Annotated in this window: 38 protein-coding genes and 3 pseudogenes; 33 read left to right on the forward strand and 8 right to left on the reverse strand. The window is 38.0% G+C overall.

Annotated elements, in window-relative coordinates; all coding sequences use genetic code 11:
* Positions 1-119 precede the first annotated feature (119 nt).
* From D8Q48_RS13510 to D8Q48_RS13565, 12 genes and pseudogenes are all read left to right on the forward strand, one after another.
* Positions 120-596, forward strand: a pseudogene (locus D8Q48_RS13510) (conjugal transfer protein TraE); the annotation flags it as partial.
* Positions 597-613: 17 nt separating this feature from the next.
* Positions 614-1,384: a class B sortase gene (gene srtB, locus D8Q48_RS13515; protein WP_118062433.1), complete on the forward strand. Its 771-nt coding sequence runs from the start codon at positions 614-616 to the stop codon at positions 1,382-1,384.
* A gap of 4 nt (positions 1,385-1,388) precedes the next feature.
* Entirely contained in the window at positions 1,389-1,850 is a 462-nt protein-coding gene (locus D8Q48_RS13520) for a hypothetical protein (protein ID WP_118062432.1), read from the forward strand.
* A 1,868-nt stretch (positions 1,851-3,718) separates the two neighbouring features.
* A pseudogene (locus D8Q48_RS17920) lies at positions 3,719-4,285 on the forward strand (C40 family peptidase); the annotation flags it as partial.
* Between the two features lie 22 nt (positions 4,286-4,307).
* Positions 4,308-4,640, forward strand: coding sequence for a DUF4315 family protein (locus D8Q48_RS13530; RefSeq protein ID WP_243003843.1), 333 nt, complete (start codon positions 4,308-4,310; stop codon positions 4,638-4,640).
* On the forward strand, positions 4,630-5,292 hold the full coding sequence (locus D8Q48_RS13535; RefSeq protein WP_118626868.1) for a CD1107 family mobile element protein: 663 nt from the start codon (positions 4,630-4,632) through the stop codon (positions 5,290-5,292). Before D8Q48_RS13530 ends, D8Q48_RS13535 begins: the two co-directional genes overlap by 11 nt.
* 65 nt (positions 5,293-5,357) lie before the next feature.
* On the forward strand, positions 5,358-7,466 hold the full coding sequence (locus tag D8Q48_RS13540; RefSeq protein ID WP_121056821.1) for a type IA DNA topoisomerase: 2,109 nt from the start codon (positions 5,358-5,360) through the stop codon (positions 7,464-7,466).
* Positions 7,467-8,372: 906 nt separating this feature from the next.
* The gene (locus tag D8Q48_RS13545) at positions 8,373-8,714 is read left to right on the forward strand and encodes a TnpV protein (RefSeq protein ID WP_199691106.1); all 342 of its coding nucleotides are present in this window, start codon (positions 8,373-8,375) and stop codon (positions 8,712-8,714) included.
* Positions 8,642-15,928 carry an SNF2-related protein gene (locus D8Q48_RS13550; RefSeq protein ID WP_347562304.1) on the forward strand — a complete coding sequence of 2,429 codons (7,287 nt, stop codon included), beginning with the start codon at positions 8,642-8,644 and terminating at the stop codon, positions 15,926-15,928. Before D8Q48_RS13545 ends, D8Q48_RS13550 begins: the two co-directional genes overlap by 73 nt.
* A gap of 58 nt (positions 15,929-15,986) precedes the next feature.
* Positions 15,987-20,459: a DUF3849 domain-containing protein gene (locus tag D8Q48_RS13555; RefSeq protein WP_121056823.1), complete on the forward strand. Its 4,473-nt coding sequence runs from the start codon at positions 15,987-15,989 to the stop codon at positions 20,457-20,459.
* A complete protein-coding gene (locus tag D8Q48_RS13560) occupies positions 20,456-20,689 on the forward strand; it encodes a transposon-transfer assisting family protein (RefSeq protein WP_118062425.1) in 234 nt (77 codons plus the stop codon). Before D8Q48_RS13555 ends, D8Q48_RS13560 begins: the two co-directional genes overlap by 4 nt.
* Positions 20,686-21,534, forward strand: coding sequence for a YodL domain-containing protein (locus D8Q48_RS13565; RefSeq protein WP_121056825.1), 849 nt, complete (start codon positions 20,686-20,688; stop codon positions 21,532-21,534). The genes D8Q48_RS13560 and D8Q48_RS13565 overlap by 4 nt, the downstream gene beginning before the upstream one ends.
* Before the next feature lie 86 nt (positions 21,535-21,620).
* Here the strand turns inward: D8Q48_RS13565 and D8Q48_RS13570 are convergent, their stop codons facing one another.
* Complete coding sequence (locus tag D8Q48_RS13570; protein WP_121056827.1) at positions 21,621-21,821, reverse strand: helix-turn-helix transcriptional regulator; 201 nt, start codon at positions 21,819-21,821, stop codon at positions 21,621-21,623.
* A 103-nt stretch (positions 21,822-21,924) separates the two neighbouring features.
* Between D8Q48_RS13570 and D8Q48_RS13575 the strand changes: the two genes are divergently transcribed.
* The gene (locus D8Q48_RS13575) at positions 21,925-22,362 is read left to right on the forward strand and encodes a hypothetical protein (protein ID WP_118626864.1); all 438 of its coding nucleotides are present in this window, start codon (positions 21,925-21,927) and stop codon (positions 22,360-22,362) included.
* 48 nt (positions 22,363-22,410) lie between these two features.
* Here D8Q48_RS13575 and D8Q48_RS13580 read toward each other — a convergent pair whose 3' ends face one another.
* Together D8Q48_RS13580 and mobC are read right to left on the reverse strand one after the other, a co-directional pair.
* Positions 22,411-24,048, reverse strand: a complete 1,638-nt coding sequence (locus tag D8Q48_RS13580) for a relaxase/mobilization nuclease domain-containing protein (RefSeq protein WP_121056829.1) — start codon at positions 24,046-24,048, stop codon at positions 22,411-22,413.
* Positions 24,020-24,412 (reverse strand): plasmid mobilization relaxosome protein MobC, encoded by a 393-nt coding sequence (gene mobC, locus D8Q48_RS13585; protein ID WP_118062420.1) that lies wholly within the window; start codon positions 24,410-24,412, stop codon positions 24,020-24,022. Before mobC ends, D8Q48_RS13580 begins: the two co-directional genes overlap by 29 nt.
* Positions 24,413-24,791: 379 nt before the next feature.
* Here mobC and D8Q48_RS13595 point away from each other — a divergent pair, with 379 nt between their 5' ends.
* From D8Q48_RS13595 to D8Q48_RS13625, 7 genes are all read left to right on the forward strand, one after another.
* Positions 24,792-25,052 (forward strand): DUF6870 family protein, encoded by a 261-nt coding sequence (locus D8Q48_RS13595; RefSeq protein WP_243116305.1) that lies wholly within the window; start codon positions 24,792-24,794, stop codon positions 25,050-25,052.
* Between the two features lie 174 nt (positions 25,053-25,226).
* Positions 25,227-26,882 (forward strand): recombinase family protein, encoded by a 1,656-nt coding sequence (locus tag D8Q48_RS13600; RefSeq protein WP_121056831.1) that lies wholly within the window; start codon positions 25,227-25,229, stop codon positions 26,880-26,882.
* On the forward strand, positions 26,870-28,369 hold the full coding sequence (locus tag D8Q48_RS13605) for a recombinase family protein (protein WP_118420037.1): 1,500 nt from the start codon (positions 26,870-26,872) through the stop codon (positions 28,367-28,369). Before D8Q48_RS13600 ends, D8Q48_RS13605 begins: the two co-directional genes overlap by 13 nt.
* 3 nt (positions 28,370-28,372) lie before the next feature.
* A complete protein-coding gene (locus D8Q48_RS13610) occupies positions 28,373-30,085 on the forward strand; it encodes a recombinase family protein (RefSeq protein WP_118420036.1) in 1,713 nt (570 codons plus the stop codon).
* Positions 30,060-31,670 (forward strand): recombinase family protein, encoded by a 1,611-nt coding sequence (locus D8Q48_RS13615; protein WP_172697016.1) that lies wholly within the window; start codon positions 30,060-30,062, stop codon positions 31,668-31,670. The genes D8Q48_RS13610 and D8Q48_RS13615 overlap by 26 nt, the downstream gene beginning before the upstream one ends.
* Positions 31,667-32,005: a DUF6050 family protein gene (locus D8Q48_RS13620; RefSeq protein WP_118383824.1), complete on the forward strand. Its 339-nt coding sequence runs from the start codon at positions 31,667-31,669 to the stop codon at positions 32,003-32,005. The genes D8Q48_RS13615 and D8Q48_RS13620 overlap by 4 nt, the downstream gene beginning before the upstream one ends.
* 121 nt (positions 32,006-32,126) lie before the next feature.
* Positions 32,127-33,446: a hypothetical protein gene (locus tag D8Q48_RS13625; protein WP_121056835.1), complete on the forward strand. Its 1,320-nt coding sequence runs from the start codon at positions 32,127-32,129 to the stop codon at positions 33,444-33,446.
* Between the two features lie 71 nt (positions 33,447-33,517).
* On the opposite strand, the gene D8Q48_RS13630 is transcribed toward D8Q48_RS13625, so the two are convergent.
* A complete protein-coding gene (locus D8Q48_RS13630) occupies positions 33,518-34,144 on the reverse strand; it encodes a helix-turn-helix transcriptional regulator (protein ID WP_121056837.1) in 627 nt (208 codons plus the stop codon).
* A 251-nt stretch (positions 34,145-34,395) separates the two neighbouring features.
* Here D8Q48_RS13630 and D8Q48_RS13635 point away from each other — a divergent pair, with 251 nt between their 5' ends.
* The 3 genes from D8Q48_RS13635 (at position 34,396) to D8Q48_RS13645 (ending at position 36,371) form a co-directional block, all read left to right on the forward strand.
* Complete coding sequence (locus D8Q48_RS13635; RefSeq protein WP_121056839.1) at positions 34,396-35,331, forward strand: ParM/StbA family protein; 936 nt, start codon at positions 34,396-34,398, stop codon at positions 35,329-35,331.
* Positions 35,332-35,343: 12 nt separating this feature from the next.
* A complete protein-coding gene (locus tag D8Q48_RS13640) occupies positions 35,344-35,703 on the forward strand; it encodes a hypothetical protein (RefSeq protein ID WP_121056841.1) in 360 nt (119 codons plus the stop codon).
* Between the two features lie 122 nt (positions 35,704-35,825).
* Positions 35,826-36,371 carry a hypothetical protein gene (locus D8Q48_RS13645; protein ID WP_118062412.1) on the forward strand — a complete coding sequence of 182 codons (546 nt, stop codon included), beginning with the start codon at positions 35,826-35,828 and terminating at the stop codon, positions 36,369-36,371.
* Between the two features lie 56 nt (positions 36,372-36,427).
* Here D8Q48_RS13645 and D8Q48_RS13650 read toward each other — a convergent pair whose 3' ends face one another.
* A complete protein-coding gene (locus D8Q48_RS13650; RefSeq protein WP_121056842.1) occupies positions 36,428-37,789 on the reverse strand; it encodes a caspase family protein in 1,362 nt (453 codons plus the stop codon).
* Between the two features lie 96 nt (positions 37,790-37,885).
* Positions 37,886-38,239: a helix-turn-helix transcriptional regulator gene (locus tag D8Q48_RS13655; RefSeq protein WP_117636447.1), complete on the reverse strand. Its 354-nt coding sequence runs from the start codon at positions 38,237-38,239 to the stop codon at positions 37,886-37,888.
* Positions 38,240-38,415: 176 nt separating this feature from the next.
* Between D8Q48_RS13655 and D8Q48_RS13660 the strand changes: the two genes are divergently transcribed.
* The 7 genes and pseudogenes from D8Q48_RS13660 (at position 38,416) to D8Q48_RS13695 (ending at position 43,991) form a co-directional block, all read left to right on the forward strand.
* The gene (locus D8Q48_RS13660) at positions 38,416-39,387 is read left to right on the forward strand and encodes an AAA family ATPase (RefSeq protein ID WP_121056843.1); all 972 of its coding nucleotides are present in this window, start codon (positions 38,416-38,418) and stop codon (positions 39,385-39,387) included.
* On the forward strand, positions 39,384-41,237 hold the full coding sequence (locus tag D8Q48_RS13665; protein WP_158576603.1) for a recombinase family protein: 1,854 nt from the start codon (positions 39,384-39,386) through the stop codon (positions 41,235-41,237). The genes D8Q48_RS13660 and D8Q48_RS13665 overlap by 4 nt, the downstream gene beginning before the upstream one ends.
* Positions 41,230-41,949: an integrase gene (locus D8Q48_RS13670; protein ID WP_121056844.1), complete on the forward strand. Its 720-nt coding sequence runs from the start codon at positions 41,230-41,232 to the stop codon at positions 41,947-41,949. Before D8Q48_RS13665 ends, D8Q48_RS13670 begins: the two co-directional genes overlap by 8 nt.
* Positions 41,950-41,992: 43 nt before the next feature.
* Complete coding sequence (locus tag D8Q48_RS13675) at positions 41,993-42,364, forward strand: hypothetical protein (RefSeq protein ID WP_117636451.1); 372 nt, start codon at positions 41,993-41,995, stop codon at positions 42,362-42,364.
* Positions 42,365-42,496: 132 nt separating this feature from the next.
* Positions 42,497-42,568: pseudogene (locus D8Q48_RS13680) on the forward strand (sugar transferase); the annotation flags it as partial.
* Between the two features lie 258 nt (positions 42,569-42,826).
* Complete coding sequence (locus tag D8Q48_RS13685) at positions 42,827-43,300, forward strand: hypothetical protein (protein ID WP_191855127.1); 474 nt, start codon at positions 42,827-42,829, stop codon at positions 43,298-43,300.
* Between the two features lie 82 nt (positions 43,301-43,382).
* Complete coding sequence (locus D8Q48_RS13695) at positions 43,383-43,991, forward strand: hypothetical protein (RefSeq protein WP_130647845.1); 609 nt, start codon at positions 43,383-43,385, stop codon at positions 43,989-43,991.
* A 217-nt stretch (positions 43,992-44,208) separates the two neighbouring features.
* Here D8Q48_RS13695 and D8Q48_RS13700 read toward each other — a convergent pair whose 3' ends face one another.
* The gene (locus D8Q48_RS13700; RefSeq protein ID WP_121056846.1) at positions 44,209-45,315 is read right to left on the reverse strand and encodes an NAD-dependent epimerase/dehydratase family protein; all 1,107 of its coding nucleotides are present in this window, start codon (positions 45,313-45,315) and stop codon (positions 44,209-44,211) included.
* A 54-nt stretch (positions 45,316-45,369) separates the two neighbouring features.
* Positions 45,370-46,845, reverse strand: coding sequence for a nucleotide sugar dehydrogenase (locus D8Q48_RS13705; RefSeq protein WP_121056848.1), 1,476 nt, complete (start codon positions 46,843-46,845; stop codon positions 45,370-45,372).
* 386 nt (positions 46,846-47,231) lie between these two features.
* Between D8Q48_RS13705 and D8Q48_RS13710 the strand changes: the two genes are divergently transcribed.
* From D8Q48_RS13710 to D8Q48_RS13720, 3 genes are all read left to right on the forward strand, one after another.
* Positions 47,232-48,788, forward strand: coding sequence for an ATP-binding protein (locus D8Q48_RS13710; protein WP_121056850.1), 1,557 nt, complete (start codon positions 47,232-47,234; stop codon positions 48,786-48,788).
* Between the two features lie 499 nt (positions 48,789-49,287).
* Positions 49,288-50,964: a retron Ec67 family RNA-directed DNA polymerase/endonuclease gene (locus D8Q48_RS13715; RefSeq protein ID WP_121056852.1), complete on the forward strand. Its 1,677-nt coding sequence runs from the start codon at positions 49,288-49,290 to the stop codon at positions 50,962-50,964.
* An 828-nt stretch (positions 50,965-51,792) separates the two neighbouring features.
* Positions 51,793-52,038, forward strand: a complete 246-nt coding sequence (locus D8Q48_RS13720) for a hypothetical protein (RefSeq protein WP_147422757.1) — start codon at positions 51,793-51,795, stop codon at positions 52,036-52,038.
* Positions 52,039-52,458: the final 420 nt, after the last annotated feature.

Here is a 52,458-nt window from a genome sequence, read left to right on the forward strand (position 1 = left end):
AATCCGTATTGATGGAGCGCCGTGTGCGACGAAAGCCGCACGCACGGTGCGACGTGGGGGAAAATCCGTCCTGACTACCATATCGGGAGATATGGCAAAAGCGGCGGATTACCTATCACAATCAGGTGTGGAACAGGGTTACGATTAACCGTTCCGTCCATAAATCAACTAGGTACTATATTGATGAGTTCCATTTGCTTTTGAAGGAGGAACAGACAGCAGCATACAGCGTAGAAATCTGGAAGCGATTCCGTAAATGGGGCGGTATTCCGACTGGTATCACACAGAACGTAAAGGATCTGCTTGCTTCAAGAGAAATCGAGAACATTTTTGAAAATTCGGATTTTATTCTGATGTTGAATCAGGCTTCTGGAGACAGGCAGATCTTGGCAAAACAGCTTAATATTTCGCCACATCAGTTGTCTTATGTGACCAATAGCGGGGCAGGAGAAGGTCTTATTTTTTACGGAAATACGATTATTCCGTTTAAAGACAGATTTGATAATTCTCTTATGCTTTATGCATTAATGTCATCGAAACCGGAAGATGTGGAGAAACGTGAAAAACTTGGTATTAAGGGCAGAGATGACGTTTAAAGAGGAGGCAGGACAAAATGAGAAAATGGCTTGCGGGACTGCTTTTTATCGTATCAGTGGTACTGCTCACTATCAGCATTTATTTCCTGATGGGTATGTTTTTGCAGGAGAGACAGGATAATCAGTTACAGCATCAATTGCAGGAAGTGTTGCAGGAAAAATCAGATGAGACAGGAGAAGATTCTTCTGGTGATTCACTGACACAAATAGATGCAGGAATCCTGGCTTTACATGAAGAAAATCCAGACTGTATCGGCTGGATTACAATTGAAGGAACCAGAATAGATTATCCGGTTATGCACCGTCCGGGAGATAAAAATTATTATCTGCACCGGGATTTTAACGGGGAATATTCTGCCAATGGTTGTCTGTATCTTGCGGAAGAATGTGTGCCGGGAGATTCAGACAATCTGATTATCTATGGTCATCATATGAACAGTGGAAAGATGTTTGCTAATCTTGAAAAATATAAAGATGAGGATTTTTATAAGGAACATCCGTTGATTCAGTTCCGTACCATCTGGGGAAATGAAGAATATGAGGTACTGGCAGCATTTACAACACCTGTTTATACAGGAAATGATTTCAATTATTACAATTTTATAAAAGCACAGAAAGGCGAAGATTATGAGTACTTTATTAGAGAAATTAAGCGAAAAGGAATCTATGAAACCCAAATTACAGCCTGCTATGGAGAAAAACTGCTCACATTGTCCACATGTGAGTACTCACAGAAAAATGGGCGTATGGTTGTGGTTGCAAAAAAAGTGGAAAGAACTGGGGGATAATGACATGACAGATAAAGAAATTGAGAAGGAATTTGGCTATGAAGATATGGAAGAAGACTGGGATGACGATTTAAGTGAAGTGATCGACATCGAGGAAGAAAATGACTACTATGAGGACGATGACCTTGACTATGGCGAATGTGACTATGAAGATGAGTTGAATGTTCAGGAGACAGAGCTTCCAAAGGGAAAAAAGAAATATGACAGCATCCTGGACTGGGACAGAGAAGATTATTGGGCATATGGCTGTTCGGCTAAAAAATTACTGGAAATGCAGTTTGCTGATATGATGAGCATTGCCGGATTACTGGAAGTCGTCGATTCACTGATTCTGATCGGAGAGACACAGCAGCACGAATTACAGGGCAATGTTTCAGACATCTCTACGAAACTGAAAAACAGAGCAATTTCCATTGTAGACAGATGGGAGAATTTCTTAGACAAAGACTATGAGATTAGGAGATGAGAACCATGCAGGAGCATGAATACAAAGCAAGGGATAAAACCGTTCAGAAGATGAGCCGTGATGGACTGCGGGAAGAAAACCTTCGGAGTAAGACGGAAAAAAGAATCACCGGACGTGAGGCAGATGAAAGAAAGGTAGCTGGTCACAGAGAACAGGAACTTGATTTCGGAAAAGCAAGAAAAGCTCACATTTCCGATGATAGAATTGAGGAAATCACGGAAGGAAAACAACGATTGCGATCCAGACGTGATTTTCTGGAACAGGAAGACATTTCTGAATCTGAAGAAATGGAAACATCAGAAATAAGTGATTTAAGAGCAGGCGAGGAGAAATCTTCGCCTGTTTCACGTTCCAGACTTCGTAAGGACAGTATTCGTGGGCATCCAGGACGTGAAGCAGAGCCTGAGTCTGAGATACCAGAACTGAACAGGCAAAGCCGGAAGAAAAAAATGGTTACAGCGTATGCGTCAAAAGAGCAGAAACGCTACCATGAAAAATCAGAAATTGAAGAAAAATCAATGGAAGACTTTCGGGAGGAAATTAAGAATAAGACCAAGAGAGAACAGATTTTAAAAGAGCAGAAGCAGTCAAAATCCCGTCTTATTTTTGAGGATGAAGGAAAAGGCAGGATTCCCGGAAGTGGTATGGCGAAACGAAGCGTTGTAGCTGTTGAAAATGTGGTATCCGCTTATGGGCAGAGAAGGGTCAGAGAGGATACGGATGATAATGCTGCTCTGGATGCGGCTGACCAGGCTGAGCTTATGGGGGAATCACTTGCGAGAAAATCTGTTTATGTCCGACAGCGTTTAAAGGAAAGCCGACAGAGAAATAACCGATTAAGGGAAAGTGTTCTGGAGGAAACAGAAAAATCCCGTCTGCAATTTGGCAGTGATTCGTCCAATGAAGCGAAAAAGGCAATCCCAAAAGAAGCAGAACAGAAAAAACAGTCTGCATTAAAGAAACTTTTACAGAAAAAACGTTATCAGAAGCAGTATCAGGCAGCAAAACAGGGAAAAGCAGTGAAAGATGCGGCAGTTATAAATGCACAGAGATTTACAGAAAAAGCGAAGGCGGCAGTCAAAGAACTGGTGGCACAGAATCGAAATATTCTGTTATCTATTGGCATTATGGTTTTGCTGTTTGCATTAATGGCAACGAGTCTGTCAAGCTGTGCGGCATTATTTCAGGGAAGCACAAATGCCATAGTTTCCACCAGTTATTCCAGTGAAGATGAGGATATTTATGCGGCTGAAAATGCGTATGTAGCATTGGAAAATGCACTGAATGAGCAGATTAATCAGATGAAGGAAACACATTCTGATTATGATGAATTTCAGTTCCAGATTGATGAAATCGGACACAATCCATATCAGCTTATTTCTTATCTGACTGTTAAATATGGTGGTTTTACATATGCAGAGGTGGCAGATGAAATCAAAGAGATTTTTAAAGAACAGTATGGCTTATATACAGATTCAACAAGAGAGACTGTGACAGAAAAGAAGAAGGTAAAGGTTGGAGAATCACTGGGACAGGTTGTGACCAGTGGGTATTGCAACTGCCCGATCTGTTGTGGTCAGTGGAGTGGCGGACCTACTGTCAGTGGAGCGTATCCACAGGCAAATCATACGATTGCGGTAGACGCATCGAATCCTTTTGTACCGATGGGAACGCATGTCATTATGAATGGGGTGGAATATGTAGTAGAAGATACAGGAGCATTTGCAAGATATGGTGTACAGTTTGATGTTTACTATGGCGATCACGCTTCTGCATCTGCACATGGACACCAGACCTGGGAAGCCTACATAGCGGATAGTAATGGAAGTCAGGAAGTAGAAGTGACTACGACGAGGGAAGTCAACCGACTGGATGTGACACTTACCAATCATAATCTGGATACAGTCCTGAGAAATCGTATGACGGATAAGGAGCAGGAAAGGTATGACGCTTATAACAAGTATTATGGAAATCGTGATTACTTATTTGACTTGAACAGTATTCCGACAGGTGGTGCAGGATTCGGTTATGATATTCCGGCAGAAGCTCTTTCTGATCCACAGTTTGCAAAAATGATCAGAGAGGCAGAAAAATATCTGGGCTATCCTTATGTATGGGGTGGTGCATCTCCATCTACCAGTTTTGACTGCTCAGGTTTTGTGTGCTGGGTAATCAATAACTGTGGTAATGGCTGGAATGTAGGAAGAACTACCGCAGACGGATTACGCTCTTATTGTTCCTATGTATCTCCATCAGATGCGAAACCGGGAGATCTGATCTTTTTCCAGGGAACGTATGACACGCCTGGGGCAAGCCATGTAGGAATTTATGTGGGTAATAACATGATGATTCATTGTGGTAATCCGATTCAGTATACAAGTATTGCAAGCTCTTATTGGCAGCAACATTTTATGGCATTTGGCAGGATTCACTAGAAGGGAGTGATCGAATGTGAATATGCGATTGAAAAAAGTTCTGGATGATATTCAGAAAACGGAAGATAAGATTTTGGAATTACAGGAATATGTAAAAAAATTAAAGATTCAAAAAAAGCAAATGGAAGATGCAGAAATTATTAAAGCAATCCGTTCTATGAAAATGGGCAGCCGGGAAATGTTGACGTTTCTGGATGGGATTCAGAAAGGAACGGTTACGATGCAGTTTGATGAGGAGGGCAATCTTTCCATGGATAATCAGGAAACAGGAACAGTAAAAGAAAAAAGTTCAGAGGACGAAAAGATGTTCTCCGAATCGGAAGCAGAAAGAGAGGTTTTAGAAGATGAAGAATAAAGCATTGAAGAAAATTTTAATGGCGATGTTGACGGCAACTATGCTGATTGGTTCGGTAAGTGCAACAGCTTTTGCACAGGCAAATGAAAATGCAGAACAGCCGGAAACAACTCAGGTGGTGGAAGAACAGCCGGCAGAACAGCCTGCCACAGAAGAAACCCCATTTTCGACACCTGGAAATGGGCAGCTTGTAGATGATAAGGGAAATGACAGCTCAAAGCAGTTCCTGACAGTACAGACGAAAAACGGGAATACCTTTTACATGGTCATTGATCGTGCAGGCAGCTCAGAAAATGTATACATGATGTCACTGGTGGATGAAAATGATCTTGCAGAATTTTTGGATGAAACGAAAGAAACAGAAAAGAAAGAAGAACCTGCGGTTGTGCTTCCAGAGACGACTACTACACCGGAGCCAGAAACAACAACTCAGCCGGAGACTGAAAAAAAGCAGGAATCTATTGGTAATAAAGGATGGCTGTGTGCAGCACTTGGCGGCGGAGCAGTACTGGTTTTGGGTGGTATTGTTGTGGGTGTCATCAGCAAATTAAAAAAGAAAAAGGAAGAGGGCATCGTAGAAGAAGGTCTGGAGTTTGCAGACGATACACCATACATCAATGAAGATGAAGAAAAAGCAGCAGAACAGAAATAAAAGGAATGGGAAAAGGACAGTCATAGGTTGGCTGTCCTTTTGAAAAGGAAGAACAGGAGGAAATTATGGCGAAATTTTTAGTGATTGCAGAGAAACCAAGTGTTGCACATAGCCTTGCAAAGAATTTATCGGCGTACCAGAGAGAGGACGGGTATCTGGAAGGTAACAGTTGCATTGTCAGTTGGTGTCTCGGACACCTGGCAGAATATGCTCCACCGGAAAAATATGATGAAAAATATACAAAATGGCAATTTGATGATCTGCCGATTATTCCAGATATATGGCAGGTGCAGGTGTCTGAAGACAAGAAAAAACAGTTTGAAATATTATGCAGATTAATGAACCGGGAAGATGTGGCGTATTTGGTAAATGGGTGTGACGCAGGACGTGAAGGTGAGTTGATCTTTAAGCGAGTGTATGACCTTGCCAGATGCCAGAAGCCTGTGAAGCGACTCTGGATCAGCTCAATGGAGGATGAAGCAATTCAAAATGGATTCCGTTGTCTGAAAGATGGAAGTGACTATACAGGACTTTGCAATGCTGCGGTATGCAGAGCACAGGCAGACTGGTTAATTGGCATGAATGCAACCAGAGCATATACAACCAGATATTTTAAACGTCTGGTTGTAGGCCGGGTGCAGACACCGACACTTGCCATGCTGACAGAAAGAAAGGAAAAAGTAGAGAATTTCCAGAAAGAAGCCTATTATAAAGTTTCTTTATCAGATGGGAAAATGACAGTTACTTCGGAGAATATCCTTTCAGAAAAGGAAGCAGAAGATTTGCAGAAACTTTGTAATGGAGCGGATGCGATTGTAACGAAAGTAAAAAAAGAGCAGAAGAAAATCTCTCCGCCTAAGTTATATGATCTGACTAGCTTACAAAGAGAAGCGAACCGTTTTTTCGGATACACAGCGAAGAAAACACTGGATATGTTGCAGGAATTGTATGAAGAAAAAATGGTAACGTATCCGAGAACAGACAGTCAGTATGTTACCGAGGATATGAAAGAAACGGTAGAAATGCTTATGAATGGGATGATAGAGTTTCTTCCATTTTTAAAATCAGGACACATTGGTGGCAATCCGGAGCGAGTGATTAACAATGCAAAGGTATCAGATCATCATGCGATTCTGCCAACAAAAGAGGCATTGGAAAATGGCATGGAGGGACTGTCAGATGGAAAGAAAAATTTGATGTTGTTAATTGGACAGCAGCTTGTACAGGCAACGGGAGAAGATTATCGTTGTGAACAGACGGAAATTGCTGTTCAGTGTAACGAACATGAATTTACTGCAAAGGGAAAACGACCTGTGCAGATGGGATTTAAGGAAGCAGAGGAAGCATTTCGAAAGTCCTGTGTAAAAGCTAAAAAAGAAGATGAGTCAGAGAGTAGGAATGCTATTCCAGAAGGATATAAAGAGAAGATGGTTCTTTCAGGGGTTAAGGCTGAGAAAAGTACACATTATACTTCTCCACCTAAAATGTTTACGGAAGATACACTTCTTGCAGCAATGGAAACAGCCGGGAATAAGGAATTTGATTCCGAGACAGAGAAAAAGGGACTTGGCACACCCGCAACCAGAGCGAGCATTATTGAGAAACTGGTGTCTTCCGGATATGCAAAGCGGAAAGGAAAACAGATTCTTCCAACGGCAGAGGGGTGTGAGCTGATTCATGTCATGCCGGAAAATCTGAAATCAGCAAGCCTGACTGCAGAATGGGAGAACCAACTTCTTATGATGGAAAAGGGAAGAATTTCTGATACAGAATTTATGGATGGGATTGTGGCTTTGCTTGCAGATATTCTTGCATTGTGCAGAGCTATTCCGGAAGATGAAAGAAATCGTTTCCAGACAGCAAAGGAAGTAATTGGAAAATGCCCGGTCTGTGGGTCCGATATTTATGAAGGAAAAACAAATTACTATTGTTCAGACAGAAGCTGTTCATTTGCACTGTGGAAGTCTAACCGCTTTCTGGAAAGTATGGAAAAGTCAATGGATAAGAAAATGGCAGTTGAACTTTTGAAGAAAGGACGTACCCATGTAAAGGGACTTTATTCCAGAAAAAAAGACGTTAAATTTGATGCAGATCTTGTACTTGGTGTAGAGGATGGGAAAGCCAGATTCAGTCTGGAATTTCCGAAAAAGAAACCTGACAAGAAGAAAAAATAGAAAAATGGAAGGAGGAACGCTTTATGGCGAGAGTAGATGACATACGTGGACTTGCAGAATTTCATGCAGAGAGTATCAGCAGTTCACCAATAGACTGGATGAATTATCTTGATACTGCAGCCAGACTGTATCGTTATCCATTTATGGATCAGCTTTTGATTCATGCACAGCGTCCGCAGGCAACCGCCTGTGCGTCGCTGGAATTATGGAATGAGAAAATGTTTCGATGGGTAAACAGAGGTGCTAAGGGAATTGCCCTTCTGGATGAGACAACACAGAAAACACGACTCCGTTATGTTTTTGATATTCAGGATACACATATGGTAAGAGGTGGCAGATCACCTTATCTGTGGCAGATGCAAGAAGGACAGCAGGCAGCAGTATTAAACCATTTAGAAGAAGTTTACGGTCTGGAGGCGAAAGATACAGAAACACTTTCGGATGCATTGATGGCAACTGCAAAATATATGGTAGAAGAAAATCTGGAGGAGTACCTGGATGGACTGCTATATGTGACAGAAGATACCTATCTGGAAGAACTGGAGGAAGATACGATCCGCAGTGAATTCCGTAGTCTTTTGACAGACAGTATCTATTATACATTGGCAGTCAGATGTGGTATTGACCCAATGGAGCGTCTGGAAGAAACAGACTTTAGGCATATTACAGATTATAATCATCTTTCCGTACTGACTTTTATTGGAAATGCCACGAGCAGGGCAAGTGAGTCTGTACTTGTGGATATTGGACGATATGTTCATCGCATTTCTTTGGAAGAAATGAAGAAAAGTATTGAAAATCCAGAAGAAAGGAATTATAATAACTTTAACACGTTAATTCGTGAAAACGAAGGAAACACAGAAGCATATAAAAACAATGAGCAGGAATATGAAGGAGGAAATGAGCATGGAACTGACATATCATCGCAAAGGGGATTACCTGTTTCCGAATCTGACAATCGAGGAGACAGAAGTGAACATCGGGAAGTACGGGATGTTACGGAGAACATTTCTGAAAGAGCACAAGAACAGCCTGTACCAGAGCCTGTTGCTGACAGGGAAACTGAACCGACATCTGGAGGAAATCGAGAAAGCAGCACTGGAGAGATTGGAAATTCAGATGAAGAAGTTATTGGAGCAGAATCCGGCACCATCGAAGGAAGTGAACCCGATGGAGTGGACAGCACATATGAACAGTCTGACGGCAATCGTGGAAGAGAGCATCTTGACGGAATTGGTGTACAGCTAGTAGAAGACACAAATGAAGATCAGTTAAGTAAAGCAGAGGAAGAAATTGCCTCTGCTTTATCTTTGCCTGAACTTCCATCTGTGAATGAGCAGAGGCGTGAGATTGAAAGCCGGGTTGCAGCACTTTATGCAGGAGAAATTGCCATTTCAAGTGATGTTGTGGACGAGATTTTAAGAACAGGGGGAAATCGAAGTGGAAACCAGTTGCGTATTATTTACAATTTTATGAGCGAGCAGTCACCAGAAGATTATACGGAGTTTGTTAAGCGGGAATATGGAACTGGTGGAAAAGGAATCGTAATTAACGGAATGGAGTATGCGGTCTGGTTTGATGAAACTGGAATGCAGATTGCAGTCGGACATACCGTAACAGATCAGATTTTAGATAAGGCTTTTTTATCCTGGGAAGACGTAAGTGGACGTATTCATCAGCTTCTGAAGCAGGGAGAATATGCACCACAGTCTGTGTTGGATGTGGCAAGAAGTAATGCTGTAAAGGAACATGCACAGACATTAGCATACATGAAAGGTGACATGGCGGAAGGTGTGGCAGAGCTTGTTTTTGATGAAGAAGATTTACCACATCTTACCAGCATTTATCCGGAGATTACGGATTATCTGGAAGAAAAAATTGCAGATCCAGAGTGGCTTGCAGATTTGAATGAACGACTGGAAGGACTGGCAATTGCTTATGAGGAAGATAAAAGCATTATGCGTTTTCGGACGTATAATCCGATCAGAGTATCCGGAGAATTTCAAAAATTTGCTGCAGAGGTTGTGCCTTATACTGCCAGAGATGATTTTGCATGGCAGGAACATCCGATATTTATTACACAAGATGAAATAGATGCGTTTCTGGCTGGTGGCGGCCCGTATTCAGATGGAAGACTGTCAACTTATTCTTTTTATCTTCTGAATGAGGATGATAAGGCGAGAACAGACTTTATTAAAGAAAAATATGGTGTGGGCGGTCAGAGTCATGCTTTGAGTGGTGCAGATAATTCCCATGCAAACTATGATGGGAAAGGACTGAAACTTGAGAGAGGGAATATTGGAAATCCAGATACGGAAATCTTACTGCCATGGTCAAAAGTGGCAAAGAGGGTTGCTTATCTGATTGATAATCAGCAATTCTTACGTTCAGCAGATTATTCTCGTATGCCGGATTATGAGAGAGAACGGATAGCGTCTAAAGTAATCAGTTTTTATGCAAGACTTCCAGAAGAAAATGAGCGTCCATATAAAGAAGATTTTTTCAATGAGGAAGCAAGAAAAACAATTCCGGATATGCTTAAGGATACGGAACAGTCACAAAGTCTGTTACAGTCAATGGATGAGGCACTGGCTACATTGCCGTTGGATTTTGAGTCAGCAGGAGTGACATACGATCAGAAAGTACAACTTTTAACAGAAGTGCATCAGTATGTGGAAGGAACTTATACTATTTTCCCGGCACAAAAAGTAAGAGAACAAACAGAGGGACTGACAGGACATCAGATGTCATTGTTTGACCTTATGAGTGTAAATGAGACAGAAGAAGCTCTGGAAAATCCAGAATCAGAGGAAAGTGTTCCGGAAGTGGAAGACGCTCAAGAGGAAGCAGATCTGGGAACGGATATACATCAGTCCTTTGAGGAAGCAAAAGAATTATGGGAAGATGGCTTTTATGAAGAAGATTATGTGTTAAAAAGTCATGTGGGAGAACTGATTTATGACAGTATGGATGCAGTCGGCAGATCCGTGGAAGACTTTTCAGACGAGCAGATGAAGGTTGTCCGAAAACTGGCGGAGCAGGAACGTATGCTGGAACCAATTCTCAATCCGGATTTTTCTCCGGAACAAATGCAATTAGTATCTGATATAGCAGAAAAACTCTGGAATGACAACGGCAGATGGCAGGATGAAATGATAGAACCATATACTGACCATGTGATGGAGTCGGATGAAATTGCCACAATACGACAGGAAATGAATTTGGAAGTACCGGAAACAGTAACACCGCAGGAACAATGGGACGAGAATGTATTTGAATATCAGGGGTATCATTTTGAGCCGGTAGGTGTTTTACCGCATGGTCTGGAAGGAAAAGAACTTGTAAATCTTACGAGGGGAAATACAGAATTACATTTATCTACATATGAAAGAGAAGATGATATTCTGTACTCTTACGCAGGTTTTTATGAAGCAAGCGGAGCAACGAAAGCAGATATTTTTCAGTGCATGGAAACGGGACGTAATTATATTCCGGGCGAGAATGAGCTGTTTGGCTATGAGGGAGAGTTTTTGCCATATTTGCAGAATGAGCAGGAGGAAAAGATAGAACCTCACAATTTCCGTATTACAGACGATGAATTGGGGGCTGGTGGTCCGAAAGCAAAATTTAAAGCCAATATGGAAGCTATCCGGCTTTTGAAGAAGCTGGAACAGGAGCAGAGACTGGCAACGTCAGAGGAGCAGGAAATCTTATCCAGATATGTCGGATGGGGAGGTATCCCACAGGCATTTGAGGAAAGAAATGGTGCATGGACAGAAGAATATCTGGAGTTAAAAGGAATATTGACTTCGGATGAATACAATGCTGCAAGGGCATCGACACTGAATGCTTTTTACACATCTCCGACAGTAATTAAGGCAATGTATGAAGCACTTGGAAATATGGGATTGAGACAGGGAAATATTCTGGAACCATCTTGTGGAGTGGGAAATTTCATGGGACTCTTGCCAGAGAGTATGAATCATACAAATATGTATGGAGTAGAGCTTGATCCTGTTTCGGGACAGATTGCAAAGCAACTTTATCAGAAAAACAGGATTGCGGTACAGGGATTTGAAGAAACAAATTATCCAGACAGCTTTTTCGACTGTGTGGTTGGAAATGTACCGTTTGGAGCTTATCAGGTCAGTGACCGGAAATATGACAGATACCATTTTATGATTCATGATTATTTTATTGCCAAGTCCTTAGATATGGTTCGCCCAGGTGGTATTGTTGCGGTTGTTACATCAAGTGGAACAATGGACAAGCAGAACCCGGAAGTGCGACAGTATTTTGCAAACCGGGCAGATTTATTGGGAGCTATTCGACTGCCAAACAATGCTTTTCAGAAAAATGCGAACACGAATGTTGTTGCTGATATATTATTTTTTCAGAAAAGAGACAGAATTTCTCTTGCGGAGCCTGACTGGGTAAAGCTAAAGACAACAGAGGAAGGATATACGGTCAATGCTTATTTTGCAGATCATCCGGAAATGGTGTTGGGAGATTTTACAACAGAAAGTACACAGTATGGAAAGCAGGAAATAACTGTAAAAGCAAAAGAAGGGGAAAATCTTGCAGAACAGTTAAAAGAAGCAATCGGACATATTCAGGGGACAATTACGGAACTGGAAATTTCAGATACGGAACTGGAAGAACAGGTAGTTTCGATACCGGCAGACCCAGATATTAAAAATTTTAGTTTTGCACTTGTCGGAGAAGATATTTATTATCGTGAAAATTCGGTAATGAATAAACTGGAACTTCCAGTAGTAACGGGAGAACGTGTCCGTGGCATGGTAGCTATCAGGGATGCAACCAGTAGACTCCTTGAAAGGCAGTTAGAAGAAGGCAGCGATGAAGAAATCTCTGCATTACAGGCAGAACTAAACCAGGTTTATGACAGATTTACTGAAAAATATGGTCTTCTTAGCAGTAATGCAAATAAAAGAGCGTTCAGCATGGACAGCAGTTATTGTCTTTTGACATCGCTGGAATTTCTGGATGAAAAGGGAGAATTAAAGCGGAAAGCAGATATATTTAGTAAGAGAACCATTCGGAGAGCAGAACCGGTAACGTCCGTGGATACGGCAAGTGAAGCATTGGCAGTATCAATCGGAGAAAAAGCAAAAGTAGATATTCCTTATATGATGCAGCTTACCGGAAAAACGGAAGGAGAAATAACGGAGGAACTGGCAGGGGTAATCTTTAAGAATCCTATTACAGAAAAATGGGAGCCGTCCGATGAGTATTTGTCTGGAAATGTCAGAGAAAAATTAAGCGTTGCAAGAGCCTTTGCAGAAAATCGTTCCGAGTATATGGTTAATGTGCAGGCTTTGGAACGAGTGCAGCCGAAAGACCTGGATGCATCTGAAATTGAAGCCAGACTTGGTGCTACATGGATTTCCCCAGATTATATCACAGAATTTATGGCTGAAACTTTCCATACACCAAGGCATCATATCAATTATGATAGAATTAAAGTGCAGTATGCGGAAGTAACCGGACAGTGGAACATAAAAGGAAAGAATGTAGATAGCAGTAACAATCCGCTTACTACATCGACCTATGGAACGCAGAGGACAAACGCTTATCGCTTACTGGAAGACGCATTGAATCTTCGTGATACTAAGATTTATGATACAATCCATGATGCAGATGGAGAACATCGGGTATTAAATCGGAAGGAAACAACGCTGGCACAGCAGAAACAGGAATTGATCAGAGAGGAGTTTAAAGACTGGATTTTCCGGGATATGGATCGCCGTGAAAATCTCTGTAAGATATATAATGAACGGTTTAACAGTATCCGTCCAAGAGAATATGATGGCAGTCATATTCAGTTTGTCGGTATGAATCCGGAAATTAAACTTATGGAGCACCAGAAAAATGCGGTGGCACATATTTTATATGGAAACAACACCTTGCTTGCACATTGCGTGGGTGCGGGCAAGACATTCCAGATGATTGCAGCTGGAATGGAGAGTAAACGACTTGGACTTTCACAAAAGAGTCTGTATGTTGTACCGAACCATTTGCTGGAACAGTGGGGAAGCGATTTCCTGCGACTTTATCCAGGTGCGAATGTTCTGGTAGCAACAAAAAAAGATTTTGAGCCTGCGAACAGAAAGCGTTTTTGTTCTAGAATTGCAACAGGAGATTATGATGCAGTTATTATTGCACATAGTCAGTTTGAGAAAATTCCACTTTCCAGGGAACGTCAGATTGCATTGGTGGAAGATCAGATTGCAGATATTACAGTGTCGATTGAAACTGCAAAACTGGAAGTGGGACAGCAGTATACAGTCAAACAGATGGAAAAGACAAAGAAAACACTGAAAGCAAAATTGGATAAATTAAATGACCAGACAAGGAAGGATGATGTTGTTACATTTGAGCAGCTTGGCATTGACAGGCTTTTTGTAGATGAGAGCCATGCGTTCAAAAACCTCTTTTTATATACAAAAATGAGGAATGTAGCAGGCATTTCACAGACAGATGCACAGAAAAGTTCGGATATGTTTATGAAGTGCCGATATATGGATGAGATTACAGGCGGTAAGGGAATTACATTTGCGACTGGAACACCTGTGTCAAACAGTATGACTGAATTGTATACCATTATGAGATACCTTCAGTATGATACGCTGATGAATATGGGAATGGGACATTTCGATTCCTGGGCGGCAACATTTGGAGAAACAGTTACGGCTATCGAATTGTCACCGGAAGGAACGGGCTATCGTGCAAAAACACGATTTGCCCGTTTTTTCAATCTTCCAGAGCTGATCTCCATATTTAAGGAAGCGGCAGATATTCAGACTTCTGATATGCTGAATCTGCCTGTACCGGAAGCGGAGTATATCAATGAAGTACTCAAACCAAGTGAAGAACAGAAAGAAATGGTAGAGGCATTTTCGGAGCGTGCAGAACAGGTTAGAGGCGGTAATGTTGATCCAAGGACGGATAACATGCTCAAGATAACCAACGATGGAAGAAAATGTGCATTAGATCAGAGACTCCTTAATGATATGCTACCGGATGCAGGAGAGAGTAAGGTAAATGCCTGTGTGGAGAATGCTTTTCAGGTATGGGAAGATGGAAAAGAAACACAGGGTACACAATTAATTTTCTGTGACCTCAGCACACCGAAGAATGATGGAACCTTCAATGTTTACGATGATGTGAGAAACAAACTTGTAGAGCGTGGCATTCCAAAAGAACAGATTGCGTTTATCCATGAATACAATACAGAAGCAAAGAAAGCAGAGCTGTTTGCAAAAGTGCGTGCAGGACAGGTTAGAATCCTGATGGGGTCTACACCGAAACTTGGTGCAGGTACGAATGTCCAGGACAGACTTATGGCATTACACCATTTGGACTGTCCTTGGAAACCGTCAGATCTGGAGCAGCAGGAAGGACGTATTTTACGACAGGGAAATCAGAATGACAAGGTAAAGATTTTCCGATATGTAACAGAAAATACATTTGACTCGTACATGTGGCAGATTCTGGAGAATAAGCAGAAATTCATTTCACAGATTATGACCAGCAAATCTCCGGTTCGTGCCTGTGAGGATGTGGATGATACGGCATTATCTTATGCAGAAATCAAAGCACTTGCTACCGGAAATGAATATATTAAGGAAAAAATGGATTTGGATGTTCAGGTGAGTAAGCTGAAACTTCTGAAAGCAAACCATACCAGTCAGATTTATCGCCTGGAATCGGATATAGCGAAACGTTATCCAGTACAGATTACCGCATTAAAAGAGAAAATAGCTGGAATGCGTGTAGATGCAGGAAGGGTAAAAGGTGTGGATTTGCAGGATAATGATAGCTTCGTAATGACGGTTGGTGGAAAAATGTATAATGATAAAAAGGAAGCAGGTCTGGCGTTGATTGCGGCAGCATCTGGATTAAAAACGGTAAAATCAGCAGGGCAGATTGGAGAATATCATGGCTTTGCGCTTTCATCAGAGTACAATTTTCTGTCCAATACTTACACCATGACGATTAAAGGAAAATGCTCGTATAAGATTGAATTTGGAAAGGACCCACTTGGTAATATCCAGAGAATCCACAATGCACTTTCGGCAATTGAGAAAAAACTGGAAGAAACGGAAAGAAATCTGGATACGGTGCAACAGCAGTTAAAGACTGCACAGGAGGAAGTACAGAAGCCATTTCCAAAAGAGACAGAATTGAATGAAAAAATGGAACGTCTGGTAGAATTAAATGCCATGCTCAACATGGATGAGAAAGGGGGAGAAAATATTTTGGCAGATGAAGAAGTTGGAGAGAATCCAGAAGTAACCACGTCAGATAGGAGTCAGGAAAGAATTGCAGACGGTATCCATAAGGTTTCAATTCTGGAAAGACTGAAAGCACAAAAAGAGCAGGAAAATACGACTGCTACACAACAGAAACCAAAAAGGAAACACGAACAGGAGTTATAAGAGTATATCCCGTCAGAGTAATGAGCTTTGGCGGGATTTTTCTATGGAGGATGATATTATGGCGAATAGAGAAGAACAATTAAAACAGATAACCGACCAGTTGGAACAGGGTGTCTCTGAAATATTTACATCAGAAAAATATACAGAATATTTACAGACAATGGCAAAGTTCCATAATTACAGCTTTAATAATACACTGCTGATTGCCATGCAGAAACCGGAGGCAACGCTTGTGGCCGGATATCAGGCATGGCAGAAAAAATTTAACCGGCAGGTAAAAAGAGGAGAAAAAGGAATACAGATTATTGCACCTGCACCGTACAAAGAAAAACAGGAGATTGAAAAGACTGATCCGGAAACAGGCGAAATTGTAATCGGAGAAGATGGGCAGCCAGAGACAGAGGTAGTAGAGCGTGTTGTTACAAAATTCAGAGTGACTACTGTATTTGATGTCAGTCAGACAACGGGAGAGCCGATTCCGGAATTTGAAGTCTCAGAATTGGATGGAGATGTGCTGATTTATCATGATTTTATGGAAGCATTAAAAACAGTTGCTCCGGTGCCAATCCGCTTTATAGAGATTGATGGAGAAGCGAAAGGCTTTTATCAGTTTGTAGATAAATATATTGCTGTTCAGGTAGGAATGAGTGAAGCACAAACGATGAAAACAGCAGTGCATGAGACTGCACATGCGGTATTACATGATCGTGACCAGATGGCTGAGGAAGGTGTAGTAAAGGACAAACTTACGAAAGAGGTGGAAGCAGAGAGTATTGCTTATGTGGTATGCAATCATTTCGGATTGGACACTTCGGAGTATTCGTTTTCTTATATTGCGAGTTGGACTTCTGGAAGAAATATGAGAGAACTGAGAGCGTCTATGGATACCATTCGCAAGACTTCTGCTGAAATGATCGGACAGATTGAAACGCAGATGAAAGAATTGCAGGTGGAATTACCGGAACAGCAGGAAGAACTCAGTGCCATGCAGTTTGCTGAACAGACAATTAACCGGCTGGAGCAGGAACGAACAATCTTCAGTAACGACCAGAGAAATCTTATTGTCAATTTTGCATTTAAACTGGATGATAGAGAAGCAACAGAGCAATTAGCAGAGAATCTTGCAGATGCAATTATAAATGGAAATCGAGAGAAGGTATTTGAATTGAGTGAGGAGGCACAGACACAGATTGATAGTCTGCCAGATCCTATGATCGGATTATCCGAATTGCATGAAGCTGGATTTTATTCAGATATTATGCTGCCACTTACCGAAGAAAGAGCAGTAGAACTGTATCGTGAGGGTGTGACAGTCTATGGCTTGAATGGAGCCAGAGAAGAACAGGGACAGTCACAGAAACTTATAAATCTGGAACAGGATATTTCTCGGCATGATGGCTTATTTGGAGTGACGAAGTTTGAATGGAAAAATTATCAGAGAAGTATGGAAACAGCCATAACACTAGAAGAAAAGATGAAAATAAAAGAAACCATCCTTTTGGAGGGGGAGGGAAATCGTTACGGCATTTATCAGATCAATAGCAGACAGGAAGAAAGAGGGTATCAGTTTTTAGGACTTGAAGCGGCAAAAGAACTTGGTTTTACCATTCACGGAAAAGATTATCAGATGGTTTACAGTGAGAGACTGAGGGCTACGACTACACTGGATAATCTCTATGAAAGATTTAACATAGAAAGACCAAATGATTTTACCGGACATTCTATGTCAGTCAGTGATGTGATTATAATGAACCGTGGCGGAAATCTAAAAGCATACTATGTGGACTCGTTTGGATTTGAAGAATTGCCAGACTTTATTGCGCAGAGAGCAGAGGTGTTAAATGCCAGTCTGATAAAGGCGTATCCGGAAGTTTACATGGGAACTTTGGAAAACGCTATGCAGGAGAGAAATGTAGATACTTACCTGGATTCCAGAAAGTTGAACATTGACTGCAAAAATGCAATAGAACAGGCAATTTCAGATAACTTTGATGGTATGAGCCTGAACCCTGATACTGCAGTAGCTGTGGTTGAAAAATATGGAGAAGAACGTGTTGCTTTTGTTCTGGCAAATACATTGAAACAGCTTTCCTATGATGGAAGATTTTCTGAGGTTAATAAACAGTGGGCGGAAGGTGTTGAGGTTCCAGAAAACATCAGTCGGGGAATGGATCTGAACAGAGACTATATTGTGAGCAGCCATCCGGCAGTTTTGAATGGTTTCATTGATATGGCGAGGAGAGAAATTCATACCCGCAAGCTGGAACAGGTGCTTGATGTGAAAAATCAGCATATTACTGAAAATACGAAAGGATATGAAGCAGAGGGACACACTGGAACATGGTATGCACTGGATATGAAAGAATATCATGGAGAGAGATTTTTCCAGATGCGTAGTGAACAGTATGGACAGGAAGTAGCAGATATTATAGTTTCTGAAAATGGAACACTGGTAGCAGAGGACATCTGGCATGGATTTGATGAAGGAGCCAGAGAAGCAATCTCGGAATATCTGGAAGAAAATGGAGCGACAGTCTATGATCTGACAGAAATTCCACCACAGGCAACTGTTATCCTGACAGATGGAACAGTATTAAAAACGGAAAAACAGCAGGTGGTCAATACAGAAAGCTGGAAACCAACTCTGACAGGGACGAATCTGAAGGATGAAGAACAGCAGTTTAGCTTTTTTGAGATACATAAGGTCAGGGAAAATGATGGGATTGATCTGAAAATGCCAGATATTCATTATGTTGGTCAGTATTATGTGATTGAAGACTTGGAATCAAAAGGTGGCTTGAAGATTGAACGTTACAACGGTTTGGAAGCTGCACTGGGAGCATATTATTCACTGCCAAATCATAAGATGAAAGCTCTTGGAATTGAAAATACGGCACCATTGCCAGGAAGCCTGGATTTTATTCAATGTAAAAATGGTATAGACACATTAATCTATGATTGCCAGAAAGTAGAAGGATGGCTGAATCCGGAGATATATAATATATTCAAAAATCTGAAAATCAGTCTGGATGGGCACGATACGGAAATCGCATATAAGATTGGAGAATCATATTTGACGATTCAGACAACAGAAGAAGGGTACGATTATACATTTTTTGATAAAAACTATTTGGAACTGGATGGCGGGATTTACGATGATCCGGATATTTCTATCTCAGAAGCGGTAGATGAGATTTTGCAGGAGGAAGGCTTTTCACTAAAGGATGCGGAAGTGACTGACTATGAGGCATTGGAAATAAAAACGGAACATGCAGAAAAAGAGAATATTGAACAGATGCAGATGGAGCAGAATTGTCCGAAATCTATTTTTGAAGGATATGATAGAAATACTGCGATAGAAACATATGAGGGAATTACTGTTCAATTTGCAGATGCTAAGACTTATCTGACTGTACAGCCAACGAAAGAAGGTTATTCCTATATTTTTTATGATGCTGATTTGAAGGAAGTCGGCGGCGGAACGCATGAATATCTGGATGATTCCATACAGGAAGCAACCTATGCAATCTTGAAAAAAGAAGGAATGCAGAAGGAGCAGTGTATAAAAATAGATGATTCAACATTCAGGGACGAGCTGATTCAGAAAGCGAAAGAGTTGTTGGAAAATGGAACGGTTCGTTGTACTTCTGAACTTGGAAGATGTGAAGCAGCGTTGAATGGAATGAACCGGGCAGAAATTGAATATGACGTACTGGCTCACATAAGGGCAGTATTAGAAGAAATGGGAATGGAAAATGAAGTTACTCTGATCGGGGCAAGAGTATATGGTTCCAGAAGCAGAGAGGGACTTTATCGTGCAGATTCTGATGTAGATGTAGTAGTGTCTTATCAGGGAAACATTCGAGAAGATGCGTTGTTTAATGCAGTTAATGAAGCTGGGTTGAAGATTGCAGGACTTCCGATAGATATTAATCCGATTTCAGAAGAAAGAACAGGGACGCTGGCAGAATATATGAAGCAGGCAGAGGAGTATCTGGATAAGCAGGAACATTCAACAGTTATCGAAGAACAGCCTAAAGGAACAATTGCGTTTTATGTAGCGGAGTGTATGGAATTTCCGGTCATGGGTGAATACCATGAAAATCTTACCCTGGAAGAAGCCTTACGCATATATGAAACTATTCCGGCAGATCGTATGAATGGAATTAAAGGAGTCGGGTTTGAGCTGCATGACGGAAGTGATTATGATGGACCGTATGATCTTATGAGAATGGGGACTGTTGATCGTGAAGGTATCAACATGATTCAACATTACAAGGACAGTCCATTGGTTCAGAAAGCAATGGATGATGTGGAGAAGTATTTTGCAGAGAAACAGGAAAAGTCTCGAACAGAAGAAAAGACTGCTGAGAGCAAAAGAATTTCGAAAGAGCAGACCGGACAGCCAAAAGGAAAGAAGCAATCGGTTCTTCAGGCATTGCGGGAGCGTCAGGCAAAGATAAAAGAGCAGGAACAGAATAACGCAAAAGAAAAAACGAAGGCTCGCAAGAAAGGAGAAGTAACATTATGATGGTAAGATTTGACGAAGATGAATATATTGCTGTGGCAATTTTTGATACGGGAGACAGAGTCCAGACAATGGAGGCGATGGATGAAATTTTTTCCTATCTGGATGAAGATATGAAATTTCTGATTTTTACAACGATTAAGAAATTATATTATCTCAGCGATGAAGGGTATAAAGAATTGCAGAAAACCGTAGAAATTTATAAAGCAGATCTGGAGGTGGATGAAGAATGAGTACGAGTCAGTTTGCAGTTTATCAGTTAAAACGAAAACCGGAATTAAGAAATTTTCTTTATCGAACATATGAAGAACTTGCACAGGAGCAGATTCCTGTGCAGGTGGGAAATTATGAACAGGTATATATTGGGACAATGAAACCGGGCGAAACACCTGAACAGGTAAAAAAAAATATTGATCAGAGACAACCACACAATTATAAGGGACATGCGATTAGTACCAGTGATGTTCTGGTATTGAATGACAACGGTGAAACAATAGCTTACTATGTAAATAAGAATTCTTTTGTTGTAGTACCGGATTTCATGAGGATTCCATCTTCTTCTGGTGGACTTACGAAGAACACAGCAGGATATGAAATCAGTGGAAAAGGCGGTACATGGGAAGTAGTAGATTATGTTCTCATGGAAGGGAAAAATTTTTTCCTTATGGAGCATGAGCAACATGGAAAAGATGTTGCCTATGTAGTGCTTGACCAGAATGGAAAGGTACTCGTGGATGGTACTTATAACGGATTTGATGATGAAGTAAAACAGAAAATCCGTGATTATCTGCATCCACCGACACAGGATTCACCGGAAAAGCAAAAACCAAAGCTGGAGAATTGGCAAAAGTATCTGGAAAACGGTGAGTATCTACGAAGTGCAGAAATGACAGAGGAAGCAAATTATAATATGATTGACGGACTCAATAATAATGCTGCACCAAAAAAAGAAAAGAAGCGTCCGAAAGAATCTGTTCTTGCAAAGCTCCATCAAAAAGAGAAAGAAATTGCACGACGCAGTGGAAAGAAAGCCATGCAGGAAATTATGGGGCAAGATATGGAGAGAGCAAAGAAATAGCAAAGAAGAAAGGCTGGTCACTTGGTTGTGGCTGGTCTTTTTTCATATATAAAAAGACTGGCCAGTAACGATCCTATCGTTTAAGGCTAGTCTTTGTAGTGAGTTGCAATATCTTCTATTTCACAATCCAAAATGTTGCAGAGGGTGTTAATGGTATTCATACTGACACCTTCATTGTTCTGCAAACGATGTATCAGTGACTTGCTGAAATGGTATTCTTTGTGAAATGTGTATTTTGTGATACCTTTCTTCTGCATGGTAAGCCACAGGTTATCATATTTAATCAACGGGTATCTCCACCTTTTTCTTGTCTTTCCTTCATTATAGGGTTAAGATAGAAAGTAACAAAGGTTCTGTTTTCGGAACCCATGTGTATAAGGAGGAGCAGATTTGAAAAAGACAAATATTGGGAGACAGATACTGATAATTGCCTGTTTAATAGGAGTAGTGGGGATATGTAGTTATTTCTATACAGTGCAGTCAAAACCTCTTTCAGAAATCCCGGATGCGATTAATAGTTCACGTTTTAATACGACGGAGCATTTGACGGTTATAGCAAATCAGGAAGAAATTGAAGATAAACATAAATTGGCGAAGCAGATTGTAGAAATGTGCCAGAATAATTCCTTTCAGTCTATTAAGTTCTCTTATGATATGGTGTGTCCAACAGAGTTGCAGATTAATGTGTATAAGACAGAAAAGGATTTTGATGATAACAAAAAGTTCTGTGAAATATCGTATCTGTCAGAGGAAGAAAATGAAGATTATGATATTGTTCATAATCCAGAAAAATTTACGATGTATGTAGACGGAGAAATAGTTGAATAGAAAGACTGAGGTTTACTTCCACAAAGAAGAAACCTCAGTTTTTACTTATCATTTTTCATGGGTCTGTTCAAGCTGTCGCTCTTGTGACTGATGGATGCCGAGTATGATGTCAACATTAGAACATACGGTGCGAAGCTCCCGCTCATATTCACGACGGGCATTAAATTCTTCATGTTGATCGGATTGCAATGCAGTCAGACGACTCTTTTCTTCACGAAGCATTTTCAAGGTGGGTAATTTTTTTCCTTGTGCTTTTTCTTTCAGTATTCGGAGAGCTGATTCATAAAGGGTGAGTTCTGCCCGGTGTTGTTCATAGAATTTTTCTTTATTCCTGCTTTTTCGATATTCGGAATAGAGATCTTTATTTGACAGATATTGCCCGGTGTAATGAATCTGCTCGTTGATTCCTTTTAAAGTATCTTCTGTATTTTTTAGGGAATTTCTGGCAGTGGTGCTTTGAGCAGTGGCATTGGAAAGTGCAGTATCTAAATCTTCTTTTGATTGGAAGCCATGTTCCTGCACATAGGCTACGGTCTGAGCCATCATCTTCAAATTGGATAATTTTACTTTTTGAGCATATGCCTGACTTTGCTGTGCTTTGATACAATGCTGTAAGTCCGTTACCAGTCGTAAGTCAGATTTGATAAAGAGGAATGCATGAGAAGATCCAAAATCAGAAGATGTAGGCATAGCAGAAGAATTGATATTGTTGGTAATATCAGAAGCTGGCTGTTTTGAGATTTGCTGACTGGCATTTTTCTGAAATACATCTAATAGATGCTTTTCTTCATAAAGCGTTCCCAGTGCTCTGCCGGTAATATATTTTTTACGATTTGGATGTAGATAACTGTATCTGCCACGACTAACTTTAAAGGTGATGTTATATTTTTCTGACAGCAATTTTGCAAACTGTTCTTGTGAGACTGCGGTTGAAGAAATATCTTCAATTGCATTACGAAGAAATTGCTTTTCGGTCTGAAAGGTTGTCTGCCTTGGTGTAAGCCCTTCTTTTTCAAGCTCAGCATTGTGCTGATTGAGTTTTTTCTGCCCTCTGCGTTTCGCCCAGTATTCTTTCTCAGATATTTTCTTTTCGGCAGGTGTCAGAAGATCAACTTGGTTTAGTCCGTTGGCGTTGCACATATCCATGACTTTTTGTTTTAGATGGATTCGGTATCTGTCAGAAAGATGATGCTTATAGCCGGCTTTTGCGTCACGGTCAAATTCCATATATGGCTGTGGTTCGACGTCATATTTCCGAATGCTGTTGATTACGATATGAACATGGATATTGCCACTTCCATTATGACCGTCAGTATGAGTGCAGACAAGAGCCTGATGTCCGGGAAAGTTTTCTCTTGCATATTCCAACCCTAACTTTTGGGCCTGTTCACCCGTCAGACCATGTTCGTCCCTGTCCTTGGGATCGAAGCTGATAATATAATGATGAGATTTGATTTCGTTAAAAGACTGATTTTTATGAAAATAGGCATTTGTTTCCATGCACTCAGCAGCAAAACTGAACGGATCACAGTTTAAGCCGTCAAGATAATATTCTTCACGAATGAGCATATGCCCTTCATCATCAAGAATAGGTTTTTGCGTATATTCGTCATGCTGAAAAATCAGATAACGCTCAGCTTCTCCGTAATCAGCATTTTTACTTGCGATATGTTTCAGTATTGCCACGAAAATCACCTGCCATTTCCATTACCTTGTATTTCATTTCATATAAATCCCGAAGACGCTTATTTATTTCTCCACGCATTTCCTGTGAAAGAATTCCGCCCTGGTTAAAATATTTTGCTATCTGGTTGAGGTTACTGCCTATTTTACCGAACTCTGCAAGCAGACTTTTAATTTCTGGAACATCAGCAACAATCTCGATTTTTGTATGTACATTTCCCTTTAAGGTTTGAGTTCGTACATAAGCTGCCAGCGACAGGTTGGCTTGCTTTGCGGCATTTTCAATAATGGCAAATTCAGTGTCCGTGAATCGGACAGTAATACGTTGATTGCGGGACATTTCTTTTTCTTTCTTTGGTCTTGTCATAATTTCTATTCCTTCCTTCGTTATCTCCCGATGATTTACAGACAGGCAAATTTCACGTTTACAGTGAAAGGCAAGTAATAAAACTTTATTACGCTGTGACCATGCAAATGGGAACCAACGAGACAATTTTTAATTGTATTTGAGGGTATGGGGAGCAAAATCCCCATCAAGTTGCCTGCTGGCAAAACTCGGTATCCGAGTTTTTGGCTGCCAAGGCGAAACTTGCTCTAAGAAAGAAATCCCTCTACTAATAAAGCGTGAGAAAGCTGTTTTACAAACCCCTAAAATGAAAAAAGTAAAAAAATCTGAAAAAGGGGGTTGGTAAATAACCTCTGCCGGGCTTTATAGGTAGAAGGAAATTTTCAGGAGGTGTAAAAGAATGTCAGTAAAAGAATTACCAACACCGGAGGAAATGCAGGCAATGGCAGAGGTAGACCTCAAAAATATAGATACCAGTAATCTGATTGATATAGAGCACGTAAAGATAAGAACGGAGTTGCCACAGGAGGAACGGATTGCAGACTATATTCATCAGATTAAGAACCCATATTGTTATATTTCTCATGGGGTGGCAGTGAAAATCAGTTTTACCGGGAAATGTACGCTGGAAGAAAGTCTGAACAGGTGTATTTCATTATGAAGAACGAAAAAACAGGTCAGAAAGAAATTTGGAAAAGAATGAAAAAAGGTGTAGCAGTGAGCCAGAAGTTATGTTAATATGGTGTTGGGTCAAAATTTAAGAGCATTCAAGAAGCCATGAATTTCTTGGTTTACACCGCCGGACGGCATAGTAAATTAGGAGGTTGATGGCTTTATGTATTTTAATCAAAAGTCTATATTAGCGGCAGACTATTTAAGACTTTCCAGAGAAGATGGAGACAAGCTGGAAAGTGATAGTATCCGCAATCAAAGAAGTCTCATTAACGATTTTGTAAAACAGCACCCGGACATTACCCTGGTCGATGAATATATTGATGATGGTTACAGTGGAACAAATTTTGAGCGTCCAGCATTTAAAAGGTTGCTCGAAGATGTGAAGAAAAAGAAAATCAACTGTATCATCGTTAAGGACTTATCCAGACTTGGAAGAAACTATATCGAAACAGGACGATACCTGGAAAAGATATTTCCGTTTCTTGGAGTCAGGTTTATTGCCATTACAGACCATTATGACAGTGCTGCAGAATCGGATGATGCAGATCAGATCATAGTTCCCTTTAAGAATCTGATAAACGATGCTTATTGTAGGGACATCTCAATTAAAATCCGAAGTCAGTTAGATGTGAAAAGAAAAAATGGGCAGTTCATAGGAAGCTTTGCAGGATACGGGTATCAGAAAGACCCGGAGAACAAAAATCATCTTATCATAGATGAATATGCAGCAGAGATTGTTCAGTTTATTTTTAATCTGAAAATGGGTGGGTACAGTTCTCAGAGAATTGCTACAAAATTGAATGAAATGGGAGTATTGCCACCATTGGAGTATAAGCGAAGCCGTGGAATGAAATATAACAGTGGATTTCGTTCGGGAGCTAATCCCAAATGGGCAGTTACGACAGTGAACCGTATTTTGACAAATGAGCTTTATACCGGGACGATGGTTCAGGGAAAAAATCGTAAGATCAATTACAAAGTAAAAGAGTGCAGACCAGTAGCGGAAGAAAACTGGATTCGGGTTGAAAAAACTCATGAAGCTATCATAGCAGAAGAAATATTTCAGTATGTACAATCACTGCTGGAACTGGATACCCGTACTGCACCGGATGAAGATTCTGTATATTTGTTTTCGGGATTTTTACGCTGTGGAGACTGCGGACAGAACATGGTAAAAAGAAGCACATCTAAAAAAGGAAAGAGATATTATTATTACCATTGTTCTACATATAAAAACGGAGATGGGTGCAGCTCACATCTGATCAGTGAAAAAATTGTACATGCAGTTGTGTTGGAAGCGATTCAGAAGCAGATTGCATTATTAGTAGATGCGGAAAACATTATCCGGGACAGTGGAATGGAAAATTATAAAAAAACAGAATTTGATTCACTGGAAAAGCAGTTGACTGTTCTCCATGAGGAAGTGGAAAGATATAAAGATTTAAAAACTCGTTTATATCAGGATATGTTGGATAATATTGTGACCAGAGAAGAATACCATGAGTATAACCAGAGATTTTCGGATAAGTTGCATAATGCGGAAGAAGCAAAACGTGAACTGGAAAAAAAGAAAGAAAAGGCAGTAGTGGAAGGGAAAAGGGAACATCCCTGGATAGAAGATTTTAAAAGCTATCAGAATATCACACAGCTTGACCGTAAAGCAGTAGTCACATTAATTGATAAGATTATCGTTTATGGAAAAGACCGTCTGGAAATTCAGTTTAAGTATGCCGATGAAATACAGGAAATGACGGAGGTAGCTCAAAATATTCGGGAAATAGAAGAAAAGGAAGGTAGATTCAAATGCGGTGCGTAAGTTACACAAGAACCACATCATGCAAATCCAGTGAAAGCATTCCGACAGATATTATTCAGCAGCAGAATGAACAGATTCAAAAATATATACAATCGCATGGCTGGAAGCTGGTTGCGAAATACAGTGACAGAAAAAGGGATGATAACGAGAATACTGCATTTGAAGAAATGACAGTGGATGGTATCAGCAGGAAGTTTGACATGGTGGTGGTAAATAGCATTGATCGCTGTGGTAAATATATTTCCTGTGCTGAAGATGTCCTTGCAAAAACATTCTTCCCGGCAGGAATCCATTTTTCAGTAGTACAGGATGATTTTTGCAGTATCGGAAAAAGCAGAGAAGAAATTGGTGAATATTTTAGAAAAGAAAAAATTGCGGTACAGATAAAGAGTATGCGGGAGTTCGCTGTGCGAGAGCAAATTGAAGGATATTATAACGTACATGATGAAAAGTATGGATACATACTTTCAGAAGACCGGAAAGAGTTACTGGTTGAAGAAGAAGCAGCTACGATTGTACGTGAAGTGTTTCAAATGCTTTTGAATGGTGTATCAGTAAAAAAAATAGCCGATATTATGAATGAGAGAGGTGTTGAATCACCTATGGTACATAATGCCAGGGTGGGACATAAGCATTGGCCACATTATGAAAATAAATGGAGTGAAGGATCGCTTCGGAGAATCTTAGACTGTACAGCGTATGACGGCTATTGGAAGAAAACAATCAATGGAAAACTCTGTACAATTCCAATTACTCCGATATTGGAAAAAGGCGTATTTGATAAGGCAAAAGAAATTGTAAAAAGCCGGTCAACGACAAAAAACCGCAAAGGCGGAAAACTGGGACCGTATGTTCATAAAATATTTGATGAAGAAACAGGAAAACCACTGTATTTGAGAAATTTTCAAAGCGGAGAGTCTGTATTTGTATTGAATTCAAAGATAAATGAGCTACCAAAGAGCAAAAGAATTTATATAGAAGTAGACGTAGTTACAAGAGCAGTAAAAGAAGCAATTCAATCGGAAATGGATATGGCAGAAAGAATGACCAGATATTTGGAAACGGAAGCTATACAGAAACTGTTACAAAAAGAACAACAGCAATATTCAGAAAAGGCTTGGATGATATTTCAGGAAATGGAGCAGGTAGAAAAAGATCGTATTCCGATATATGAGAAATTTAAAAATAATGAGCTTACAGAGACAGAGTATCTGAATAAAAAAGAAGAAATACAGTCACAGCTACAAATGTATGAAATGGATTTTGAAGGACTTATGGAGCGGTTTGCCGAGATGAAGAAAGCATTCAGCAATGAAAATGAATGGATAAAGACGTTTCAGAGAGTGGAGCTTCCAGAAGATCTGGAATTTGAACATGTGAAGAAATGGGTAAATAAAATAATTGTTTCAAATTTCAAAGAGGTGCATGTGTATTTGACAATGCAGAGATGGAGAGATTATTTTCCAGAAGAATGGTTGGAGGAATAGTTTATGGCGAGAAAAAGCAGAAGAAATAAAAGTACTGAAGTAAATATTTCTCAGGACATAGTCAAAAATAAAAATCTGTTAGATACAGCAATATATGTTCGTTTGTCTGTTGAGAACGGTGGAAATGAGACAGATGAAACGCTGGTAGTACAACAGATGTTGGTTGAAAAATATATTGAAGAACATCCTGACTTGCGACTGGCAGGTACATATAGTGACAATGGATTTAGTGGAACCAATTTTGATCGACCTGGATTCATAAAACTTATGGAAGATGTGAAAACAGGAAAAATTCAATGCATTGTTGTAAAAGACTTATCACGTTTTGGCAGGGATTATTTGGAAACAGGATATTATCTGGAAACCATTCTTCCAAGACTTAATGTAAGGTTTATTGCAATTACGGATGATTATGACAGTTCCAGAAAGGAAGATCAGGAGAATATCAGTGTACCTCTGAAAAATATGGTTAATGCCATGTATGCAAAAGATATGTCAAAGAAAATATTGGCTGCAAAGGATGCACAGAGGAGAAATGGAAATGTGACATTGAGTAAGGTGGCGTTTGGGTATATTCGCTCAGAAGACAGGCACAGACAGATTGTGGATGAGGAGACAGCCCCATTTGTAAGAATGATATTTCAGTGGTACATGATGGGAGTCAGTAAGCCTAAAATTGCAGACAGATTAAATCTTATGGGTATTGCAACACCAGGGCAGCGAGAGAAGATGGAAAATTTAACGGTTCCCCTGGAAAAGACAAAATGGCGTGCGGACAGTGTAGATAAAATTTTGAATAATCCGACATATGCCGGAGATATTGTGACAGGAAAATTGAAACAAGCGTTGTATAAAGGCGTCAAACAGTATAAGACAAGTCCGGAAGACTGGAATATTCAAAGAGATATGCATCAGCCTATGATTGCCAGAGACGATTATGAAGAATTGCAGGAAAGAGCAAATGCAATGAAAAAAATAACGAAGGACTGGCGTGTGAAATATATGAAAGATCGGGAGAAATACAAAGATTACTTTGCCGGAATGGTACGGTGTGGAGATTGCGGTCGGACGATGTATTGTGTCCGATATACGCATAATTATAAAACGATGGAGAAAGTTGGAATGTATTACACGTGTTCCGCCCAAAATCATGCTAAAAATCATTGTGACCAGAAAATAGAAGAAAATTTACTGAAAATGCTTGTGATGGATCAGATTCAAATTCTTATAAGGAGTTTATGCGACAGGAAGAAGTTGTTACAGAAAATGAAAACCGATACCAGTGAAAAAAATGCTTTTTATGAAGCCGGTGCAAATGTGCGGATGTTGGAAAGAAAGGTATCGCAGGCAGAAGAAAAGAATGCAACATTATATGAAAATTATGTATGTGGTATTGTTGAAAAAGAAGATTTTGACATGATGAAGGAGCGGTACATTCAGAACTTACAGGAATTAAGGGATGAATTGCAAGCTGCAAAACAGAAACAAAGAATGCTGGAAAAGAAAGCCGACAGATATATGGATATGGTAGATAATCTGGAGCCATATTTGTCTGAACGAAGTTTCAATGAAAAGCTGGTGCAGGAACTTGTAGAATATGTGGAAGTATATAAAAATGGGAACATTCATGTATGTTTCAAATGTGATGATAAATTCCAGCAGATAATAGAATTGATAGAGGGTGTTAAGAGTGCTGAAGAACGCATTATATCTTAGATTGTCACTTGCAGATGGTGATCTGGGAAAAAATAATAAAGATGAAAGTAATAGTATTGAAAATCAGAAAACGCTTCTTGTGAACTTTTTGCAGGACAGGGATGATCTGGCTGACGAATATATAGAATACGCCGATGACGGCTATACGGGAACAAATTTTGAACGTCCGGAATTTAAAAGAATGATAGAAGACGCAAAGGCAGGAAAGATAGATACGATCATTGTAAAAGACTTTTCCAGATTTGGAAGGGATTATATTGGTGTTGGAGATTATCTGGAGCAGATACTTCCAATACTGGGAATTCGTTTTATTTCAGTCAACAATAATTATGACAGTAATGATTATCTTGGGAAAACGATGGGAATGGATATGGCTATTCATAACCTGGTTAATAATCTTTACAGCAAAGATATTTCGAAGAAGATAAAAAGTGCGTTGAGAGTGAAATGGAAAAACGGACAATGGACGGGAGGAAAACCGCCATTTGGATATTTAAGAGATACTGAGACGGGAGAATGGGTGATCGATCCGGTAGCAGGAAAATATGTAAGAGCTATTTTTGACAAAGCAATAGAAGGCTGTAATACTACGCAGATTATGTATTATATGAATGAGCAGAAGATACCTACACCGGGAAAATATAATAAAGAAAATGGTCTGACACATTATGGATATAATCAGAAATTACCAGAGACAGAAGTATTATGGGATTGTGGGATGATTCGTACAATCCTTTGCAGATATGAATATACAGGAGCATTAGTACAGGGAAAACGACAGAGTGTTGCAGTTGGAAGTAAAATAACCAGAAAATCAAAATATGGAGATATGGTTATTACAAAAAATGTTCATCCGGCAATCGTATCAGAAGAAGAATATGAACTGGCAAAAGCAACGATCATGTTTATGAATAAGCCAGGATACCGAGGAACAAGAAAATTTGCATTGAAGGGGAAATTAAGATGTGGAAACTGCAGACGTTCGATGGTTCTGATGGAGTCTGGTGCAAATGATAAAGTGTACTGTCCGCATAAAAAACTGACGGGGAAGTTTTCAAAATGTTCAGATGAAGCGGTTCCTGTTATGATTATAGAGGGGCATGTATGGTATGCACTGCAACAAGTTCTCTATGTACTTGATATGATTCGGGAAGATATTGAGGAAAAAGCAAATGCGTTAGACGGTGTAAGGAAAAAGAAGCTAAAGCAATTGGAATTAGAAAATGACAAATTGAAAAGTGAGCGAATGCGGCAATATGAAGCATATGCAGAAGGAATTATTACAAAAGATAAATATTTGCTTATGAAGCAACAGCTTACAGATAAAGTCAACCGCAATGAGACGGAAATGGAAAGACTTACTCACTTATCAGTAGAGGAAAGTACCTATAAAAACAAAGTAGCGTCTGCGATAGAGTTGCTTGATGGAGAAATGCAGCATGAAAAAATCACACAGGAGCTGGTTGATGCTACGATTGATACAGTATATGTGTACGATAAAAAACGGATAGAGGTTGTGTTTAAGTTTGATGATATTCTCATGCGGGCAATCGAAAAATACCAGAAGGGGGAAAAAGAAGCATGACATTTAAGAATTTTATATGTAAAGGGGTTTTAGTATTCACAGGTTTGTTGCTGATCGGCTGGCTTGGACAGTATATTTATATAGTGAATGGAGAAATTGACTGGTTCCGCTTGATGTTGGTGTATGGAGTTCCGGTAGGAATACCGCATATGTTTATTATTGTTCCATGGCACTGGGATTTATCCGGTATTCTTGGAATGGTTGCCCTGTGCGTAATTGTAGGTGGCGTATTTGGATGTGTGATTGCAGCAGGTCTGGCAGTCAGAGCAATATGGTACATAGTAGGCTATCCGATCAGCAGAATGCTGGCCGGATATAACGGAAAAAGAATGTAAGGGAATAATATGGTAGAGAATATGACCACGGGTTGACAGCCTGTGGTTTTATTTTGCCATTTCTTGATGCAGAAAGATGTGGTAGAATATCAATCAGTACATAAACAGGGAGAGAAGAAATATGTTAGATGATGAAAAATGTCTTTGCGGATCAGGGCGAATGTATGGGATTTGCTGTAAACCATTCAGTGGAATGAAAATAGAGGATTATAAAAGGGAGCTTGAAAGTAAAAATTATATAAAAGCATATTACATAGCAATTGCTATGCTGACGGATTACCTGGTGAAAGTTAAGAAGCATACAAATAGAAGTTTAAAGGATAATCCGGCAATTGGGAAATTCATACTTCATCAAGATATAAATGCATTATCGGAACTGGCAGACCGCATTTTTTGCAGCATTCCGGAAGGAAATACTGATAATTGGGGAGAAAGATTTGAGACTATAAATAAATTGGTTGATGCGGAAGAATGGAAAAATGAATGCGAATACTACCAGTTATTGTATTATGATTTGAATAATGAAGATGGCAGATTCACAGAACAGATTGAAGCTATTGCAAAGAATATAAAAGTCGATGTACACACAGATCAAAGAATGTTGGAATTACTGCGGTCAGTAATATTACCAACAGGAGAGTTGACAAAGTTGCTGAAATTAGATGACATTTTGATCGAAAAATCAGAGGATTCTCTGATGAAATTAAAATATCAATTTGACAAGGCAATACAGCTTTCGTTAGTATCCGATAATGAGGGTGCAAAAAAGATTGCAGATGAAGTGATTGAGAAATTGGAAAAAGGAGTACCTTATACGGAAATTGAGCTGTATTCACAGGATATAACTGCTCAAATGTATGAATTGTATTATAATTTTGAGCCAGATAGAAAATGGCTCGATAAAGCTCTGGAGATCCGCAAGCAAATGAAGGTTGATAATTTCAATAGTTCTGGCAAGGCAAAATATTTTTCTGACATAGCCTATGTAAATTGGAAGTTGGGAAACTATGAAGTGGCAGAGCAACATTTTACTACAAGTCTGGGATATGAAGAAAACGCATTTGCACAGATTTATTTGTTGAATTGCTTGGTAGAACAAAATAAGATTAAGAATTTAAAAGAATATCTGGAAAATGTCGAGTTTAATACATTGGGCGTGGATTGTATAGATTTTCTGATAATATTAGGAAATGCAGCCATACGTTTGAACGACACTTCAAGCATAGAAACACTGAAAGGTTATTTGAAGGAAATAAATATTGCAGTTCCATATTATAAATTGTGCTTGAAGGAGCTGGAATTAGAGCTGGAAAAGAAAAGTGGTCGGATTAGGAAGATACTTGGTAAGCTTTCACCGTTGAAAGAGTATTTGATTTTACAGCCACAATTTAATGGAATGGGTATTAATCTGGAAAAGATCATAGAAGATTTGAAAAAATGATAGTACGAAAATGAGAGGATGCAGCATAACTGTTTTCCTCTCATTTTGTATTTGGTTGCGGAAAATTATAGCTACTCATGAGTATTACGCATACATTCTTTTATAAGTTGTACAGACTTTAAAATCCATTCCATTTCCTGTGAAGTACAATCAGATAACAGGTTCTGTATTTTCTGATAGGAAGGATCGGAAAAAGCAGAATCAGAAGCTGGAGCAGATGCTTCCTTAATCGGAGCTGTTTTTTGAATATCTGTACTGTCATCAAGAAGGTGGTTCTCTAATTCCTGAAGTGCTTGGGTGTATTGTTCCTTTTCTGAATCTGCCATTTTATTTAGAAAAGCAACGTAAGTAGAAAGTTTTTGGTTAATTACCGGATTTCCAAATGAAAGCGTCAGGGTATCGGGCAGAATATTCCCATTGCTGTCCTTTTGAGAAGTAAAGTTTAAATCCAGTTGCTCATTCATTTTGAAAATAAGTGAGAGCAGATCAGAAACGGTATGAATATCAAAATCCATGAAAACATTTATGCTGATGCCGAGTGCCTGGGATATTTTTAAGAGCTGTTCCGGTTTAGGTTTGCGTTCATCAGATTCATATTTTTGCAATGTACTTATGCTTAGACCAGTAGCCTGTATAAGCTGATCCTGGGTAAAACCATGTAAAGTTCTAAAATATTTAATTTTTTCACCAACAGTCATTATGCTACCTCCATAGCTGGATTATATCATATTTCCTATCATAAAATACACAAAAATATATAAAAATGTATTGACACATACAAATGTATGGTATATATTTAAAGCACATACAAAAGTAATATTTAAGTAGAACAAGACATACAAAAGTGATAGCAGATTACAGATAAGCGCTACTTAAATATTAGTAAAATTGAAACTGAGAGATATACTGATGTTACTTAAAGTACAGTTAAAAAACAGGAGGAAAAGCAATGGCAGAGCTTATTTTTGGAATTGACCATGGAAACGGAAATATGAAGGGAGAAAGTGTATGCTTCCCATGTGGTCTTGTTCGATATGTGTCAGAACCGGGAAGATTTATGAATGAGGATATTTTGGAATACCAGGGAACCTATTATACGTTGTCTGATACAAAAATGCCATTTAAGGCAGACAAAACAGTAGATGATGATTATTTTATTTTGACATTATATGCTCTTACAATGGAAGCCCGGAATAAGGGAATTACGTTGACGGGAAAAGATGTAGTACTGGGAATCGGATTACCTCCGGCAGATTATGGGCAGCAGGCAACATCATTCAAGAAATATTTTTTAGATTATGCAAAACATGGAATTACATTTAAAATGAATGGAAAAACTGTAAGTTTCTATTTGAAGGATGTATTTGTCAGTCCTCAGAACTTTGCGGCTGTTATGTGCTTTAAAGCAAGCCTTTTAAAGAAATACCGCACAGTAAACTGCATTGATATTGGAGACGGAACGGTTGATCTTCTGGTGATTAGAAATGGAAAACCGGATTTATCTGTCCGTGTCAGTGATCGTTCAGGTATGGCAGTTCTCAGGTCGGAAATTTCCAATGCAATACAGCAGAACTATGGTATTCACTTAGATTCTTCTGATGTGGAACAGGTGTTAATGCAGGAGGAAACCATTCTGGACGAGGAAGTAATTGTGGAAATTCAGAGAATGGCAGAAAACTGGTTACAGAGAATCATTAATAAACTACATACTCATGTGACTGATTTCAGAACTAATCCGGCTGTTTTTCTTGGTGGTGGAAGTTTGCTGTTGAGAAAGCAAATTGAAAATTCCTCAGAGTTTAAATATGTGGAATTTATTGATGATGTGCGTGCTAATGCTATCGGATATGAAAAATTGACAGCAGCTCGCCTGCGTAGAGGGTAGGAGGTGCGGTTCATGGGACAGATAAAGGTTGTGCTGATTTTCAATGAAGATGATGAACGCCAAAGAGAAGCGGGAGAATATTTAAAGACCAAGAAAAGATGCAAGACGGCACTTGTGACAGAACTGGTTCATGCCTGGATGAAAAACGGAGAGACAGCAGTGAATACGGTTTCTTCCACCGGAAACATAAATATAGAAGATATTAAAAGGCAATTATTGCAGGATAAAGATTTTTTATCAAGAATTGAGAAATCTATGACTGAGACAGGTGATCAGAATAAGCCAGAAGCGGAGTCAGAAGATAATGAAAATCTGGATATGGATGAAGATATGATGTTGGCAGGGTTGTCAATGTTTGATTCGGAAATTTAAAATTTGAAGTATGGTATAGGGAAGTTGTGCTGAAAAAAATAGGCACTAACTTCCCTATATGTTGTATATTTTTAAATAATATGTTAGCATATTTAGTATGAATGTTGACGGGAGGCGGTAAAATGCGATGGGATAAGAAAGACATTCCACATAAAGGATGGACGGAAATAGGAATGGAAGATTTGGGGGAAGAAGCGGAATTTGGAGAAGATATAGAATACGAACGATGTGAAATGTGTGGTAACGAGAAAATACGATATGTGCATATTATGACACATCCAGAATTCCCAGGAGAATTGAGAGTAGGTTGTATTTGTGCTTGCCATATGACGGATGACTACGAAAATCCGGAAGCAAGGGAAAGAGATTTGAAAAATCGAGTACAACGAAAAAAGAATTTTATGAAAAAAGAATGGCGTCAGGTAGTTAGAACTGGGAATTTTACGTTAAAGTATAAAGGCGAAAACATTACAATTATGCGTAGCAAATATGATACGGGGTGGGGTGTTATATACGCAGGAAAATGGCGTTGGGATTATCATGGAAGAAAGATTTCAGATTTTGATACAGCAAGATTAGTAGCTTTTAATTTGTTTGATGAAATGTACAATTCCAGAAGTGAAGCACAGCCATATTGGGATGGTGATCGGTGGCTGTATTGTGAGTAAGTATATATATTACTGCTGATATGCAATGATTGTATATCAGCAGTAATGAATAATTGTTAAAAGTTAAAAACAGCACTTATTTGATTTCCACAAACAGGATCGTATTTTACATATTTGCCAAGAAGGTTTCTGGCTCTTTTTCCTAGTTGTTCTTTAACAGAAGAATCGGTGATAAAAGCGGAGCCGATGGTTATGGATGAAATATTTTGGGCATTTTCAATCATTACAGAACCGTTTGTTACTGTCTTGCGGTCTGAATTTTTGGAAAGATTGCTCTTTACTAGGAGAATATAATTATCAGGCAAGTTGGTGGTTATTATGATAGAATTGTCATATTTTTGAATGTCAAAGGTGACATATAATTCTTTTCCAACTTCAGGAGCTTCGGGTTGCATACTTGCTGGTAATGGTGGGATTTCTCCCATACGGATTTGGCGTCCATTATAATACCAAGTATGATTTTCATCACATGTAAAATATTCTTTGTCACGGAATAATCCGTGAAAGGTGATAAATTTTGCTTCATCTTCTGGAAGGAGAGGGATTTTTGCACCTCTATCAGTATATACCTTATTATCTACTTTCCTAAATTTCCATACGGCATCTAAGAAACTGATATTGAAATATTGAGCAGCGTCTATAAAAATCAGATCATCACCATGAAAGTATCCATATTTATTGTTGTAATCGTCCGCATATTTTTTTACAAATTTGTACACTTCTTCATCGAAATTCGTATAACTTAGTTGTTTATGTAAAACAATTCTATTGAGAAGGGCATTAACACTGGCAGGGATCTGAATTTGATATTTGGAATACACATTTCTGCGTACTCGTGTAAATAACTCATCTACATCAATGTTTGGTTCTAATATCTCATCACAGATAGCCTGGGTAAATGGACTCATTTGATTGGCAATACCGATAGAAGTATATTGAAACTGAGTTCCGTAAGCAATATATACATCTTCAGCAGCAGTTATCTCAGAATAATATCCTTTAGATAAGCCAAAATCTGAACGACAGGCATCCAGAATGAGGATAAGGCGTCCTTTTCCTTTATATAGAGAGATAATATCTTGAATATTCATTGCGGATGTTTCAATATCCTTGCTTTTCTCAAACTCGGATGCAAAATCAACTGGATAAATATAATTATTACCGTTATTATGTCCGCCGTGTCCGGTAAAGTATACGATATGGATAGCATCACAAGGCGAATGGGAAGCATTATCTTCTAAAGCAGGAATGATTTGATCTTTTGAAATGTTTTCTATTTGTTTGACTTCAAATCCAATTTGGGTAAGTCGTTTATGCATTGCTTGAATGTCATATTTTACACCAGGTAGATTGTTAATTTGGATCAGAGGTGACTTTGTATAATTGCTTGCTGAAAAAAGTATAGCGTTTTTCTTCATATGAATCCTCCGTATTTAATACAAGATTGCAAGGAAGCAAGACCGCAAAAGGATAAAAGAAGGATGCAGAAATAAAGGAGTTTCTGCATCCTTGAATTATTTGACGGGCTTGTAGTTGCGTAATGCAGTTTTTGTTGATTTTATAATTTCCAGTAAAAATTCTTTTTCCTGATTGCTGCAATCAGAAGTAAGTTCTTTTATATCAGCATCGAACTTGGAAACCAACACAGGGGTATTATCGTATAAGAGCTGATCCACGGTTGTATCAAGACTCTGTGCAATCCCTAACAGAGTAGCCAGACTTAACTTGGTATGTCCGTTTTCGATACTGCTGACATAGGTAGGGGCAACGTCAATCATATTTGAAAGTGTTTCCTGAGTCATTTTTTTTGACAGACGTGCAGTGCGGATTCTCTTTCCAATAGCAAGATAATCAATTTCTACTTCCAAACCTGTCACCTCCTAGACTTTGACTATTAGTTAATGTTTGCAATGAAACTCCACACACATTTGATATTTCTTATTGTATTCCTAAAAGAGATATATTATAATTAAATATAAGTAGAACTTTAGTGTAATTATTCACATGTAGTAGAAAAACACATAAAACACCGGGGGTATCAAATTTGGAAGATACAATTACAGGTGTTGAATTTTATTCCAACGTGAAAACCTCGGAGGTGGAATGGATATGGTATCCATATATTCCCTGTGGGAAAATTACAATGTTACAAGGTGATCCGGGAGAAGGAAAATCAACATTAATTATTCATATTGCAGCTATATTGACAAAAGGCGGATATTTACCGGACGGTCAAAAGATAAAAAAACCGGAGATTGTGATTTATCAATGCTCAGAAGATGGAAAAAGCGATACGATAAAACCAAGACTTGAACAGGCAGGGGCAGATTGTAATAGAGTTGCATTTATAAAAGACGATAATGGAGAACTGACACTGGAAGATGAACGCATAAAGACTGCAATTAACCAGATTGGTGCAAAAATGGTTGTGCTTGATCCGATACAGGCATTTATTGGACATAATGGAAATATGACCAATGCCGTAAAAATGCGGGAAACACTGTCAAAACTATCCAAGGTTGCAGAAGAAACAAACTGTGCGATTGTTCTGGTGGGGCATATGACAAAGAATAGCGGTGGAAAGCAGATTTATAGAGGATTAGGAAGTATTGATATTGCCGCAACAGTGAGAAGTATTCTTATGGTATCAAGAGACAAAGAAGAACCATGGAAAAGATATATGTTTCCGGTGAAATCGAGCCTTGCACCAGAAGGCGAACCAATCGGATTTGAACTGGATAAAGAAAAAGGTTTTCACTGGATGGGAAAATGTCAGATAAATATAGAGGAATTGCTGGCTGTGGAAAAAAGTACCGCCAAAAAAGATGTTGCGATTGAATATCTTCAAACGTTATTGGCGGTGGAAGATCTGCCAAGTACATATATCTATGAAAAAATGAAAGAATATGGTATTGCCAAGCGAACGGTACAGGAAGCAAAGAAAATTGCGGAGATTAGTGCATATAAAAAAGGCAAGATATGGTACTGGCATATGGAAGTGGGGGACAGCATATGAATGAACAAGAAAAACATGCTGTAAGCCAGGAAGAACGAAAAGAGAAGATTCGTGCAAGATACAAGGGCGTAGATCGTAGTGAATTGGAGTTCATTCCAGCGAAACAGAAAGAAAAACTATTTGAGGATGTAGGCACAAAAAGAGTGTGTGCATATTGTCGTGTGTCTACGGACGACGCTAATCAGACATCTTCATATGAACTGCAGAAAAATCATTATGAAGATATGATAAAAGAACATGCAGGATGGAACCTTGTTGGAATATATGCAGATGAAGGTATTTCAGGAACATCCTTATTGCATAGAGATGAATTTAATCGTATGATTTCAGATTGCCAAGCTGGAAGAATAGATTTGATAGTTACCAAAAGCGTATCCAGATTTGCCAGAAATATTGTTGACTGTATTGCTAAGGTTCGTGAACTGGCAAATATGAAGCCACAGGTGGGTGTATTTTTTGAGACAGAGCACATTTATACGCTTGATAATACAAGTGAAATGATGCTTGCAGTGTTGTCGGCAGCAGCACAGGAAGAATCGCACACGAAAAGTGAAATTATGAATATCTCTATTGAACAACGGTTTTCAAGGGGGATTTTTCTAACACCAAAACTTTTAGGATATGATAAAGACGAGGATGGAAATCTTGTTATCAACGAAACAGAAGCAGATACGGTCAGACTGTGTTATTATCTGTTTTTAAGTGGTTTTCCGACTTCTGAAATAGCTGAGATATTAATGGATTTGGGACGGAAAACAAAACTGGGAAACACAAAGTGGACAGGAAGTGCAGTTGTAAATATTCTTCGCAATGAAAGGCATTGTGGCGATGTTTTATCCAGAAAAACATTCACACCTAATTATCTGGATCATAAGTCAAAGAAAAATAACCATGACAGAAATCAATACAGGCAAGCAGATCACCATGAAGCAATAGTAAGCAGAGAAATTTATAATGCGGCACAAAAACTGTTAGAAGCAGGAAAGTATAGTAGAAAAGGGTATCCTCTGCCTACATTGCAAGTAGTTGACCAGGGAGTATTAAAGGGATTTGTGCCGGTAAACCGGGCATGGAATGGATTTTCAACAGATGATTATAAAAAAGCATCATTAAGTGCATACGATGAAGATACGAACGAGATTCATGCAGAGCAAACGAACAAAAGTGCATTCGATTTAAGCGGATATGAGATCGTAAGAGCACAGTTTTTTTCAACAAGGTTTGATCCGGTAGTCACAATATCTTCTGGGAAGATTACGTTTAATACTGCGTGTATGAAAAAATTTGAAAATGTAGAATACGTGGAGTTGTTATTTAATTCGGTAGAAAAATGTATCGCTGTTCGTCCCTGTGAAAAAAGTAATGTAAATGCTATAAAATGGGGAACTATACGAAATGGACGATGGGCAGTTCTGCCAAAGAGCTGCAAAGGGTTCTCGGAACCGTTATTTGAGCTTATGAATTGGGACAGTGATTGTAAATATAAATTACGAGGACAATTCTGTGGCAATTCAGACGAGCAACTATTGATATTTGAATTGGAAGAACCAGAGGTATTCGTACAAGAATATGTTGAAGAACAACATATAGACTCATCGGTAGAAGCCCCATCTGAAAATATGAAGACTGTTAAGAAAGTACTTTATCCAAAAGCATGGATTCATAATTTTGGAGAAACAACAAACAGAACAGTTTTTTTTCAACGAATAGCATATAAAGGAAACTGGGAAATACTACGCCCGGCAAAGACGGTTGAAGGTATGGAAATCATAACCAGAGAAATATTGGATGATTTGATGGGAGAAGCTGAGAAACTGATAGATAGAATGAGGTGTGCTACATATGAGTGATACAACAAATTACACAGATGAACAGGAGATTGTTGATCAAAAAGCGATAGAGCTGGCAGAGGATTTCAGTTATGACGGTTATCAGGTTGTCAGACGTGAGTTGTTTGCACATTTAAGAGAGCCTGCTGTTGTGATCCGGAGAGATAGCGTAACATTTAATACAGCCTGCATTGCCGGATTGGAGGATGCGGTTTATATACAGATACTTGTAAACCAGGAAAATAAAAGAATGGTTGTCCGAAAATGCGAAGAAAATGATAAAGATGCACTTCGCTGGTGCGTGGCAAAACCAGATAAAAGAAAAAGCAGGAAAATGACAAACAAAATCTTTTCTGCCATGATGTATGAAATGATGGGGTGGAATCTGGATTGCCGTTATAAGATTTTAGGACATAAGATTTCGTTTGAAGGTGAGACAATATATGTATTTGATCTGATGGAGACAGAGATATACCTGGATACTAAGGGAAAACGTCAGAAGAAAAATGCAGAAAATCAAGAAAGTGCAGAGAGTAGCAATAATATAGAAGGAACGTCATTATCGAATGCATCAGAGGATAATGCTTCTACTGAAGAAATAAATAAAAAGACTTGTACACCTTTTTATCCGAAAGAATGGAAAGATTCTTTTGGATTGCCAGTAGAGGAACATAGGAAAGCCTTGGAAATAAATATGCTGAAGGGATATGCTGAATTTACAACACCAAAATAGATGAAGACAGGGAAAAGTCTGCTCTGAGATTGGAGGTATCAATATGCAGGAAAACAATATGATGATACCAGGGATTTCTTTGTGCCAAAAATGGGGAAAGATAAGAATTTTTCATTCAACAATAGTGGCACTGGGAGAGCCGAGGTACATACGGTTCCTTTTTAACCCTGATAAGAAAGGCTTAGTGGTACAGGCATGTGCCAGAAAGGAAGCAGAATGTTTTCGTGTGCCTAAATACAATCCGGAGAATTGGGAATTTAAGATCAGTAGTGTGCCAATGTTACGGATGATCTGGAATACATGTAATTGGGATAAGGAAAAGACATACCGATTGACTGGAATGTGCCATATAGAGCATAATCTGGTCGAATTTGATATGAAGCAGGCAACAGAGCAGACAGCAGATGAATTTTAAAGAAATGGCGTAAAATAAGGACTTCTGAGAAATCGGAGGTTCTTTTTTTGTGCGATTTTTCGAGGGTAAGTGCATGGTTCTGTGATGAAAAAATTTCTTTGAAAAAAAGTTGTTTCTACCTTTACATCAGGAGGTGATATGAGTATTGTGGGCCCAAGACCTCTGTTAGTAGAGTATTTACCTTATTACACAAAAGAAGAAAAGAGATACTATCCTTTTGCATTTACAGTATTGCATCAACATTCCATATATGCTAGAGTAGAGAAAAGCATATTTCTTAATGAATTCTAAGGTGCGATGCGCCATCTATATTCTACAGATTATGATATTTTAAATCGTGCAATCTTTTATATCAGTCGGATGATTTCGTCGCAGAAGAATCGCGAGTTTAAAGGAAGCAATTACAACGACATTAAGAAGGTATATTCGATTTGGATATGTATGAATATGAAGGAAGATTGTATGAATCATATTCATCTGACAAATGATGTAATCATGGGCGATTATAAGTGGAAAGGAAAACTTGAACTGCTGAATATCATTATGGTAGGAGTAGCTGGAAAATTATCAGATAAAGATGAAAACAATGAATTACATCGATTGTTAGGAACATTACTGTCAGAGAAATTAAAAGTAGATGAAAAATTGGATATACTTGAAAATGAACATGATATACCAATGGAAGAATCAATAGAGGAGGAAGTGAAGACAATGTGTAATCTGAGTGAGGGAATTGAAGAAAGAGCAATGGAGGCTGGCAGGAAAGCGGGAATTGAAGAAGGAAGAAAGACCGGTCTTGAATTGGGAAAAAAAGATCTTCTCAAACAGCAAGTTCAGAAGAAATTGCTGAAGGGAAAGGATATCGATGTGATTGCAGAAGAGTTGGAAGAAGAGGTTGCTGTAATTGAAAAAGTTATTGCGGAGCTGGAGCAGTAGCTTTACAAAAGAGGTGTCAGGCAGTATTAAATTTTTAGTGATAAGATTTTGATAATTTGTGAAGTATTGGATGTAACACCGTATGAACTGTTATCAGGAGCAGAGCATACAGGAAACAGAAGTAGATAAAGAAGGAAATTATACTGTAAATGTATTGGTATATCCGTCTGATTTTATAGAACTTGCACTGAAGGAAACGGTGAAGAGCGCAATAGCTACGCCGAGTCTGGATCAGCTTGGTGAAGTTGTTATGAAGGCTTATGAGAATGCTGCCTCTAATCAAACATTTGGTGAGCCTGAAAGTTTTCCGGTGCGAATTATGTATGATGAAGAAGTGAAACAGTACGAAGTAAATGAAGAGGATATGACAGCGGTTGGAAATAGATTTTTTTCAATGCCTGAAGAATTATCAATTGCATCGGGAAAAGATTTCGGTAATCAATATCTTAACTGGCTGAAAGAAGATTGGAATGCTGCGTCTGACACTGAGAAAGTAAATTGCTGTATGGTAATTGTACAAAAAGTCGGGGGATTGTCAGATGATGAAATGTCGTGGATTGATCCTTCGGATCCAACGATACAGGAAGCAATAGAGCAAATGAAAACCGGAGTACAGATGATGTATGATAACGGAGTTAACATGAGTATTGGCGATTTTACAGAATATATGATGTCAATGGGATTGATGTAAGAGAAAGAGGACTTAGAAATGGCAGGATAAAAATGAAGCAATAAAAATCGAAGCAAGGGAGAAACGAACAGTGAAACGATTTTTAGATTGTACAGAGTCAGATTTTTAAAACAATGAACATGGCTCTAAAAGGTGTCAGCTGCCATTCGAATTTTTAGGAAATTACTCTTAAAAAACCTTCTCTGTAATCTTACAAAGAAGGTTTTTCAAGAATAGATTAATTTTTATAAAATTCTTTATACCATTCAGCAAATTTTCGAAGACCATCTCTTAAACTTGTGCTAGGTTTGAATCCGAAATCTTCTTCCAATGCAGTAGTATCTGCATAAGTGATCGGAACATCACCTGGCTGCATAGGAACCAGTTTTTTATGTGCTTCGAAATCGTAATCAGCAGGCAGAACTTCGGCACGAGTCAGCTCTTGTTGAAGAATATCTACAAAGTCAAGCAGATTTTCAGGCTGATTGTTACCAATGTTATATACGGCGTATGGTGGGATTGGAAGTCCATCTTCGCCGTTTTTCTTTTCAGGAGCTGCTTGCATTACGCGTTTGACTCCTTCTACAATATCATCGACAAATGTAAAGTCACGTTTGCAATTTCCGTAGTTAAAAATTTGAATTGTTTCTCCCGCACGTAATTTATTTGTAAATCCAAAATATGCCATGTCTGGTCTTCCTGCCGGTCCGTATACTGTGAAGAAACGAAGGCCGGTGGATGGAATGTTATAGAGTTTGCTGTAAGCATGAGCCATCAATTCGTTTGACTTTTTAGTGGCAGCATACAGTGAAACCGGATTATCTACCTTATCATCTGTAGAGTAAGGGATTTTTTTGTTGCTTCCGTATACAGATGAGGAAGAAGCATATACCAAATGCTCTACTCCATGATAAGAATCATCGCAGGAAGCGGCATCGTAAGAATGACGACATGCCTCTAAAATGTTGTAAAATCCAATCAGGTTTGATTCGATATAAACATCAGGGTTTGTGATAGAGTAGCGCACACCTGCCTGAGCAGCCAGATTTACAACAACAGTTGGTTTATAATCTGTAAAAATCTGATCAATCAAAGTTTTGTCGGCGATAGATCCTTTTATAAAATTCCAAGATGATGCAGTATGTTTCTGGACTTCTTCTTTAATTTTTCTTAAACGATATTCCTTGATTGAAACATCATAATAATCATTCATATTATCAATGCCGATGATATGAACAGGCTCTGTAGTACGAAGCAATTCAAGAACGAGGTTAGAGCCGATAAAACCGGCTGCACCTGTTACAAGAATCGTTGCATTTTTTAAAGTTACATTTTGATTTTTCATAGCACTTTCCTCGTTTCAAAACTTGAATCTGTATTAATTATTATTGAAAGATAATTAGTCGCGCTGGAATAAGTCTCTTGTATATACTTTATCGCGGACATCATCCAGACAAGAATCATAACGGTTTGCAATGATACTGTGGCTGAGCTTTTTGAATTCAGCAAGATCATTTACAACTTTACTTCCAAAAAATGTTGTTCCATTTTCAAGTGTTGGTTCATAGATTACAACAGTTGCACCTTTCGCTTTGATTCGTTTCATTACGCCCTGGATACTGCTCTGACGGAAGTTATCAGAATTACTCTTCATAGTTAGTCTATAAACACCGACAACAACTTCTTTTTCTTTTGTTGCATCCCATGAACTATTCGCTTCATAAGCACCTGCCAGTTCAAGCACGCGGTCAGCAATAAAGTCTTTTCTTGTTCGGTTACTTTCCACGATTGCACTCATCATATTTTGAGGAACATCATTGTAGTTGGCAAGCAGCTGTTTTGTATCCTTCGGTAAGCAATATCCGCCATATCCGAAAGAAGGGTTGTTGTAATGTGTTCCGATTCGTGGATCTAAACACACACCATTGATAATATCCTGTGTATTCAGTTCTTTCATTTCTGCGTAAGTATCTAACTCATTAAAATAAGAAACACGAAGTGCAAGATATGTATTTGCAAATAATTTTACAGCTTCAGCTTCAGTGAATCCCATAAATAATGTGTCAATATCTTGTTTGAGTGCACCTTCCTGAAGAAGTGCAGCAAAATCTCTTGATGCTTTTACAAGGCGTTCATCATTTTTATCAGTAGAAACAATGATACGGCTTGGATAGAGGTTATCATAGAGCGCTTTTGATTCTCTCAAAAATTCCGGGCTGAAAATAATATTGCTAGTGTTATATTTCTTGCGGACAGAGTCAGTATATCCAACAGGGATTGTAGATTTAATCACCATGATTGCATCTGGATTTACTTTCAAAACAAGTTCGATAACAGCCTCTACAGCAGAAGTATCAAAATAGTTCTTTTTGCTGTCATAGTTTGTAGGTGCTGCAATGACAACAAAATCAGCATTTTTATAAGCTTCTTCACCATCTAAAGTAGCTGTCAGATCAAGCTCCTTCTCAGCAAGGTATTTCTCAATATAATCATCTTGGATAGGAGATTTCTTATTGTTGATCAAATCGACTTTTTCAGGGATGATGTCTACTGCAGTAACGTGATTGTGCTGCGCAAGCAAAGTTGCGATAGAAAGTCCTACATAACCTGTACCTGCAACGGCAATATTAAGTGGTGCCGGTGAAGCAAGCTTAGTATTTGTGTTATCTACGAAAACTTCATCTGGTTCAAATCCAAGAGCTTTGCACAATGCTTCCAACTGTGGAATAGATGGAAGAAAATCTTCTTTCTCCAGGCGGGAAATTAATGCGCGATTGATTCCTGTTGCATCGGCAAGTGCCTGCTGTGTCATGTTTTGTTCTTTTCTCTTTGTAGCAACCAAGTCAGCTAAAAGAGACTGAGATAATTTTTTCATGGTGAAATCCTTTCTTTAATGTGTGTATTTTAATAGTTATACAATACGATGTTGTTTTAAATAACAAAACTGCGTTTGCTGATTATTGGTTTTAACGTATTTATAGTAACATAAGATAGGAAAAGGTGCAAGAGGAGGGATGGAAAAAGAATAAAATGTTATGATAAATAACATTGACGGAGAGAAAAATAAAATGAAGGTTTAACAGAATAGTTTTTTTGACTAAGGGGGAGTCACAGAGCATTAGTTACCTTTATAAATGTCGAATTATGTCAAAACCTGTCGAATGAATAGAATTGGATTGGGCAATAAAGGAGTATATAATATATTATAGTAGTAAGCAGTATGGATTTAGAACAAGATAACAAAGGAAGGGAGAGAGGTAAATGAAAATAAAAAAGATTAAATTGACAAATTTTAGAGGCTATAAAGATACAACAGAGATTGAATTTAATGATCTTACGGTATTTGTGGGGCGAAATGATATAGGAAAGTCAACAGTGCTTGAAGCGTTGGATTTATTTTTTAATGAAGGGAAAGGAATTATAAAATATGATAAAGCAGATGTAAATGTTGAAAGTCAGGAAAGACAGTTTATAATTGAGGTGATATTTGGTGAAATTCCGGATGAAGTTATTGTAGATGCAACATATCGAACATCACTTCAACAAGAATATATGCTTAATCGTGAATCAGAATTGGATATAATTAAGAAATTTAATGGTACCAAGTGTAGTGGTACTTTTATCAGAGCATACCATCCGACAAACGATAATTGTTCGAACTTACTTACTAAAAAAGTTACAGAATTAAGAAAAATTATTCGTGATAGCGCTATAGAGTGTGATAATCAGGCAACTAATTCGGTTATGAGAAAAGCAATATGGAAATATTACGAAGATGAGTTAGAACTGAAAATGGTGGATTTAGATGTTACTGCAGGTGAAGATACAAAGAAAATATGGGCAAAAATGTCGACGTTTTTGCCTGCTTTTTTCTTGTTTCAGTCTGATAGAGCAAATACTGATGGAGACAAAGAAGTTCAAGATCCTTTGAAAGCAGCAGTGGCTCAATTTTTACAAGAAACTGAAATTCAGGAAACATTGAATAATATTGCGATGCAGGTTGAAGAAAAATTAAAAGAAGTATCTGAACGTACGCTGGAAAAGTTAAAAGATATGGATCCAGAAGTAGCCAATACTCTAAAACCAATTATCCCTTCAGCAACAAGTTTAAAATGGTCGGATGTTTTTAAGAATGTTTCAATTACTGCAGATGAGGATATTCCGATAAATAAAAGAGGTAGTGGCGTTAAGAGGTTGATTCTTTTGAATTTTTTTAGAGCAGAGGCAGAGCGAAGACAAGAGGAAAGTGATAGTGTGGGTATTATTTATGCTATCGAAGAGCCAGAAACTTCACAGCATTTTTCAAATCAGAAAATTCTTGCTGAGGCGTTGAGTGAGCTTTCAAAGGCTTCTAATACACAGGTTGTTTTAACTACTCATAGTGGGGCAATTGTAAAAGCACTTCAATATGATGATTTAAGACTTGTTACTGAAAATGATCAAAAAGAGAAATGTATAACTTCAGTTCAAAGCAATATATTGGTTTATCCGTCAATGAATGAAGTGAATTATACAGCATTTGGGGAGGTGACAGAAGAATATCATGATGAGTTATATGGATTCATTAATGGAAATGATTGGCTTACAGAGTATGAAAATGGTAAAACACAAATACCATATAAACGTTTATTGAGGAATGGGACAATAAGGGATGAAACGAGAACATTAACTCATTATATTAGAGATGTTATGCATCATCCGGAAAATACAAATAATACAAAATATACATATCAACAATTACAACAGTCTATTGAAGATATGCGTGAATATATTATTGGAAAAATAGGATTAAATACTGTAAATGAATCAAACCAGTAAGGAGAAAAGAAGTGAGAGGTACCTTTAAATTTTAACTTAAGATAATATAAAATTGAGGAATGCGTATTATGAATAAATTAAAGACAACATCTCTTGTCACAACGGTCAAATAATAAAATGTCAGATGAACAGTTAGAACAACTAGCCCTATTGAGCGAGACTGTGAAAGCTAACTGTCAAAACTAAAATAGAGGAAAACGCTTGCATCTATCATTTTGGTGCAAGCGTAGTTTATGCGTAACGTAGCAATATTTTGCGCTTGCTTTTTATCGCCTGCTTTTTTATAAAAAATATGTATATGGGTTGTCAAGAATAAGAAAATGTTTTATTCTATTAATAACGTGTAGTTAGATTTTGTGCTTGTGTTTCGCAAGTGTTGGTAAAAATGGTAGGAAGATATGCGTTCTCTTACTTTTTTAACTATGATGTGTTGCAGAGTAGTCTTTGGGCATCGCATAATGAGTAACTACACGTTATTTTTATTAAAGGATAAATTGAAATGATAAACGAAGTTAAAAATAGAAATGAATTAGCAGATCTTTTGGGGATTCCTCATAAAAGACTAACATATCTTTTATATATAAAACATTTGGAGAATATGTATACATCATTTGAAATTCCGAAAAAAAGTGGTGGACAGCGTTTGATTAATGCACCAAATAAAGAATTAAAACTAATTCAAAGAAAATTAGCAAATGAATTATATGAATATAATTCGAAGTTAGCAAAAACTAATAGTGTTTCACAAGCTTTTGAAAAAGGAAAAAGTATTTTTACGAATGCAAAGATACATAGAAAAAAGCGATTTATTGTAAATGTAGATTTAGAAAATTTTTTTGATAATATTCATTTTGGGCGAGTTAGAGGATATTTTATTAAAAACAAGAATTTTCAATTAGCGGAAGAAGTGGCAACTGTAATAGCTCAACTTACATGTTTCGAAGGAAGTTTACCGCAAGGAGCACCAACATCTCCTATTATTTCAAATTATATCTGTAATATTTTTGATTTGAGAATAATTAAATTAGCAAAAAAATATAAATTAAATTATACGCGTTATGCAGATGATTTAACCTTTTCTTCAAATGACAAATACTTTATGGAAAATTGGGATGCTTTTTGGGGGAAATTAAAAAAGGAAGTGGAAAGAGCAGGATTTCATTTAAATGAAAAGAAAACAAGAGTATCGTATAAAGATTCTAGACAGGAAGTTACAGGAGTTGTTGTAAACGAAAAAATAAGTGTAAAAAGAGAATATTATAAGAATACTAGAGCTATGGCAAATAATTTGTATAAGACAGGAGAATTTTATATAAATGGAGAGAAAGGAAGCCTAAACCAATTGGAAGGGCGTTTTACTTTTATAAATCAGGCGGAATGTTTCGGGAAAAAAACAAATTTTAATCAGTTAAATGGAAGAGAAAAACAATATCAAAAATTTCTTTTTTTTAAATATTTTTTTGCAAATGAGAAGCCATTAATTGTTACAGAAGGAAAAACAGATGTTATATATTTAAAAGCAGCTTTAAAGAAAATGTATAAGGATTATCCGGAATTAGTAATGAGAGATGATAAAGGCGTATTCCATTATAATTTATCTTTTTTGAAAAAAAGTAAACGATTAAAAAACTATTTGAATATACAGAGTGATGGCGCGGATACTATGAAAAATATCTATCTTTATTATTCAAAACAATCAAATAATAATTATCCGCAATATATTAAAGTGTTTGAAAATATTCGCGGAAGTAGCCCGCAAAATGTTGTAATCATGTTGTTTGACAATGAATTAGGAGAAAAGAATAGACCAATTTCTAATTTTTGCAGAGCTTATGTAAAAGATGAACAAAAAGCAGAATTGCAAGAAAAATTATATACATTATTAGAATCAAATTTATTCTTAATGATGACTCCGCTACAAGAAGGAAAAGAGTTAAGTGATATAGAGGATTTGTTTCCTGAAAAAGTATTGAATATTGAAATAGAGGGCAAAAAATTTACTAAAGAAGATAAATATGATAAAAAAAAGAATTACGGGAAAGACAGATTTTCAAAATACGTGATGAAGAATTATGGGAAAATAAATTTTGATGATTTCAGACCATTATTGGATAAAATCAAATTTATTATTATGCAATATAAAGAAGTGAATGAAGGAGTTAAAAAGAATTGTTGATTTTTCGCAAATTGCGTTTTAATATGAGTATATTCTTCCAAAGTATCAATCACTTAATCCTGACAAAGCGCATCTAATATCAAAAATATCTTATTGTCATCGTAGTCTCTGTCTATAGTAAACGTAGCTTTGCCAAAGACGGATGTTTCCGGTTTCATAATTTGGAAGGTACTTGTGTTAGCAAACTTAAGCTCTTTTTCCTGAGAAGAGTGTATTTTAGGGGAAATGCTGATTGGATAATTATTGGAAGTGAGTACACATGTCTCCGTGAGGTGATGGACTTTTTATAAACGCTTTTAGTGAATATACTTTCGGAACTATAGCGAACGATCTCGAAATTTACTAATGTTTATCTTTTGGGAAGATTCATGAAGCAGATATAAGATATTGGTAATAAGCAACTTCCAGAAGTTAGTATGCTATATGTGATATTAGCAATAAACTTTCCTTCCTATAATGTCAAGCTTTAAATCATTGATTTTTCGGGCGTGATATTATAGGAAGGAATTTAGCTGGTGAAGAAATATTATCATTTTTTGAAAAATATGATAATATACAAAAATTAGATTTACTTTATAACATTTACAAAATAATAGCAGAAATAATAAGTTCATATGTCGTATATAAGGATAAGGTGTCAACAAATAATTTTAAACGAGAAATAAAAGATAAAATTTGTAAGATAGAGAATTATCAACAACGCATAATAAAAAGTGATTTTGATAAGTATTGTAACAAATTTTGTAAACAAGAGATGCGAGAAAGAAAATGTAAAAAAGATGTATACGAAAGAAGGAAGAATACATAACCGATTATTTGATGGATCAAATGAATTTAACATGGAATGGTTCATTTGGATATGATACAAATGGCAGTACAGTGATTGTTAATGGCCGAAACAATGCTTTATATATTAAGAAAAAAGTGCTGCTTGAGTTTATAGAACAAAATGGTTTAGATGTTGTATGGACCGTGTTAGGAGAAAAACAAAAGATAACTGGTGGAATTGGTAGAGATTTTCCGGGAAGGGCAGAATTTGGTTATACATATTATATAAATGAAAAAATGAAGTGAGTCGAAACCATAAAGAGTATAATATTTTGAGAGCAGGAAAATTTTGATAATATGACATATATGACCACATTGGAGACAGCAACATCAAATCTCTATAGTTGAATAAAATACTTAAATCGACTGTCAAAGGTGAGAATCAGGGTTGTTTCATGAAGGATTTTTAAAAACATAAAAAGATCAGATTTTATCGGGGGTTATGCATGTTATACAAAACATGTGTAACTCTTGATTTTTTGTGCCTGTAGAGGTATAATATCTATATGGTATAGGTGTATTGCACCTATACAGAAAGGAGGATATTATGCCAGTAACTGAGAAAAAGTACCCGGATTGGGTTCAGAAGTATCGGATCAAAGGAACTACCGTGAAGAAAAAAGGAGATTCGTATTATCTCTATAAAAGAACATCCCGGCGCGTGAA

The sequence above is a fragment of the Ruminococcus sp. B05 genome, from assembly GCF_003628495.1.
Classification (GTDB): domain Bacteria; phylum Bacillota; class Clostridia; order Lachnospirales; family Lachnospiraceae; genus Schaedlerella; species Schaedlerella hominis.

Coding starts and splice junctions, on each gene's coding strand:
- D8Q48_RS13530 (WP_243003843.1), top strand. CDS start 4,308: ATGCGATTGAAAAAAGTTCTGGATGATATTCAGAAAACGGAAGATAAG.
- D8Q48_RS13645 (WP_118062412.1), top strand. CDS start 35,826: ATGCGATGGGATAAGAAAGACATTCCACATAAAGGATGGACGGAAATA.
- D8Q48_RS13625 (WP_121056835.1), top strand. CDS start 32,127: ATGTTAGATGATGAAAAATGTCTTTGCGGATCAGGGCGAATGTATGGG.
- D8Q48_RS13520 (WP_118062432.1), top strand. CDS start 1,389: ATGACAGATAAAGAAATTGAGAAGGAATTTGGCTATGAAGATATGGAA.
- D8Q48_RS13650 (WP_121056842.1), bottom strand. CDS start 37,789: ATGAAGAAAAACGCTATACTTTTTTCAGCAAGCAATTATACAAAGTCA.
- D8Q48_RS13605 (WP_118420037.1), top strand. CDS start 26,870: ATGCGGTGCGTAAGTTACACAAGAACCACATCATGCAAATCCAGTGAA.
- D8Q48_RS13545 (WP_199691106.1), top strand. CDS start 8,373: ATGGAACTGACATATCATCGCAAAGGGGATTACCTGTTTCCGAATCTG.
- D8Q48_RS13535 (WP_118626868.1), top strand. CDS start 4,630: ATGAAGAATAAAGCATTGAAGAAAATTTTAATGGCGATGTTGACGGCA.
- D8Q48_RS13630 (WP_121056837.1), bottom strand. CDS start 34,144: ATGACTGTTGGTGAAAAAATTAAATATTTTAGAACTTTACATGGTTTT.
- D8Q48_RS13700 (WP_121056846.1), bottom strand. CDS start 45,315: ATGAAAAATCAAAATGTAACTTTAAAAAATGCAACGATTCTTGTAACA.
- srtB (WP_118062433.1), top strand. CDS start 614: ATGAGAAAATGGCTTGCGGGACTGCTTTTTATCGTATCAGTGGTACTG.
- D8Q48_RS13705 (WP_121056848.1), bottom strand. CDS start 46,845: ATGAAAAAATTATCTCAGTCTCTTTTAGCTGACTTGGTTGCTACAAAG.
- mobC (WP_118062420.1), bottom strand. CDS start 24,412: ATGACAAGACCAAAGAAAGAAAAAGAAATGTCCCGCAATCAACGTATT.
- D8Q48_RS13595 (WP_243116305.1), top strand. CDS start 24,792: ATGTCAGTAAAAGAATTACCAACACCGGAGGAAATGCAGGCAATGGCA.
- D8Q48_RS13715 (WP_121056852.1), top strand. CDS start 49,288: ATGATAAACGAAGTTAAAAATAGAAATGAATTAGCAGATCTTTTGGGG.
- D8Q48_RS13610 (WP_118420036.1), top strand. CDS start 28,373: ATGGCGAGAAAAAGCAGAAGAAATAAAAGTACTGAAGTAAATATTTCT.
- D8Q48_RS13600 (WP_121056831.1), top strand. CDS start 25,227: ATGTATTTTAATCAAAAGTCTATATTAGCGGCAGACTATTTAAGACTT.
- D8Q48_RS13560 (WP_118062425.1), top strand. CDS start 20,456: ATGATGGTAAGATTTGACGAAGATGAATATATTGCTGTGGCAATTTTT.
- D8Q48_RS13565 (WP_121056825.1), top strand. CDS start 20,686: ATGAGTACGAGTCAGTTTGCAGTTTATCAGTTAAAACGAAAACCGGAA.
- D8Q48_RS13670 (WP_121056844.1), top strand. CDS start 41,230: ATGAGTGATACAACAAATTACACAGATGAACAGGAGATTGTTGATCAA.
- D8Q48_RS13695 (WP_130647845.1), top strand. CDS start 43,383: ATGAACTGTTATCAGGAGCAGAGCATACAGGAAACAGAAGTAGATAAA.
- D8Q48_RS13635 (WP_121056839.1), top strand. CDS start 34,396: ATGGCAGAGCTTATTTTTGGAATTGACCATGGAAACGGAAATATGAAG.
- D8Q48_RS13685 (WP_191855127.1), top strand. CDS start 42,827: ATGAATCATATTCATCTGACAAATGATGTAATCATGGGCGATTATAAG.
- D8Q48_RS13675 (WP_117636451.1), top strand. CDS start 41,993: ATGCAGGAAAACAATATGATGATACCAGGGATTTCTTTGTGCCAAAAA.
- D8Q48_RS13640 (WP_121056841.1), top strand. CDS start 35,344: ATGGGACAGATAAAGGTTGTGCTGATTTTCAATGAAGATGATGAACGC.
- D8Q48_RS13710 (WP_121056850.1), top strand. CDS start 47,232: ATGAAAATAAAAAAGATTAAATTGACAAATTTTAGAGGCTATAAAGAT.
- D8Q48_RS13665 (WP_158576603.1), top strand. CDS start 39,384: ATGAATGAACAAGAAAAACATGCTGTAAGCCAGGAAGAACGAAAAGAG.
- D8Q48_RS13555 (WP_121056823.1), top strand. CDS start 15,987: ATGGCGAATAGAGAAGAACAATTAAAACAGATAACCGACCAGTTGGAA.
- D8Q48_RS13720 (WP_147422757.1), top strand. CDS start 51,793: ATGAATTTAACATGGAATGGTTCATTTGGATATGATACAAATGGCAGT.
- D8Q48_RS13540 (WP_121056821.1), top strand. CDS start 5,358: ATGGCGAAATTTTTAGTGATTGCAGAGAAACCAAGTGTTGCACATAGC.
- D8Q48_RS13620 (WP_118383824.1), top strand. CDS start 31,667: ATGACATTTAAGAATTTTATATGTAAAGGGGTTTTAGTATTCACAGGT.